Source organism: Streptomyces sp. NPDC006393, assembly GCF_040628575.1.
Taxonomy (GTDB): domain Bacteria; phylum Actinomycetota; class Actinomycetes; order Streptomycetales; family Streptomycetaceae; genus Streptomyces.
Genome location: NZ_JBEXZD010000004.1, coordinates 112,529 through 164,766 on the forward strand (window position 1 = coordinate 112,529; position 52,238 = coordinate 164,766).

Sequence of the window (52,238 nt, forward strand, 5' to 3'; positions counted from 1 at the left end):
CGGGCGCTCCGGGTGCCTCCTTCGGAACCACGGCACCATCACCTACGGCGCCACCCTCGACCAGGCCTACGACCGCACGGCCCAGCTGGAGTGGATGTGCCGGCTGTGGCTGACCGCGTCCTCGGTGCCGGGCATGGCGCCGTCCCTGCTGTCGGGCGAACAGCTGGCCGAAGTGACGGACCGGCTGCGGGGCTACGGACAGCCGGGCCGATGAGGGGTGAAGCCGGCTGTTTCTGGAACTCGCAGGAACATGTCACCCCGACCCTTCCTCCCACTGGCCGGTGACCGGGTACGCCACGACACTGGACCCGTGCGCACAGTAGTCAGAGCGACGGCAGCGGCCGTCACCGCGACCCTGGCGGCCGGCGCGGCGAGCGTCGCCGCCGGCCGGCTCGCCAGCGACGCCGCGCTCAAGGCGCCCCCGGGCCGGCCCCTGCCCACCGAACCCCGGCTCACCGTGCACAGCACGGCCGCGGGCCAGATCACCCTCACCCGGGACCTGGCCTCCCTGCGGCCCGGCACGTACGGCCTGGCCGGCAACGGCTCCCACGCGGTCGTCGGACCCGTCCTGCGGGACGCCCCGCACCTGCCCGACACCGTCGTACGCCGGCTGGAACGGGTCACGTACGGACCGCTGCACCCGCGCGACAAGGTCTGGCTCACCCCGAACCTGTACGTCGGCGACCCCCGTTCCGCCCTCGGCCTGCACCACGACGACGTGGAGGTCCCGGGCGAACTCGGCGCGCTGCCCGCATGGTTCGTGCCGGCGGTCCGCGAGACCTGGGTGATCACCGTGCACGGGCTGGGCACCACCCGCGAGCTCCCCCTGAACATCATGAGGTTCCTGCACCGCAGGCACTTCCCGGTGCTCGACGTCGCCTACCGCGGCGACCCGGGCGCGCCCCGCTCCCCGGACGGCCTGAACCACCTCGGCGAGACCGAGTGGCGCGACCTGGACGCGGCGATCGGCCACGCTGTGCGCAACGGCGCCGAACGGGTCGTCCTGCACGGCTGGTCCACCGGCGCCACCATGGCGCTGCGCGCCGCCCTCGACTCGGACCTGCGCGACCGCGTCTCCGGGCTGATCCTGGACTCGCCCGTGCTCGACTGGGAGGCGACACTGCGTGCCCTGGCCAGGGCACGGCACACACCGGGCCCCCTTTTGCCGCTCGCGGTGCGCGCCGCGCAGGGCCGCGTGGGCCTGCACGGCGACCGGCTCGCCCGGGCGAACGACCCGGCGCGGCTCACCGTGCCGACGCTGATCTTCCACGGTCCCGGCGACGAGGTGGCCCCCTGGCGCTACTCCCGCCGCCTCGCCGCCCGCCACCCCAACCTGGTGGCCCTGCACACGGTCCCGGACGCTCCCCACGGCGCCATGTGGAACGCCGACCCCGACGGCTACGAGGAGGCCCTGCGCCGCTTCCTCACCCCACTGATGTGACGGGCCCGCGCGGCCCCGGCCGACGGCCCGCCGGGGCGGACGCGCCGCCGAGGGGATCGCGCCGATCGCGCGCCCGGACGGATGCCCGGGCCGGGTGCCGAGCCCGTGCGGACAGGCCTGCCGGGCATGCGGAGGCGACGCGGCAGGTCTGACGGGCGTGTGGAGGCGATGCGGCAGGCCGGGCGGGCGTGTGGAGGCGATGCGGCAGACCGGGCGGGCGTGCGGAGGTGACGCGGCAGGCCGGGCGGTCGCGCGGACGAGGCCCGTCAGGCGGACCCCGCATGCCGGACCCGACGGGACTGGGCCCGGGGGAGTGGAGTGGTCCCCGGGACTCGGCCCGGGGGACCGGAGCGGTCCCGGGAAGCGGCCGGCCGCGTGGGCCGGTGAGTGGGGCGAGGTCGTCGGTGAGTGGGGCAAGGTGGTTCCGTTTCGGGACGGTGGTGCCGGCTTGTTCCGCTCTGTCGGGCACCCCGGGAACCCCTGCGTTGGCCATCTCCGTCGCCCGCCGTGACATTCCGTTTGGGTTTTCGGACCGTCAAACGGAAGACTGCACCCGTGACGTCCCGTATCCCGCGCGACTCCAGGCTTCGACTCGTCCGACCACGACCCCTGGCCGCCGCCCCCCGAGCCGTGAACCAGCGGCGCCCGCGCCGCGCCGCACCGCGCCCCCCGGAGGGCACCCCGGCACCCGCGGAACTGGCCAGAATGGCGCGCTCCGGCCTGGCCGGGGCGGTCCGCGTCGCCCGCTGGGCCGACGCCGCCCTCGGACCCGGCCGGAACGGGGCGACCGCCGACGGCAAGGCCACCCTCTCCGAGGCGACCGCGCGGCAGGCCGCCGCCGCGCTGCGCCTGGGCGTCGCCCAGGTCCGCGCCGACTGGGACACCGCCCGCCTCGCCGGCCTGGTCGAGGTGCACGGCGACAACGCCCGCCCCGGCTGGCGGCTGCGCGCCTGGGACCGCGACGACAGCGCCGTGCTGCGCGGCTGGGTCGCCCTCTTCGACGCCTGGTCGCTGGCCTGCCCCGAGCCCGGGGACCAGGAGGCCGCCGCCGTCGCCGAGGTCGTCTCGGCCATGCCGCAGGTGCTCTCCTTCCTCCAGCTGTCGGCCGGCCCCGTCCCGGTCGAGCAGCTCCTCGACCTCCTCCGCCAGCGCGTCACGGAGCTGCGCACCGCACGCTGCGAGGTGCCCTACGACGCCCAGCCCGCCGTACCCGCCGGCGAGCCGGCGAGCCTGGCGGGCCCCGCCGAGGCCACCGCACTGGCCCCCCTGCTCGACTGGGCGCTGCGGGCGCTCGCCTCCGTCGGCGCGCTCACCTACGGCGACGGGCAGGCCACGCTCACCCCGCTGGGCAGCTGGGCGGTCTGGGTCAAGCTGGAGCAGATCTGCGTCGCCGCCCAGAGCCCCGCGGGGAACATCGAACAGGCGGCGGAGGACATGCTCCGCGGCTGCGCCCAGCTGCGCCCGAACGCGGCCCGTGCCGAGTACCGCGCCTGGCTCGCCGCCCGCCCCGTCGGCAGCGCCGTCACCGAACTGCTCGGCGCCGCACGCGGCGAGGACGCCCTGCTGCGCGGCCTCGCCTTCGAGGCGCTGCGGGTCGTGGGCGCCCCCGCCGAGCCCGATGTGAGCGCCGTGCTCGACGAACCGGCGCTGCGGCCGTACGCCCTGCTGTGGCTGGCGGAGCACGACGGCGTCGACCCGGAGGACGCCCACGAGGTCCTCACCCGTGAGGAGGCCACGTGGCTGTGGGTGGACACCGCCGCCGCCGTCGCCGACCACGGAGAGGCCCCGATGCTCGTCCGTCACCTGGAGGCCGCGCTGCAGCCCACCGTCCCCGCGCTGCTGGACGAGGTACGGGCCGTAGGGCACCCCCGCACCGTGCAGGTGCTGGTCGCGCTCGCCGCCGCCCACCCCGATCCCGCCCTGGCGAAGGCCGTCCGCCGGGCCGCCTTCCAGGTACACACCGGCGGCAGCTAGCCGGCGGCAGCCAGGGGTGTCTCGTTCGGATCGGGCCGTCCTGCCCGCGGGCGGCGCTCAGCCCTCCGTGCGCGGGGCGTACGTGCCGAAGCTCCAGACGTTGCCCTCGGCGTCCCGGGCCATGTAGTCCCGGGACCCGTAGTCCTGGTCCGTCGGCGGCATGAGGATCTCCACGCCGTGGTCCACCGCGCGCTGGTAGTGGCCGTCCACGTCGTCCACCACGACGTACACCCCCACGGGACCCGCGCCGCGCATCGCCTCGTCGAAGCGGCCGCCGCGGCCCTTGGAGCCGAGCATCACCGCGCCGTTGCCCTGCACCAGCTCGGCGTGGAGGACGAGGCCGTCCTCGTCCTCGTAGACCGTCAGCTCGGTGAAACCGAGGGCCTCGGTGAGCTGCTTGATCGCCGCCTTCGCGTCCGCGTACAGCAGCGTGGGACAGATGCTCGGGCGTCCGCCGACCGTGTCCGCCATGCCGATCACTCCCTTGTGACTCGGTGCTCGTGAGTCGGTACTCGCCGGAAAGTCCGGTTCGTCGCCCAGTCTGGCACCGGCCACTGACAACGCCCCGGCACTCACGCCGCGCGCGGACGGGAAAACCGCTTGCACACCCCCGTTAGACTGTTCCGCATGGCCATTCTCCTCGCGCATTAGACGGCGGGTACGTCCACAGCCGCCCATCCCGCCCCCTTCCGCCCTGGAGTCTGTCCGTGATCTCCGCTTCCGGCATCGAGCTGCGCGCCGGTGCCCGCATCCTCATCGAGAACGCCACTTTCCGCGTCGCCAAGGGCGACCGCATCGGCCTGGTCGGCCGCAACGGCGCCGGCAAGACGACCCTGACCAAGGTCCTGGCCGGCGAGGGCATCCCCGCCGGCGGCACCGTCACCCGCTCCGGCGAGGTCGGCTACCTCCCGCAGGACCCCCGCACCGGCGACCTCGACGTGCTCGCCCGCGACCGCATCCTCTCCGCCCGCGGCCTGGACGTGCTGATCCGCAAGATGCGCGAGAACGAGCAGCGCATCGCCACCGGCAAGGGCAGCACCCGCGAGAAGGCGCTCAAGCAGTACGAGCGCCAGGAGACCGAGTTCCTCACCAAGGGCGGATACTCCGCCGAGGCCGAGGCCGCCACCATCGCCGCCGCGCTCAACCTGCCCGACCGGGTGCTCGGCCAGCCCCTGCACACGCTCTCCGGCGGTCAGCGCCGCCGTATCGAGCTGGCGCGGATCCTGTTCTCCGACGCGGACACGCTGCTCCTGGACGAGCCGACCAACCACCTCGACGCGGACTCGATCATCTGGCTGCGCGACTACCTGAAGACCTACCGCGGCGGCTTCATCGTCATCTCGCACGACGTCGACCTGGTCGACACGGTCGTCAACAAGGTGTTCTACCTGGACGCCAACCGTTCGGCGATCGACATCTACAACATGGGCTGGAAGCTCTACCAGCAGCAGCGCGAGGCCGACGAGAAGCGCCGCAAGCGGGAGCGGGCCAACGCCGAGAAGAAGGCCGCCGCGCTCAACGCCCAGGCCGACAAGATGCGCGCCAAGGCCACCAAGACCGTCGCCGCGCAGAACATGGCGCGCCGCGCCGACAAGCTGCTCTCCGGCCTGGAGGCCGTCCGCCAGTCCGACAAGGTCGCCAAGCTCCGCTTCCCCGAGCCCGCGCCCTGCGGCAAGACCCCGCTGATGGCCGAGGGCCTGTCGAAGTCGTACGGCTCCCTGGAGATCTTCACCGACGTCGACCTGGCCATCGACAAGGGCTCCCGGGTTGTCATCCTCGGCCTCAACGGCGCCGGCAAGACCACCCTGCTGCGCCTGCTCGGCGGGGTCGAGACGCCCGACACCGGCGAGGTCGTCCCCGGTCACGGCCTCAAGCTCGGCTACTACGCCCAGGAGCACGAGACCCTCGACCCGGACCGCACGGTCCTGGAGAACATGCGCTCGGCGGCCCCCGACATGGACCTCGTCGAGGTTCGCAAGGTGCTGGGCTCGTTCCTGTTCTCCGGTGACGACGTCGACAAGCCGGCCGGGGTCCTCTCCGGCGGCGAGAAGACCCGTCTCGCCCTGGCCACCCTGGTCGTCTCCTCCGCGAACGTGCTGCTGCTCGACGAGCCGACCAACAACCTGGACCCGGCCAGCCGCGAGGAGATCCTCGGGGCGCTGCGCACCTACAAGGGCGCGGTCGTCCTCGTCACGCACGACGAGGGGGCGGTCGAGGCGCTCCAGCCGGAGCGGATCATTCTGCTGCCCGACGGCGTCGAGGACCTGTGGGGCTCCGACTACGCGGACCTCGTCGCCCTGGCCTGACCCGGCTCGCCCGACCGGGGCTCCGGTCGGGCTCCGCGCCGCCTCCGGTCGCCCTCCGCCCGCCCTGGGCTCGGCCTCTGATCAACCTCTGATCAACGGCGTATGGATCATTCGGCCCATCGGTGATCCATCATCTGTGTGAGATCTCCTCGTATCGAGGTGTGTCGTACACGGATTTTCCGGCCGAGCCCTTACGTACCAAGGGCTCGGCCGTCGTACGTCTGTGACCTGGGAGTTCGTGGAACAACCCGATCAGCGGTATCGACGGCACGGTATGGAATATCAGGTTCCGCTTGTGGGGGCCGACTCCTGTCGTCACAACCATGTCTCACAGACCTTGCCGAATGGGTGGCCATCGGGCCCGGGAGGGGTGATCATGAGGAGACCAGAGCGCACTTCCCATGAGGAGGCACGGGTGGCCGAGACTCTGAAGAAGGGCAGCCGGGTGACCGGCGCCGCGCGCGACAAGCTCGCGGCAGACCTGAAGAAGAAGTACGACGCCGGTGCGAGCATTCGGGCGTTGGCCGAGGAAACCGGCCGCTCGTATGGCTTCGTGCACCGGATGCTCAGCGAGTCGGGCGTCACGCTCCGTGGGCGTGGCGGGGCGACGCGGGGCAAGAAGGCCCCGTCGGCCTGACCTCGGGAGAGCCCATCGGCTTCGATGGTGACCACCCGGTCGGGCAGCCGAACGGCCGGGTGGTTACTGTGCAGTCACTTAGGATGCCCGCGCTGGCATCCTGGACGACCGCACCCATCGGAGGCGCACCATGGCTTCGCCCGAGCACGACCTCGACCCGGTACGTGACCCAGTATCCGACGTACTCGACAAGGACGGCGTGCGGCTCACCGTGGACGACTCGATCGCCACGGTGACGCTGACCAATCCGGCCAAGCGCAACGCGCAGAGCCCCGCCCTGTGGCGGACGCTCGCCGAGGCCGGGCGGCTGCTGCCGGGCTCCGTCCGTGTCGTGCTGCTGCGCGCGGAGGGCAAGTCCTTCTCCGCCGGCCTCGACCGGCAGGCGTTCACGCCGGAGGGCTTCGACGGCGAGCCGTCGTTCATCGACCTCGCACGCGGCAGCGACGCCGAGCTGGACGCGACCATCGCGGAGTACCAGGAGGCGTTCACCTGGTGGCGGCGCAGCGACCTCGTGTCCGTCGCCGCGGTCCAGGGGCACGCCATCGGGGCGGGCTTCCAGCTGGCGCTCGCCTGTGATCTGCGCGTCGTCGCCGACGACGTGCAGTTCGCGATGCGCGAGACCAGCCTCGGGCTGGTACCGGACCTCACCGGCACGCATCCGCTGGTGGGGCTGGTCGGCTATGCCCGCGCCCTGGAGATCTGCGTGACGGGCCGGTTCGTGACCGCCGAGGAGGCGGTGAACACCGGGCTGGCCAACCTCGCCGTGCCCCGCGACCAGCTCGACGCGGCGGTCAACGACCTGGCCTCGGCGATCCTCGCCGCGCCCCGCGACGCGGTGATCGAGACCAAGGCCCTGCTCCAGAGCGCCCAGACCCACACCTACGAGGCTCAACGCACCGCCGAACGCCAGTCCCAGGCCCGCCGCCTGCGCGACCTGGCCGGCCTCGGCGAGTAACCCGCGCCCGAACTGCGCCCGCCGGCAGACCGGGGGCCTGCTCACATCCGGCCGCCGCCCGCCGGCCTCACCGGACTCGGGCCGTTCCACGCGCCGCCCGCGCGACTTGGCCGTCCTCGGCGAGTAGTCGCGGCCGAGCGGGGCGCGCCAGTGGACCAGACGGTCCCGTCACGTCCAGCCGCCGCCCGGTTGCGGCGGTGGTCGCGTCCCGTCGGGACCGGACTCGGGCCGTTGTACGCGCCGCCTGAGCGATGTGGCCGTCCTCGGCGGGTAGTTGCGGCCGAGCGAGGCGCGCCAGTGGACCAGACGGCCCTGTCACGTCCAGCCGTCGCCTGGTCGCCGCGGTGGTCGTATCCCGTCGGGACCGGACTCGGGCCGTTGCACGCGCCGCCTGAGCGATGTGGCCGGTCTAGGCGGGTAGGCGCGGCCGAGCGAGGCGCGCCAGTGGACCAGACGGCTCTGTCACGTCCAGTCGCCTGCTGGATGTGACCGGTCGGCGCGGGCGTCCCGGGCGTCCTCACCGCGTCGGCCATCTCCGGGTGCCGACGTCGCGCGCCGAGCCGGCGTGCCCGTCTCGGCCCGTGCTGGTTCCGACGGCGTACGGCTCCGCCCAGGCGGAGGCAGGCGCCGTCGGGCCCGGGCGCCGGACCTGCCTTGCGCTCGAGCCGGCGGGCCTCGACGGGGCTCGGCGGCGGGTGAGCCGCCCCGAGCAGACACGCGCGCCGACGCGTCGTCCGGCCGCTGTCGGACGTGGCCGGGGCGTAGCGGCCGGTTCGCGCCCGCCGCGCCCGCCGTCTTCATGGTGCCGCCCGTCCCCCTGCTGTGCACCCATCCGACGGGGCCGCGCTCAGGCAGCCCCGGGGCGCGGCCGGTCCCGGAAGGGACGGCGCCGTCGTGTGGGCCCGGCGGGCAGGTGACCGCCCGCGCGCGCCCACGGGCCCGGCGGGGCTCAGAAGCCGTGTCGGGCGCCGCCGTCGACCGGGAGCATGATGCCGGTCAGGTAGGACGCCGCCGGGGACAGGAGGAACGCCGCCGCGCGGCCGAACTCCTCCGGGGTGCCGTACCGGCGCAGGGGGATCCGGGACTCGTTCGCCACGCGGGTCGCCTCCGGGTCCGCCGAGAGCCCGTCCAGCTCGCGCACGCGGTCCGTGTCGATGCGGGCCGGAAGCAGACCGACGACCCGGATGCCGCGCGGTCCCAGCTCGTCCGCGAGGGACTTGGCGAACCCGGCGAGTCCGGGCCGCAGGCCGTTGGAGATGGTCAGTCCCGGGATCGGCTCGTGCACGGAACCGGACAGCACGAACCCGATGACACCGCCCGCCTCCAGCTCCGCCGCCGCGGCCCGGGCCAGCCGCACCGCCCCCAGGAACACCGACTCGAACGCCGACTGCCACTGTTCGTCGGTGTTGTCGGCGACGAAGCCGGGCGCCGGCCCGCCGACGCTGACGAGGATGCCGTCGAAGCCGCCGAAGTGCTCCCGCGCGGCCGCGATCAGCCGCGCCGGTGCCTCGGGGTCGGCGTTGTCCAAGCCCACCCCGACGGCGCTCGCGCCCAGCTCGGCCGCCGCGTCGGCGGCCCGCTCCCCGTCCCGCCCGGTGATGACCACCTTCGCCCCGTCGGCGACCAGCTCGCGCGCGGCGGCGTTGCCCAGCCCGCGGGTGGCCCCGGTGACGACGTACACCCTGTCCTTCAGTCCAAGATCCATGGCCCCTATCCTGCCCGCTCCTCCCCGAACAGGGCGAGGGCGGTGTTCACCAGGCCGATGTGGCTGAACGCCTGCGGGAAGTTGCCGAGCTGCCGGCCCGCGCCCGTCGCGTCGTCCACCCGGTACTCCTCCGCCAGCAGCCCCACGTCGTTGGCGAGGCCCACCAGCCTCTCGAACAGCTCCCGGGCCTCCCGGGTCCGGCCGGTCATGTGCAGCGCGTCCGCGAGCCAGAACGAGCACACCAGGAAGGTGCCCTCGCCCCCGGGCAGTCCGTCCACGGCCGCGGCGTCGGCACCGTCCGCGTCGGTGCTGTAGCGGTGCAGCAGGCCGTCCTTGCCGAGCTCCGCGCGCACCGCGTCGATGGTGCCGGTCACCCGCGGGTCGTCCGGCGGCAGGAAACCCACACGCGGAATCAGCAGCAGGGCGGCGTCGAGCTCGCGCGAGCCGTAGGACTGCGTGAACGTGTTCCGCTCGGGGTCGTAGCCCTTCTCGCACACCTCGCGGTGCACCTCCTCGCGCAGCGCCCGCCAGCCCTCCAGGTCGCCGCGCAGCGCCGGGTTCTCCTCGAGGGTGCGCACCATCCGGTCGGCGGCCACCCACACCATCACCTTGGAGTGCACGAAGTGGCGCCGGCCGCCGCGCACCTCCCACAGCCCCTCGTCGGGCTGCCGCCAGGCCCGGCGCAGGAAGTCCAGCAGGGAGCACTGCATCGACCACATGTGCGGCTGCGAGGACAGGCCCGAGCGACGGGCCAGCGACAGCGAGTCCAGGACCTCCCCGTAGACATCCAGCTGAAGCTGTTTCACCGCGTCGTTGCCGATCCGTACGGGCGCCGAGCCGGCGAAGCCGGACAGCCACGGCAGCTCGTACTCCGGCAGCCGGCGCTCACCCGCGAGCCCGTACATGATCTGGAGGTCCGCGGGGTTGCCCGCGACCGCGCGCAGCAGCCAGTCGCGCCACGCCTCGGCCTCCTCCTGGTAGCCCGCCGACAGCAGGGCGCCCAGGGTGAGCGTGGAGTCGCGCAGCCAGCAGTAGCGGTAGTCCCAGTTGCGCACCCCGCCCAGGTCCTCGGGCAGGGAGGTGGTCGGGGCGGCGACGATGCCCCCGGTGGGGGCGTAGGTGAGCGCCTTCAGCGTGATCAGGGAGCGGACGACGGCGTCCCGGTGCGGGCCGGTGTAGCGGCAGCGCGCCGCCCAGGCCCTCCAGTCGACGACGCTGTGGTCCAGCGCCCGGAACGGGTCGACCAGCGGCGGGCGCGGATCGTGCGAGGGGTGCCAGGTCAGCACGAACGCCACCCTCTCGCCCTCGCCGACGGTGAACTCCGCGTGGGTGCGGAAGTGCTCGCCCCACGTGCGCACCGGCGGCTCGCTGCGCAGCCACGCCGAGTCGGGCCCCGCGACGGCGACCCGGTGGCCGTCGGCCTTGCGCACCCAGGGGATGATCGAGCCGTAGTCGAAGCGCAGCCGGAGCGTGCTGCGCACGGTCACCCGGCCGCTGAGGCCCTCCACGATCCGTACCACGTCCGGGGCCCGGTCGCGCTGCGGCATCAGGTCGGTGACGCGGACCGAGCCCTCGGGGGTGTCCCACTCGGTGTCGAGGACCAGCGTGTCCGGGCGGTAGGCGCGGCGGGTGCAGGGGCCCTCGGCGCCTTTGGGGGCGAGGCGCCAGTGACCGTTCTCCTCGTCGCCGAGCAGCCGGGCGAAGCAGGCGCCGGAGTCGAAACGGGGCAGGCACAGCCAGTCGATCGAGCCGTCCCTGCCGACCAGGGCGGCCGTCTGCTCGTCACCGATGAGCGCGTAGTCCTCGATCCGCGGGTACACGGATGTCCGGATTCCCGTTGGAGGCGCCGGACAATCAGGCGTCTACACCGCGGCGGGTTCCGTCTCCTTCTCGGCCGATGCCTTCGCCGCCCCCGCGCGCTCCTTGAGTTCGCGCCGGACCAGGACCAGCCAGCCCACGGGGACGCCCACGGCGAACAGCCACCACTGGATCGCGTACGGCAGGTTGATGTCCCCTATGCCGATCCAGCTGCTGTCCTCCTTGGGCGACGGGAGCGGTTGGGGACTGCCGTCCTTGGGCGCGGGAGAGATCAGCTCGATGTAGCCGCCGAACACCGCCTTGGCGGAGGTGTCGCCCGAGTCGCGCAGCAGCGCGCCGACCTGTTCGCTGTTGATCAGCATGATCTGGCGGTCGGGCAGCCCCTTGACGTTCTTGATGCCGCTCGCGGCCGTCGTCTCGTCCTGCATCAGCCGCCCGGTCACGGTGATCTCGCCCGACGCCGGTGCCGGAATCCTGGGGAAGGCGGTCTGCGAGGCGGAGGAGGCGATCCAGCCGCGGTTGACGAGGAGGGTCCTGCCGTCGTCCAGCACGAACGGGGTCAGGACGTGATAGCCGACCTGGTCGTCCGCGTTCGTACGCCGGCGCACCACCAGTTCGTGCGCCGTGTCGAAGTGGCCCTTGGCGGTCACCCGGCGGTAGATGGCGTCGTGCGCGACGGATCCGCCGACCGAGGTGAGCGACTCGACGGGCACGGGCCGCGCCGCCAGCGAGGCGTTGATCACCTGGTTCAGCTTCTGCCGGTGGTCGTGGCGGTGCAGCTGCCAGAAACCCAGCCAGATCATCGTCGGGATGAGCAGGAGAGCCACGAGGGTGATGATCACCCACTGGCGGGTCAACAGGAAGCGGTACACCCCACGACGGTACCTCCCCGGCCGTGGGGTTCTTCCCGCAGGGGGTGCCGGGTGTCCTCAGACATGGTCGACGATTCCGACCTTCCCCTCCGCCCGTGCGCAGTGCCCGCCGCAGTACCAGTGGCCCTCGACCTCGACGCCCTGACCGATGATCTGCACCCGGCAGTGCTCGCAGATCGGCGCCATGCGGTGGATCGCGCAGGCGAAGCAGTCGAAGACGTGCACCGCGCCCTGGGCGTGCACCTCGAAGGTCATACCGTAGTCATTGCCGCATACTTCACATCTGGCCATGCGCCACAGGGTGAGCCGTGGCCGCCTCGCGGGCGAGCGGCCGCCGGGCGAGTCGCCCGGCAATCACCCGTACGCCCGCCGGTCACCCGTACGCGCGCCCGTCCGCTGCTCGGGAGTCCCTCGGTCGCCGTCCGCTGCTCGGGAGTCCCTCGGTCGCCGTCCGCCGCTCCGGCGTCCCTCAGTCGCCGTCCGCCGGTTGCACGTCCCCGAGCAGCTGTCCGAACGCGGCCTCGTCCACCACCGGTGTGCCGTACAGCCGCGCCTTGACCACCTTCGACGTGCCCGAGTCCGGGTCATTGGTGACGAGCAGGCTGGTCAGTCGCGAGATGCTGGTGGCGACATGCAGTCCGGCCTCCGTCGCGCGGTCCTCCAGCAACTCGCGGTCGACGGAGGTGTCACCGGAAAAGGCGATCCGCATGCCCTGCTTGAGGCGTTTGCCCTCTTCGTAACGGCCCGGGTTGGGATAGGGGCATGCGGGTCTTTTGCGGGACGGGCGCCAACTGCCCGCCCGGTAGCCGCCGTAGCCACCGGACGGCTGCCGGGGCACGGGCCGGTCCGACCACTCCGTCAGCGGCCGGCACTCCAGCAGCGGCAGCCGTACGCCGCCGGCCGCCGCTGCCGTCAGGCTCGGCCGGAACGCCTCCGCCAGCACCCGCGCGTCGTCCAGCGCGTGGTGCGCCCGCCGCTGTACGACGCCGAAGTGCGCCGCCAGCGACTCCAGTTTGTGGTTGGGCAGCGGCAGCCCCAGCTCCTTGGAGAGCGCGATGGTGCACAACCGCTGCCGCACCGGTGCCTCGCGCTTCGCGCGCGCGTACTCCCGGGCGATCATCTGCCAGTCGAACACCGCGTTGTGCGCGACGAGCACCCGGCCGGCCAGCCGGGCGGAGAACTCGTCCGCGATGTCCTCGAAGAGCGGCGCCCCTTCGAGCACCTCGCTCGTCAGACCGTGGATCCACACCGGTCCCGGATCCCGCTCCGGATTGACCAGCGTGTACCAGTGGTCCTCCACCTCGCCGCGCGCGTCCAGCCGGTAGACCGCCGCGGAGATGATGCGGTCGTCCCGGGCCAGGCCGGTGGTCTCCACGTCAACGACCGCGTATCCCTGCGGATACGCGGCCGGCCACGGTGTGGGGGACGGCCCTGCGAGCGTGCGGTCTTCGAGCATGGTCACTGAGGATACGGGCCGCGACTGACAGCGCTGTCCCTCAGGTGGCCACCCCGCCACCCGCGCACACCGGCACGCCCGTACGCCACTTCGCGCGCCGCTCACGCGCGCGTCACGCGCGCGGGACGCAAACCGGGCGTATCCCGGCAGAGTTCGCCTCACCGAGCGCTACCCCGCCGTGCGCCGCCGCCGGCCCTCCGTGCGTCCTCGCCTCCGCTTCACCCGCACGGGCGCACGGGCGCACGGGCGCACAGACGCACGGACGGGCGGACGCACGGACGGGCGGACGGGCGGACGGGTGCGAGGGCGCGGCCCGGGGCGTCGCCCGCGGCACCCCTGCGCGCGACGGCGCCACGGGCGACGCGCATCCCCGGGCCGCCGTCCGGCGCGGGCTGCTCAGCTCCAGTGGATCGGCAGCGGCAGCGCCGTCAGCAGCCCCGACACCATGACCACCACCGCCAGGCCGGCGAGCTCCGCGCGCGCGGGAGTGCACGCCGTCAGCGGGTCGGGCGCCCGGCGCAGCCGGAGCCGCGCCCAGAGCGCCAGCAGGGCGACACCGGCCACGAGGATCACCTTGGCGAGCAGGGCGCGGCCATAGGCCGTCGCCGTCAGCTGGTGCAGCACCGTCTCCGGCGGCATCCGGCGCAGGGCGCTGCACACGCCCGTCGCGGTGACCGCGGCGAGCAGCACGGCCGCCACCCGCGCGTAGCGGCCCAGCAGTGCGGCGGCCGCCCCGGTGCCGCGCCGGCGCCGCACCGTGCGCAGGGTGTGCAGCAGACCGCCCGCCCACAGCGCGCCGCACACCAGGTGCGCGAGCGTCAGGACGGAGCCGGGCAACGGGCCGCTCTCGGTGGGGGGATGGGCGCGCAGCGCCTCGGCCACGGCCACCGCGGCGAGCGGCAGGACCTGGAGTCGCGGCCGGCGTGAGAGCGCGCACGGACCGGCCAGCAGGAAGGCGTTGACCTCCAGCAGGGCCAGTGAGCCGTCCCGGGTGCGGTAGAGGCCGCCCACGTCGATCTGGGCCGGGCTGTGCGGCACCAGGTTGCCGGCGGCCACCATGGAGGCGAGTCCGAGGGCGGCGAGGAAACTGGCGGCGGCCGCGTACGGGGACCAGCTGCGGGGCGGCTCCGCCGTGGGGCCGGGGAGGCCGTCGGCCAGCCGGTTCACGAGCAGTTCGCCGGCGGGGACGCACAACGCCGCGAACAGCACCGCCCGCAGCAGGGCTGTGCCGCCGGTTCCGGGGGCGGCGGCCTCTCCGGTGCCGTGCAGGGCGGCGGACGGCCCGAACAGCGGGATCAGCGCGGCGAGCGCCACCAGGGCGAGGACGGCGGCCGCCCGTGACGTCGCGGCCCGCCGCCCCCTCCCACCGGCGTCTGCCGCCTCGGAGGCCGGTCGTATGAGCGTCACCCCAGGATCTTCGCCAGCCGCCGCAAACGGGGCAAGTGGGCACAAGCAACTGAAGGAACGGCATTCCGCCCGCCGATGTCCGCTCGCTGTCACGCCCGTGTGTTCACGCCCAGCGGGCCGCGTCCGTCCCCCAGCGGCCGGGTGGCCGGGCCCAGGCGGCGGGGCCGCCGGTGATGGTCACGGGCGGCAGGGCGTACCGCAGCCGGCCGATCCCGCTGTCCGTCTCGCCGAGCCAGGGCTCCGGCCCGTCGTACGGGGCGCCCGCCATGGAACCCGGCACCGTGCCCGTCCCGGCGGGACCCGGCGCGCCGCCCGGCCCGCTGGCGCGCGAAGTGTTCGGCGGCGTCGGCCACGCCGCCGTCAGCCACGCCGCCGTCCGCGCCAGCGACAGCCGTACGACCCGGCCGCCGCCCTCGCGGGACTGCTCGGTCAGGGCCCGCAGCACCGCCCCCGCCAGGAGATAGCCCGTGCCGTGGTCCAGCGCCTGCGCGGGCAGTGCGCCCGGCCGCCGCGCCGACCCCTCGACCGCCGCGATGCCGGTGGCGACCTGGACGAGGCTGTCGAAGCCGCGCCGCCCGGCCCACGGTCCGTGCCCGCCCCAGGCCGACAACTGCGCCACGACCAGTCCGGGCCGCCGCTCGGCCAGCGCCTCGGGGGAGAGGCCGAAGCGGTCCAGGGCTCCCGGGCGGTAGCCGGTGACGACGACGTCCGCCTCGGCCAGCAGCTCCTCGAAGGCCGTCCGGTCGGCCGCCAGGTCCAGGAGCGCCGACCGCTTCCCGAAGCCCGTGTCGGCGTGCTGGTCGGGCAGTTCGGGCAGCCGCGGCGCGTCCAGGCGCAGCACGTCCGCGCCCAGCAGGGCGAGGGTGCGGGTGGCGACGGGCCCGGCGATGACCCGGGTCAGGTCCAGGACGCGCAGCCCGGCGGCGGGCAGTGCCGGCGCACCCGCGACGGGCGGGAGCACGCGCGCCCGTGCCTCGTCCAGTCGCTCGCGCTCGACCAGCGGCCGGGCGGCCACGGCGGCGCCCTGCTCGTGCGCGGCCCACTCCTCGGGCGTGCGCAGCGCGACGGCGAGGCCGCCGGCCGCGTACACGGCCTCCTCGACGTCGAGTGCGGACCGCTCGGCGAGCGCGGCCTCCACGGCCGCCGGGTCCGCGTCCCGCGGCAGCCCCAGCGCCATGAGCAACCGCTGCCGGTGGTGCGGGTAGTTGGCGTGTGTGCGCACCCAGCCGTCGGCCGTGCTCCAGAACCGTGACAGCGGCGCGAAGGAAACCGGTGGCCGCCCGTCGACCAGCAGATGCCGCTCACTGGTGAACGCGGTGGCCACGGCACCGTCGTCCACGCGCACCGCGGGCGCCTCGGCGAGCCCGGCCCGCCGTGCGGCCAGCTCCGCGGCGGCCAGCGCGCAGGCGCCCACGCACGCGCGTGCCAGCTCCCGTACGGGAAGGCGCGCCCCGAGCGCGCCTTCCCGCTCCACGGTGGTGACCCGCGCCACGAGGGCGGGATCGCCGCCCAGCGCGGACCATGCGAACCTGATGTCAGTCATGACTGCACTATGCAGTATTGACTGAATCAATATATGGTCCGCGTACCCCCGCTGGACGGCTACGTGCCGGCTACTTGGTCACCGCGGCCAGCGCGTCCGCCGTGCCCCAGCCGTAGAAGCTGTTGCGGTTCTTCGTGCCCTCGCACACCGCGTCGACCTTGCCGTCCCCGTCGATGTCGTACGGGTCCGTGCACGGCGTGGCGCTGGCCTCCGCGTACAGCAGCGCCTTCACCAGGGCCGCGGGGGCGTGCGGATGCGTCGACTTGATCAATGCCGCAACACCGGCGACATGCGGGCTCGCCATCGACGTACCGGCCATGTAGCCCCACTTGCCACCCGGCAGCGGACCCAGGATCAGGCCGCTGGTCGCCGGCGGCTCGGGCTTCTGGTACACCGTGGAGTCGCCGCCCGGCGCGGCGATGTCGATGACACCGAGACCGTAGTTGGAGAAGGACGACTTGACGCCCTTCGCACCGGTCGCCGCCACCGTGACGACACCCGGCAGCTGGGTCGGGATGTCGAAGCACTTGTGCGGGTCGATCACCCGGTCCCCGGGCGTGGAGTCGTTCGGGGAGGCCGGGTCGGTGATCGAGTGGGAGGCCAGGTCGTAGTTCTCGTTGCCCGCCGCGGCGACGTTGACCGTGCCCTTGCGCTCCGCGTACTGCGAGGCCCGTCGGACGGCCTCCACCAGCGCCTTCTGGTCCGGGTCGTCTGCGCAGTTGAAGTACCACGGGTCGGTGTAATAGCTGTTGTTCGTCACGTCGACACCGTGCTCGGCCGCCCACACGAAGCCGCACACCACGGCCTCCGTGTAGAAGAACCCGTCCGGGTTGGCGACCTTGATGCCGGCCACCTTCACCCCCGGCGCCACACCCGTGATGCCGACGCCGTTCTTCGCGCCCGCGATCTCCCCGGCCACATGCGTGCCGTGCGGGCTCTCGGCGGCGCTCGGCCGCCAGGCGCCGTCGGTGGTGTCCGGCTTGCCCGACACACAGTTGACGGAGGCGGCGCGGTCGAAGTTCGGCGCGATGTCCGGGTGGGTGTCGTCCACACCCGTGTCGATGACGGCGACGGTGACCTTCGGGCTGCCGAGGGTCTTCTCGTGCGCCTTGTCGGCCTTGATGGCGGGCAGGTCCCACTGCAACGGCTCCAACGGGTCCTGCCCGTCGGCGGCTTCGGACCCCGCCTCGGCCACCTGCGCGGCGGTCAGCGCCTTCGGCGTGCCCAGGTCGGTCGTCGACTGCGCGGGCAGCGGCGCCGTACGCGTGGCGCCCGCGGAGGCCACTCCGGGCGTCCTGCGTATGGCCTTCGCGAAGCCCGGGTCGGCGGAGTGGACGACGATGACGCCTATCTCGTCGTACGACGTCACGATGGTGCCGCCGGCCTTCGCGATCGCCTTCTTCACCTGGGCCGAGACGCCGTGCCCGGGACGGACGTTGACGACGTAGCTCAGCGAGGCCGCGTCGGTCTCGGTGGCGGTGGACTGCGCTCGGGGCGACGCCGATGCCACGGCCGGCAGGAAGCCGAGTGAGGCGGTCAGCGACAGCGCGACCGGTACGGCCAGGGCGAGTCGGCGTCTGGAACGCAGATGAGCCATGGGGTCTCCACATCATCCGGATACAGAACCGCCCGAGACACAGGTGTGCTGCTCGGGCGGCTACATGACGGTGGTGCAGGGCGAAGCTATCCCGCTCACTCACCGGCCAGCAATGACTTGGCAATGACTTCCCCAGGCCACTTGCGAAAGAACGCGCGGAACTTGAACCGGTCCTCGCGCGGCGCCGTGGACCTTGGACGGGAGCCCAGCACCCTCGGGCCCCCTGTCACATCCGCATCCCCATCCGGGCCCGGCCGCGGCCGGACCCGCTGTCGCAACGCGAGGAGACTGACGTGGCCACCGAGACACCGCCACCCTCGAACACCCAGGTCCCCCTCCCCTCCACCGAGGAGTTCGCCGCGGTGCAGGAGAGCACCGAGTTCGGTGAACTGCGCCGCTCCTACCGCTCCTTCGCCTTCCCGCTGACCATCGCCTTCACCGCCTGGTACCTGCTGTACGTCCTGCTGTCCAACTACGCGGGCGACTTCATGGGCACCGAGCTCTTCGGCAACATCAACGTCGCCCTGGTCCTCGGACTCGCCCAGTTCCTCACCACGTTCCTCATCGCCTGGTGGTACGCGCGGCACGCCGCCGCCCAGCTCGACCCCAAGGCGGAGGCCATCAAGACCCGGATGGAGGGCGGAGCATGACCACCGCACACCCCGCAGCGCACACCCTGCTGGCCGCAGGCGAGGCGAGCGAGCACCGCACGCTGATCATCACCCTGTTCGCGGTCTTCGTCGCCGCGACCCTCGTCATCACCGTCTGGGCCGGCCGCCAGACCAGGGACGCCGCCGACTTCTACGCCGGCGGACGGCAGTTCACCGGATTCCAGAACGGCCTCGCCGTCTCCGGCGACTACATGTCCGCCGCGTCCTTCCTCGGCATCGCCGGCGCCATCGCCCTGTTCGGCTACGACGGCTTCCTGTACTCCATCGGCTTCCTGGTCGCCTGGCTGGTCGCCCTGCTCCTGGTCGCGGAACCCCTGCGCAACTCCGGCCGCTACACGATGGGCGACGTCCTCGCGTACCGGATGCGCCAGCGCCCCGTGCGCACCGCCGCCGGCGCCTCCACCATCGTCGTGTCGATCTTCTACCTGCTGGCGCAGATGGCGGGCGCGGGCGTCCTGGTCTCGCTGCTGCTCGGCATCACCAGCGACGGCGGCAAGATCGGCATCGTCGCCCTGGTCGGCGTACTGATGATCGTGTACGTCACCATCGGCGGCATGAAGGGCACCACCTGGGTGCAGATGGTCAAGGCCGTGCTGCTGATCCTCGGCGCGATCCTGCTGACCTTCCTGGTGCTGCTGAAGTTCGACTTCAACCTCTCCGACCTGCTCGGCAGCGCCGCCGACAACAGCGGCAAGGGCGCCGCCTTCCTGGAGCCCGGCCTGAAGTACGGCGCCACCGGCACCACCAAGCTGGACTTCCTCTCGCTCGGCATCGCCCTGGTGCTCGGCACCGCCGGTCTGCCGCACATCCTGATCCGCTTCTACACCGTCCCGACCGCCAAGGCCGCCCGCAAGTCCGTGATCTGGGCGATCGGCCTGATCGGCGCCTTCTACCTGATGACCCTCGCCCTCGGCTTCGGCGCCGCCGCCCTCATCAAGCCGGACGAGATCATCGCCTCCAACAAGGCCGGCAACACCGCGGCCCCCCTGCTGGCCCTGCACCTGGGCGGTGTGGACTCCAACTGGGGCGCCATCCTGCTCGCCAGCATCTCGGCCGTCGCCTTCGCCACGATCCTCGCCGTCGTCGCGGGACTCACCCTCGCCTCGTCCTCCTCCTTCGCCCACGACATCTACGCCAACGTCATCAAGAAGGGCACCGCCACCGAGAAGCAGGAGCTGGGCGCGGCCCGGTGGGCGACCGTCGGCATCGGCGCCGTCTCCATCGTCCTCGGCGCCCTCGCCCGCGACCTGAACGTGGCCGGTCTGGTGGCCCTCGCCTTCGCGGTCGCCGCCTCCGCCAACCTGCCCACCATCCTCTACAGCCTGTTCTGGAAGCGGTTCACCACCGCCGGCGCGCTGTGGTCGATCTACGGTGGCCTGGTCACCGCGGTCGGCCTGGTGCTGTTCTCGCCGGTGGTCTCGGGCAAGCCCACGTCGATGTTCCCGGACGTCGACTTCCACTGGTTCCCGCTGGAGAACCCGGGCCTGATCTCCATCCCGGTCGGCTTCCTGCTGGGCGTCCTCGGCACCCTGCTGTCCAAGGAGACCCCCGACAGCGGCAAGTACGCGGAACTGGAGGTGCGCTCGCTGACGGGCACCGGGGCCCACTGAGACGTGTGGGACGGAGCCGTGTCGTAGGGACCTACGACACGGCTCCGTCCCACCTCGTCGGGATCGACCCTCGGCCGATGTCGGTGGTGTCACGTAGGCTCACAGGTGACGGAAGAAGAGTGTTCCGGACGAGGGAGGGGGCCACGTGCTCATCGACACCTACGGCCGAGTGGCCACCGACCTGCGGGTCTCGCTCACCGACCGGTGCAATCTGCGCTGCACCTACTGCATGCCCGAGGAGGGCCTGCAGTGGCTGGCCAAGCCGGACCTGCTCACGGACGACGAGATCGTCCGCCTGATCGACATCGCGGTCACCTCCCTGGGCATCGAGGAGGTCCGCTTCACCGGCGGTGAGCCCCTGCTGCGCCCCGGTCTGACCGGCATCGTCGAGCGCGTCGCGGCCCTGGACCCGCGCCCCCAGATGTCGCTCACCACCAACGGCATCGGCCTGAAGCGCACGGCGACGGCCCTCAAGGCGGCCGGTCTGGACCGGGTCAACGTCTCCCTCGACACGCTTCGCCCGGACGTCTTCAAGACCCTCACCCGCCGCGACCGCCACAAGGACGTCCTCGAGGGACTGCACGCCGCCCGCGAGGCCGGCCTGACCCCTGTGAAGGTCAACACCGTCCTGATGCCGGGCCTGAACGCCGACGAGGCCCCGGACCTCCTGGCCTGGGCCGTGGAGCACGACTACGAGCTGCGCTTCATCGAGCAGATGCCGCTGGACGCCCAGCACGGCTGGAAGCGCGACGGCATGGTCACGGCCGGCGACATCCTCGCCTCCCTGCGCACCCGCTTCGAGCTGACCCCCGAGGGGACCGCGGCGCGCGGCTCCGCCCCGGCCGAGCGCTGGCTCGTCGACGGCGGCCCGCACCGCGTCGGTGTCATCGCCTCCGTCACGCGCCCGTTCTGCGCGGCCTGCGACCGCACCCGCCTCACGGCCGACGGGCAGGTCCGCACCTGTCTGTTCGCCACCGAGGAGACCGACCTGCGCGGCGCCCTGCGCTCCGGCGCCCCCGACGAGGAGATCGCCCGCATCTGGCGGCTGGCGATGTGGGGCAAGAAGGCGGGCGCGGGCCTGGACGATCCGTCCTTCGTCCAGCCGGACCGGCCGATGTCCGCCATCGGCGGCTGAGGCCCGTCCCCCGGCTCAGGCGCCTTCGGAGGCACAGGGGCCGTCAGGGGTTCAGGAGCCTTCGGATGCTCAGGAGCCGTCGGGGGTTTCGGGGTGCTCGGAGGCTTCCCACTCCTTGAGGAGGACCACGTCCTTCAGGAACCCCCGCACCCCCAGGAACTGCGACAGGTGCTCCCGGTGTTCCTCGCACGCCAGCCACTTCTTGCGGCGCTCCGGCGTGTGGATCTTCGGGTTGTTCCAGGCCAGCACCCACACGGCGGCGGCACGGCAGCCCTTGGCGGAGCAGATCGGGGTCTCGTCAGTCACAGCTTCGTCTCACAGCCACGGCACACAAGGCGACGCCGAGCAGCCACGGGGGGAGCTGCCCGGCGTCGGTCTGTCGCTCCGACGGGGGATGCGGAGCGCGTACGAAGTATGTCACGGGTGACCCGCAGCCCGGCACCGGAACAACATGATTGATCTGAGCATTTCTTGAGCTTCCCGCCGAAGGCTCGCACGGGCCGGCCATCGGCGCCGGTCACACCCCGTCGTGCGGCTCGCCCGCGGCGCCGGTGGCGCTGCCCGGGGTGCCGTGGGGGGTGCCCGGGGTGCCCTGCGGGGTGCCGTTCGCCGCGCCCGCCGCCGGGTCTGCGGTGGTGTCCCGCGCGCCGGACTCCGCGAAGCCGTCCTCCTCCGTCCGCGGCGCGGTGATCATGGGCTTCGTCGGCATGGTGACGAACGTCGACGGCAGATTCGGCGCGTTCTCCCGCCCCGCGTTGGCGATCACCACGGCGATGTAGGGCAGCACCAGCCCGAGCACCAGCGCCACGATCGCCACATACCGCTCGACGTTCCAGAGCGCCACCGCGAGGAGCACCGACACCGTACGGATCGACATCGAGATGACATACCGGCGCTGACGGCCGCGCACGTCCTCCTGGAGGCCGGTCCGGGCTCCCGTGATCCGGAACACCTGGACGTGGCCACCGCCATGCTGCTTCCGCATCACAATCCACCATTCGCCCGCATCGGACAGTTCCTCGGTTCCCTGCCCGGCCGCACACCGGAAGGGAACACCGGTCCGCACCTGCTCCACGGTACGCCGCGCCGACCGCGCCCACGAGGCCGGGGCACCCTCTGCCTGCGCGAACGACCACCACGCGGCCGGGCGGGGCGCGCGGTGACTGCGCCCGTCCACGCCCCCGGCGCCGGACGCGTACAGCCGCGCCCGGCATGCGGCGCGGGGCCGTACGGCCGACACTGACCGTGACGGTCACATCGAGCCGGAGGAGGCGGCCATGGGCTGGTTGTGGGCGATCATCGTGGGCTTCGTGCTCGGCCTGATCGCCAAGGCGGTGATCCCCGGCAAGCAGCACAGCCCACTGTGGCTGACCACCATCTTCGGCATCATCGGCGCGGCCGTCGGCAACGCGGTCGCCCGCGCCGCCGGCGTCGCCGAGACCCGAGGCATCGACTGGAGCCGGCACGTCTTCCAGATCGTGGCCGCGATCATCATCGTCGCCATCGGCGACATGGCGTACATGGCGCTGTGGGGCAACAAGAAGCGGCAGCGGGAGCGGGCATAGCGCGCCGCACGCGCATGAGGAAGGGGTGGCCTCCCGGGAGACCACCCCTTCTCTCATACGGCGTCCGGCGAGGAGCCGGTGACTCAGGCGCCGGTGACCTCGACCGCCGCCAGGTTCTTCTTGCCCCGGCGCAGCACCAGCCAGCGGCCGTGCAGCAGGTCCTCCAGGGCGGGGACCGCGTCCTCGGCGGTCACCTTGACGTTGTTCACGTAGGCACCGCCCTCCTTGACCGTGCGGCGCGCGGCCGACTTGCTGGGCACCAGGCCGGCCTCGGCGAACAGGTCGACCACCGGGCCCAGCTCGGCCACCTCGACGTGCGGCACCTCGGACAGCGCCGCGGCCAGCGTCCGCTCGTCCAGGCCGGCCAGCTCGCCCTGGCCGAACAGCGCCTTGGACGCGTCGATCACCGCGGCCGTCTGGTCGGCGCCGTGCACCAGCGTCGTCAGCTCCTCCGCCAGCGCGCGCTGCGCGGCCCGGGCCTGCGGACGCTCCTCGGTCTGCCGCTCCAGCTCCTCCAGCTCCTCGCGGGACCTGAAGGACAGGATGCGCATGTACTTGGAGATGTCCCGGTCGTCCACGTTCAGCCAGAACTGGTAGAACGCGTACGGCGTCGTCATCTCCGGGTCGAGCCAGACGGCGCCGCCCTCGGTCTTGCCGAACTTGGTGCCGTCCGCCTTCGTCATCAGCGGCGTCGCCAGCGCGTGCACGCTCGCGTCCGGCTCCAGCCGGTGGATCAGGTCCAGGCCGGCCGTGAGGTTGCCCCACTGGTCGCTGCCGCCCTGCTGGAGCGTGCAGCCGTGGCGCCGGTAGAGCTGGAGGAAGTCCATGCCCTGGAGGATCTGGTAGCTGAACTCGGTGTAGCTGATGCCCTGGTCGGACTCCAGGCGGCGGGCCACGGAGTCCTTCGTCAGCATCTTGTTGACGCGGAAGTGCTTGCCGATGTCCCGGAGGAACTCGATCGCCGACAGGTTCTGCGTCCAGTCCAGGTTGTTCACCATGACCGCGGCGTTCTCGCCCTCGAAGGACAGGAACGGCTCGATCTGGCGGCGCAGCTTGTCCACCCAGCCGGCCACCGTCTCCGGGTCGTTCAGCGTGCGCTCCGCGGTCGGGCGCGGGTCGCCGATCAGGCCCGTGGCACCGCCGACCAGCGCCAGCGGCCGGTGCCCGGCCTGCTGGAGCCGGCGCACGGTGAGCACCTGCACCAGGTGCCCCACGTGCAGCGACGGCGCGGTCGGGTCGAAGCCGCAATAGAACGTGACGGGACCGTCCGCGAGCGCCTTGCGCAAAGCGTCCTCGTCAGTGGACAGGGCGAACAGCCCCCGCCACTTCAGCTCGTCGACGATGTCCGTCACGGTTCTCGTGTCTCCTCGATGATCTCGTGGGTGGTCCCGCCGGTGATCGCGGGTGATCGGGCCGGCGGTTCCGGGCCAGTCGGGTGACAGCCGACTACGAGGTTATACGCCCTGACTGACAGAGCTCATGTTGAAATCGGGGACGCGCAGCGCCGGCATCGCGGCCCGGGTGAAGTAGTCGCTCCACTCCCGCGGCAGGGTCTTCTCGGTCCGCCCGGCCTCCGTGGCCCGGCCCAGCAGGTCCACCGGCGACTCGTTGAACCGGAAGTTGTTGACCTCGCCGGTCACCTCGCCGTTCTCGACCAGGTACACCCCGTCCCGGGTCAGCCCCGTCAGCAGCAGCGTCGCCGGATCCACCTCGCGGATGTACCACAGGCAGGTCAGCAGCAGGCCGCGCTCGGTGGCGGCGACCATCTCCTCGAGGGAGCGCTCGCTGCCGCCGTCCAGGATCAGGTTCCCGGCCGACGGGGCCACGGGCAGCCCGGTCAGGCCCGCGCTGTGCCGGGTGGTCAGCAGGTTCCTGAGCTCGCCGTCGCCGATCCACTCGGTCGCCCGTACCGGCAGCCCGTTGTCGAACACCGACTGGTCGCCGCCGGAGGAGTGCGCGACCACGAACGGGGCGCACTCCAGACCGGGGTGGTCCGGATCGCTGCGCAGGCTCAGCGGCAGCCCGCTGAGCTTCTCGCCGACGCGGGTGCCGCCGCCCGGCCTGGAGAACACCGTCCGCCCCTCGGCCGCGTCCCGGCCCGACGAGGACCACGTCTGGTAGATGAGCAGATCCGCGACGGCGGTCGGCGGCAGCAGCGTCTCGTAGCGCCCCGCGGGCAGCTCGATCCGCCGCTCGGCCCAGCCGAGCCGTACGGCCAGCTCCGCGTCCAGCGCCGCCGGGTCGACGTCCTTGAAGTCCCGCGTGGATTGCCCCGCCCACGCCGAGCGCGCACGGTCCGGGGACTTCGCGTTGAGCTCCAACGTGCCGTTGGGCTGATCGTGGCGCAGACGCAGACCCGTCGACGTCCCCAGGTAGGTGGACACCAGTTCGTGGTTGGCGAAGCCGTACAGCTCGCGGCCACCGGCACGCGCTCGGGCGAAGGACTCGCCGAGGGCCGGGGCGAAGTCCGCGAACACCGCCGAGGAGGTCTCGGCGGGCGCGTCGGTGAAGTCGGGGGACTCCGGCACGCCCGTGACCAGCGGCTGCGCGTCCTCGGCGGGCCCGGCCCCGCGCGCGGCGGTCTCCGCGGCCCGCACCAGCGGCTCCAGCTCCTCCTCGGTCACGGCCGACCTGGACACGACACCCGACGCGGTGCCCTCCTTCCCGTCGACGGTCGCGACGACGGTGAGGGTGCGCCCGCGCGTGACACCGTTCGTGGTGAGCGCGTTGCCCGCCCAGCGCAGGTTGGCGGTGGAGTGCTCGTCCGCGATGACGACGCACCCGTCCGCCCGGGACAGTGCGAGGGCGCGCTCGACGATCTCGTGCGGCTTGCTGGTACGCGGGCTCATCGACCGGCCTCCTGGGTCGTGTTGAGGATGTTGACGCCCTTGAAGAGGGCCGAGGGGCAGCCGTGGGACACGGACGCGATCTGACCCGGCTGGGCCTTGCCGCAGTTGAACGCGCCGCCGAGGACGTACGTCTGCGGGCCGCCGACGGCCGCCATGGAGCCCCAGAAGTCGGTCGTGGTCGCCTGGTAGGCGACGTCCCGCAGCTGCCCGGCCAGCCGCCCGTTGACGATCTTGAAGAACCGCTGCCCGGTGAACTGGAAGTTGTACCGCTGCATGTCGATCGACCAGGACCGGTCGCCGACGACGTAGATGCCCCGGTCGACGCTGCCGATGAGATCCTCGGTCGACATCCCCGCCGGATCCGGCCGCAGCGACACGTTCGCCATGCGCTGCACCGGCACCCGGCCGGGGGAGTCCGCGTAGGCGCACCCGTTGGACCGCTCGAACCCGGTCAGCTTCGCGATCCTGCGGTCCAGCTGGTAGCCGACCAGCGTGCCGTCCTTCACCAGGTCCCAGGACTGGGCCTCGACGCCCTCGTCGTCGTAGCCGACGGTCGCCAGGCCGTGCTCGGCGGTGCGGTCGCCGGTGACGTTCATCAGCTCCGAGCCGTACCTCAGCTTGCCGAGCTGGTCGACGGTGGCGAAGGAGGTGCCGGCGTAGGCGGCCTCGTAGCCGAGGGCCCGGTCCAGCTCGGTGGCGTGCCCGATGGACTCGTGGATGGTCAGCCACAGGTTGGAGGGGTCCACGACCAGGTCGTAGACGCCTGCCTCGACGCTCGGCGCGCGCATCTTCTCGGCCAGCAGCTCGGGGATCTGTTCGAGTTCGGCGTCCCAGTCCCAGCCGGTCCCGGTGAGGTACTCCCAGCCGCGCCCCACGGGCGGGGCCAGCGTCCGCATCGAGTCGAACTCCCCGCTGGAGTCGTCCACGGACACGGCCGTCAGCTGCGGATGCAGCCGCACCCGCTGCTGGGTGGTCACGGTGCCCGCGGTGTCGGCGTAGAACTTGTTCTCGTGCACCGTGAGCAGCGAGGCGTCGACGTGGTCCACGCCGTCGGCCGCCAGCAGCCGCCTGCTCCAGTCGCCGAGCAGCGCGGACTTCTCCTCGTCCGGCACGGTGAAGGGGTCGATCTCGTACGACGACACCCAGGTCCGCTCGGCGTGTACCGGCTCGTCGGCCAGCTCCACCCTCTCGTCCGACCCGGCCGCCTTGATCACCTGCGCGGACAGCTGCGCCATCGCGACGGCCTGCGAGGCCACCTTGGCGGCGGCGGCCAGGGTCAGGTCCACGCCGGACGCGAACCCCCAGGTACCGCCGTGCACGACCCGCACCGCGTACCCCAGGTCGGTGGTGTCCGACGACCCGGCCGGCCGGGCGTCCCGCAGCCGCCAGGACGCACTGCGCACCCGCTCGAACCGGAAGTCGGCGTGCTCTGCGCCCAGCGCACGCGCGCGTGCGAGCGCGGCGTCGGCGAGGGCGCGCAGTGGAAGGGCCGTGAAGGCCTCGTCGATCGTATGTGGCACCGGGATCTCCCTGCTCTCGTCGCCTGTCGGACCGATCATGTCGCGCGGGCGGCGGCGCGGACCACACGTTTGCGGGCCCGGTCAGCTGTTTTCTGTAGGGACTCGACAGCGGGGCTCGTACGTCACTGTCGGTGCCCGATTGTCCGCTCTCGCGTCGGGACCGATAGGTTTTCGGGTGAAGCCGCCTGCTCATCGAGGTGTCCGGGCGTGCTGTGAACGCTTCAGACCGCTACGAAGGGGTGATCCGTTGAGCCGCTCGGTTCTCGTCACCGGAGGCAACCGGGGCATCGGCCTCGCCATCGCCCGCGCGTTCGCCGACGCCGGCGACAAGGTCGCGATCACGTACCGGTCGGGTGAGCCGCCGGCCGACCTGACGGACCTGGGCTGCCTCGCCGTCAGGTGCGACATCACCGACCCCGAGCAGGTGGAGCAGGCCTACAAGGAGATCGAGGCCCAGCACGGCACGGTCGAGGTCCTCGTCGCCAACGCCGGCGTCACCAAGGACCAGCTCCTGATGCGCATGTCCGAGGAGGACTTCGCCTCCGTCATCGACACCAACCTCACCGGCACCTTCCGCGTCGTCAAGCGTGCCAACCGCGGCATGCTGCGCGCCAAGAAGGGCCGGGTCGTCCTGATCTCCTCGGTCGTCGGCCTGCTCGGCTCGGCGGGGCAGGCGAACTACGCCGCCTCCAAGGCCGGCCTGGTCGGCTTCGCGCGCTCCCTCGCCCGTGAGCTGGGCTCGCGCAACATCACCTTCAATGTCGTCGCCCCCGGCTTCGTCGACACCGACATGACCCGGGCGCTGAGCGACGAGCAGCGCGAGGCGATCATGGCGCAGGTGCCGCTGGGCCGGTACGCGCAGCCGGAGGAGATCGCCGCCGCGGTGCGGTTCCTCGCCTCGGACGACGCCTCGTACATCACTGGAGCCGTCATCCCCGTTGACGGCGGACTGGGAATGGGTCACTGATCACCATGAGCGGAATTCTCGAGGGCAAGCGCGTCCTGATCACCGGTGTGCTCACGGAGGCCTCCATCGCCTTCCACGCCGCGAAGCTGGCCCAGGAGCAGGGCGCCGAGGTCATCCTCACCGCGTTCCCGCGGCCCACGCTGACCGAGCGCATCGCCAAGAAGCTCCCCAAGCCCACCAAGGTCGTCGAGCTGGACGTCACCAACGACGAGCACCTGGCGCGCCTGGCCGACGTCGTCGGCGAGGAGCTGGGCGGGCTCGACGGTGTCGTGCACTCCATCGGCTTCGCGCCGCAGGACGCGCTCGGCGGCAACTTCCTCAACACGCCGTTCGAGTCGGTCGCCACCGCCATGCACGTCTCGGCCTTCTCCCTGAAGTCGCTGACCATGGCCTGCCTGCCGCTGATGCAGAACGGCGGCTCGGTCGTCGGCCTCACCTTCGACGCGCAGTTCGCCTGGCCGCAGTACGACTGGATGGGCCCGGCCAAGGCCGCCCTGGAGGCGACCAACCGCTACATGGCCCGCGACCTGGGCAAGCAGAACATCCGCTGCAACCTCGTCTCGGCGGGCCCGCTCGGCTCCATGGCCGCCAAGTCCATCCCGGGCTTCAGCGAGCTGGCCTCCGTCTGGGACACCCGCTCCCCGCTGGAGTGGGACCTGAAGGACCCCGAGCCGGCCGGCCGCGGCATCGTCGCCCTGCTGAGCGACTGGTTCCCGAAGACCACCGGCGAGATCGTCCACGTGGACGGCGGCCTGCACGCCATCGGCGCCTGACACGCACCTGCTCAAGGGCCCGCTTCCCTCAAGGGAGCGGGCCCTTCGCGTCACCCGACCGGCTCATCCGGCCGGGCGGGGCGGACCGGTCGTCGCGCACCCTGGGACTGCGCTCACCTCGCGTTCTCCCTCCCCAGCACGGCCGAGGAGGTCCCCTGTGCGTCCGTTCCGCAGCGTGGCCTCGGCGACCCTGGCCGCGGGGCTGGGACTCGTCCTGCTCCTGCCGTACGACGCGTCGGCCTACGGCGTGTCGCTGTACGGCGCCTGGCACCACGCGCGCGTGCGGGCCGGTGAACCCATGGCGCCCGCATCACCGGCGGCCGGACCGGCGGCGGCCGAACCGTTCGGCGCGACCTGCCGCAGCACCGTCTCCGGGTCCGAGGTGACCGCCTACTGCCACAACCCGTACCCCGAGACCGACCGCGTCGCCCTGCACATCGAGTGCGCCCGGTGGTGGGACGTGGACGGCGACGGCGCCGCGGTGGACGCGGGACCCGCGCAGACCGTCCGGATGACCGGCCGCTGCTGGAAGGAGATCCGCTCGGTGTGGATCACTCACCGGCGGGCGGACTGAACCCGAGCCGGGTCGCGCGGCACAGGAACGGGTAGCTGGCCGCCTCGGCGGCGGCCGCCTCCGCGTCGCCCGCGCGGATGGCGTCGACCAGCCGTGTGTGGTCCATGTACGTGTCCGGGGTCAGCCCCGCGCCGACGTCCGCGCGCAGCCAGTCCCGCAGCACCTCGCCCAGGTCCGCGTACATCGCGGTCATCACGTCGTTGTGGGAGGCGGCCACCACGGCCAGGTGGAAGGTCGCGTCCGCGGTCACGAACGCCTCCGCGTCGCCGGAGGCCCAGGCCTCCTCCCGCCGCACGAGCAGCGCGTCCAGCTGCTTGAGGTCCTTCTCGCCGCGCCGCTCGGCCGCCAGCTTCGCCGCCGCAGACTCCAGCGTGGAGCGCAGCTCGGCGATGTGCCGCGGGTCGGCGCCGGCGAACCGGCGGTGCATCACGCCGGCCAGCTCGCTGGTCGCCACGACGTACGTGCCGGAGCCCTGGCGGATGTCCAGCAGGCCGTTGTGCGCCAGGGCGCGGACCGCCTCGCGCACGGTGTTGCGGGCGACACCGAGCTGGTCCACCAGCTCCGGCTCCGTCGGGATGCGGGAGCCGACCGGCCACTCGCCCGAGGTGATCTGGTGCCGCAGCGCCGCGATGACCTGCTCGGACAGCGCCGACCGGCGGGGATGGCTCAGGGGCATGGCACACCTTCGCACGCGGGACCCGGAAGCCGACTCCCGGGCCGTGGACAGTCAATCATCCCATCATTCTATGATGGGCCTCATGGCACGCGAGGAAACCACCCGGACGACGACGCCCACGACCGAGCCCCGGACCCCGGCCGCGACCGCCGCTTCCCGGGTACCCGGGACACCGCCGGAGCCCCGGAAGGCGTCCACGCGCGCGTGGACCACGCGCCTGGTCATGGTCGGCATCGTGCTGGCCGCCGTGAACCTGCGTCCCGCCATCACCAGCCTCGGCGCGCTCCTGGAGGAGGTCCGCGACGGGCTCGGGATGAGCGGCAGCGTGGCCGGTCTCCTCACCTCCGTGCCCCCGCTCTGCTTCGCCGTCTTCGGCGTCATGGCCCCCCGGCTGGCCCGTCGCTTCGGCCCCGCCGCGGTGGTGTGCGCCGGCATGGCCGCCATCACGGCCGGGCTGCTCATACGCCCCTACGCCGGGAACACGGCGGGCTTCCTCGTCGCCAGCGCGCTCGCGCTCATGGGCATCGCCGTGAGCAATGTCCTGATGCCGGTCATCGTCAAGCGCTGGTTCCCCGACCGGGTCGGATCCATGACCGGCCTGTACTCCATGGCCCTCGCCCTGGGCACCTCGACCGCCGCCGCGGTGACCGTGCCGCTGACCGGCGCCCTCGGCGGCGGCTGGCAGCCGGGCCTCGCCGTGTGGGCGGCGCTCGCGGCCGTGGCCGTGGTGCCGTGGCTGCCGCTGGTTCGCGACCGGGGCAGCGCGCCGGCCGACCGGGCACCGGCCGAACAGCGGTCCGCACGGCGCGAGACCGCGCGCGCGGAACAGGCCCCGCAGGCCCCCGCGCCGCGGATCACCCGCAGCCGCACCGCGTGGGCGCTGGCCGCCTTCTTCGGCCTCCAGGCCACCGCCGCCTACATCACCATGGGCTGGATGGCCCAGATCTTCCGGGACGCGGGTGTGTCCGCCGGCACCGCCGGACTGCTGCTCGCGGTCACCATGGTGATGGGTGTGCCGCTGGCCTTCGTCATCCCCCGCCTGGCCACCCGGCTGCCCCACCAGGGCCCCATCGTGGTCGTGCTCGGCGTCTGCGGACTGGCCGGATACGCCGGCCTCTACCTCGCGCCGGCCTCCGGCGCCTGGGCCTGGGCGCTGCTGCTCGGCGTGTCCAACTGCGCCTTCCCGCTCGCGCTCACCATGGTCGGCATGCGCGCCCGGACCGGTCCGGGCGTCGCCCAGCTGTCGGCGTTCGCCCAGAGCACCGGCTACCTGATCTCCATCCCGGGACCGCTGCTGGTCGGCGTGCTGTACCAGAGCAGCGGCGGCTGGGGGCTGCCCATCGCGCTGATGACCGGCCTGATGATCCCGCAGATGGTGGCGGGCTGGCTGGCGGGGCGCGACCGCACGGTGGAGGACGAGGCGACGCGCTGAACCGCCCCCGGCGCACCCGCGGCGGGGTCCGGGTGCGAGACTGGGGCCATGCAGCCTGTGCTCGACCCGAATCCGCAGAACAGCCAGAAGAAGATGCTGCTCGTCTTCGGCGCGTTCTTCGCCATCTTCGTGATCATCGGCATCATCGCCACGATCGCGTCCCCCTGACCCCCGCGAGGATCGCGTCCCCCTGACCCCGGGGTGGGGGTAACCCCCGATCCCCTAGGGGGTGAGGGTCAGGGTCAAGTGGGTGGATCACCGGATGGGCCGGGGCCCGCCGGTTCCGTAATTTCGAGGTGTGACCGCGAGCGGCGGTCCCAGGAGCACTCGAAGACCCACGGAGGCGATCATGGCGGCCCGAACGCACTCCCGGCCCCACCCGGCGACCACGGGCGGCGTCGACATGCGGTTGCCGTGGTGGGCCCTGGCCCTGCCCGCCCTCGCCTTCGTCACCCTGCTCGCCCTGATACTCAACCCGTCGGGCGGCCACGCGACCGCGGGCGACCCCGCCATCACGCAGCTGCTCCAGCACGCCCGGGAGCTGCTCTCCCACTGAGGCCGTCCGCCCGGCCCCGGCACCCCCGGCGCGAGCCGCGCCACCCGCGAAGCCGCATGTCAACTCCCTGCGCCCCATGGCCTGTTTCGTGCGAAGCTGGGAGCCATGAGCGTCGCAGAACCCCGCAGGATTGTCCTCTTCCGGCATGCGAAAGCCGACTGGCCCCAGGTGTCCGACCACGAACGACCGCTGGCTGAGCGGGGCCGCCAGGACGCGGCTGTGGCCGGCCGCAAGCTGGCCGACTCCGGTGTTCCCTTCGACCTTGCCCTGTGCTCGACCGCGACCCGGACCCGTGAGACCTGGAAGCTCGCCGTCCACGAGCTGCCGCACCGGCCGAAAACCGTCTACGAGGAGCGGATCTACGAGGCCTCGCCCGGCGAGCTGATCACCGTGCTCAACGAAACGCCGGACGACATCCACAACGTCATCCTGATCGGCCACAACCCGGGTGTGCAGGGGCTCACGGAGGTGGTGAGCGGCGCGTCCGAGGAGGAGGCCCGCGAGCGGATGAGCCGCCGCGGCTTCCCGGCCGCCGCCTTCGCCGTCGTCACCTTCGACGGCTCCTGGAAGAGCCTGGAGCCGGGGGTGGCCACGCTGGTCGACTACTGGGCGCCCTCGGAGTAGCCCCGCGCCGTGCAGGCGGGGCCCGGCACCTGTACAGGCGCCGGGCCCCCACGGGCGTCCGGTTCAGCCCTCCTCGTGGGCGTCCGCCGCCTCGACCTCTTCGCGGGTGACACCCAGCAGATACAGCACGGTGTCCAGGAACGGCACGTTCACCGCCGTGTGCGCCGCCTCCCGCACCACCGGCTTGGCGTTGAAGGCCACGCCGAGACCGGCCGCGTTCAGCATGTCCAGGTCGTTCGCGCCGTCACCGATCGCCACCGTCTGCGACAGCGGGACGCCCGCCTCGGCGGCGAAGCGGCGCAGCAGCCGCGCCTTGCCCGCCCGGTCCACGATCTCGCCGGTGACCCGGCCCGTCAGCTTCCCGTCGACTATCTCCAGCGTGTTGGCCTGCGCGAAGTCCAGCCCCAGCCGGTCCTTCAGATCGTCCGTGACCTGGGTGAAGCCGCCGGAGACGACACCGACCTGGTAACCGAGCCGCTTCAGCGTACGGATCAGGGTCCGCGCGCCCGGCGTCAGCCGCACCTCGCTGCGCACCTTGTCCACCACCGAGGCGTCCAGCCCCGCCAGCAGCGCCACCCGGGCGTGCAGCGACTGCTCGAAGTCCAGCTCGCCGCGCATCGCGGCCGCCGTCACCTCGGCGACCTTGTCCTCACAGCCGGCGTGCCCCGCGAACAGCTCGATCACCTCGTCCTGGATGAGGGTCGAGTCCACGTCCATCACGACCAGACGCTGCGCCCGCCGGTGCAGGCCCGCCGAGACGACCGCGACATCGACACCGAGTGCCGCCGCGTCCGTGACCAGGGCGGTGCGCAGCGGCTCCGTCTCCACGCCGGACACCGCGAACTCCACCGCCGTGACCGGGTACTTGGCCAGCCGGAAGATACGGTCGATGTTGCCGCCGGCCTTGGTGATCCGCGCGGCGATCTGCGCGGTCGCCTCCGCGGTGAGGGGGTGGCCGAGCACGGTGACCAGGGAGCGCCCGAGGCCGCGCGGCCGGTTGTCGCCGCGGCCGGAGATGATCTCCGCCTGCATCTTCATCGACTCGGCCCAGCTGTGCACGGTGGCCCGCAGATCGCCCTCCAGCCCGGCGGGCGGCTGGGTGACGAGCGCGCACAGCACCATCCGGCCACGGGTGACGACCTGCTCGATGTCGACCACATCGACGGAGTAGGCGGCGAGGGTGTCGAAGAGGCCGGCCGTGATGCCCGGCCTGTCCTTCCCGAAGATCTTGACGAGAAGGGTGAGGTCATCGGAACTCTGCGAAGCGCTCATGGTGATTCCACCGTATCCGGCACCCAGTGCCTGCCGCCCCTCAGGTCCGCCTGGCGGACAGGGGACACGCCCGCACGGCGGGGTCACTCGGGGGGCGGTTTCCTCGGGGTCCTCGGTGGCCTCGGTGGGGCGGGCGGAGGTGGCGCGTCCGGCGGGTCGTCATCGGGTTGGGGCGCCACCGGCGGCGGAGGCGGTGGGGGAGGCGGCCACGTCCCGGAGCGCGGCCGGGGGCGCCGCCCCCTCGGACGCGGCGGCGGTGCGACGGGACCCACCATCGTGGGCGCCCCGGCCACGTCCTCGGGCGTGGGCGTCGCCCGCCTTGCCGCGGAACCGTCCTTCCGACCGCGCGCCTCCTCCGCCGGCCGGGAGCTCTCCGTCCGGGAGCCGTCCGTCGTCCGGGAGCCGTCCGTCGGTCGGGAGCTCTGCGTCCGGGAGCCGTCCGCCGGTCGGGAGCCCTCCGTCGGTCGGGAGCCCTCCGCCGTCCGGGAGATCTGCGACGGCTGGGTGTCCTCCGGCCGAGGGTTGTTCTCTGGCGGCCCGGCGTTCTGCCTCGGCCTGGTGTCGTCCGGCGGTCGGGTGTCCTGCCTCGGTCGGGTCTGCGTCGGTCGGGTGTCCTGCGTCGGCCGGGTGTCGTCCCGTGTTCGGGTTTCCTCGGACGGTCGAGCGTCTTCCGGTGGTCGGGCGTCCTCCGGTGGTCGGGCGTCCTCCGGTGGTCGGGCGGCCGTCGGTGGCCGGGTGGGGACGGGTGGCCGGGCGCCTTCCGGTGGACCGGCACCGACCTCTGGTGACCGGGGTCCGGTCTCGGGCGGGCGCTGCTTCTCCCTTCCCCGTAGCCCACCGGGCAGCCGGAGGTACGGGTTGGTGGCCGGGTTCGGCGGCCGGAACGGCGTACCGGGGGAGTAGGGGCCGGCCTGCCCCGCCGGCCGCCGCAGGTCGTCATCGGCGCCGGAGGACGGGGCATCGGCCCGTACGCCGGACCGGCCCCCGGGCCGGGCGGGCCCTCCTACGTCGCCCCCGGTACCGGCCGCCGGACGAGGGCCGCGACCCGGAGTCGGTCCCTCACTCCCTGGTCCCGTATCCCCTGGCCCCGCACCACCTGGCCCCGCACCACCTGGCCCCGCATCACCTGTGTGAACCCCTACGCCCCCGTCGCCCCCGCCCCCTTCCATGACACCCAGTGCCAGCGGCGCCGCACGCCGTCCCGCCGCCCCGGTCGCGGTGGCCAGCAGGGCCCCGACTGCCCCCGCCCCGGCGCCCCACACCGCGCCCAGCAGCAGGGCCGTGCCCAGGTGCCCGTGCAGTTCGATCCCCGCACCGAACGCGTCGACGCCGAGCACGGACAGCGAGGCGTCCACGGACACGTCCGTCAGCCAGGCGAGCAACGGCAGCGCCACAGCGGTGACGAGCGCCAGCCGCAGCGCACACCGCGCCACGAAACCGGGGGCCCCCGGTCCCCGTACCGCCCCGGCGACGCCACCGGCGGGCGCCACCGGTGTGCGCACCGCGGTCAGCACCCCGGCCAGCAGCATCATCAGCGCCGCCGCCACTCCCAGCAGCCACACCCGCCCGTCCAGGTCGGCCAGGCGCGCCAGCGTGACCGGCCGGTCGGAGTCCGCGTCCAGCAACCGGTCCAGCGGGTCCGGCAGCAGTGCGGCGAGCACGCCCGTGGCCCTGCCGTCCCACGGGACGAGGAGCCCGACCGGAACACCGAGCCAGACCCCGTTGGGCGCGCCGAGCAGCGCGGCCCCCGCGATGCGCCGGGGGTGGGGGTCGCCCACCGCCGCGTATCCGGCGGCGGCCAGGCCCGCCACCACCGCCGTCAGCAGCACGGTGACGAGCGCGGACACGGCCGGCCGCACCACCCGGTGCGCGGCGGCCCAGCCGCGCGGCAGAGGAGTGCGGCGCGAGGCGAGCAGCGCGATCAGCAGGATCCCGGCCGACCAGCCGAGCCCGCCGAGCAGCGTGGGCGCCGTGTCGACACGGAAGCCGACGGCCGCCTTGGCGTCGATGAGCCTGCCGATGTTGTCGGGCAGGAGCCCGCCGATGTCGCCCAGGTCGCCGAGCCCCGGAATGCTCGGACCGCCCGATCCTCCGCCGCCGCTCCCGCCGCCGCTCCCCCCGCCCGGCAGCCGGTCCAGACCCAGCGAGGCGCCGTCGATCGTGACCACGTCGTGCCCGGCCCACGCCAGCCCGCCCAGCATCGCCACGAACAGTGCCACCACCGCCCCCGCGCGGGCGAGCAGTTCGGCCGGGGCGATGACAACTCCGGCCGTGCGCAAGGACCGTAGGAAGAACCACGACAGCAGCAGCGCCCCGGCCAGACTCACGCCCAGTGGCGTGATCTGGATGGCGGTGTGTGCCGCGGCCCCCTTCAGACCGAACACGGACACGTCCCCGGACGGTGTGACCGCACCACCGGCCCCAAGTGCCACCACCGCGGCGGTCATCGGGCCGAGCGAACCGGCCGAGTCCGCCCCGAGCAGGTGCAGTCCGAGCGCGGCGGTGGCCGCCATGCCCGTCAACGCCCAGCTCACACAGGCGATCGCGGACAGCAGCACATCGAGCCACGGCAGAGGCGCGGCCGGCCCGGCGGCCCCGGCTTTCGCGGCAGCCCTCGTGGCAGCACTCATGGCAGACCCCCCGATCCACGGCACGGCGTGGCCGCCGTACATGTCCCCCTCGCGTGGAATACCACTCTCCGGCCGGGTTTCAACCCCGTCAACGCCGTCGGCCGAAGCGTGCGTTACCCACTCATGACAAGGCCCGGGTTTCGGTCACGGGCCGGAGCCTGAAATAGTTCCCCACGATGTTCGACATCCCTAGACTCCCTGTGACGGGGGTAACTCGGGGGACAACTCAGTGGGGCATGGAGTGCCGGAACTCGTACTGGAAACCAATGGACGGACCTGGACGCTCGACCCGTCCAGGCCTTACACCCTGGGACGCGATCCGCAGGGTGACATCGCCTTCGACGACGCCAGGGTCTCCTGGCGGCACGCGACGGTCAGCTTCAACGGCCGCAGTTGGGTCATCGAGGACCACGGCAGCACCAACGGCACGTTCGTGCAGGGGCAGCGGATCCACCAGGTGGAGATCGGCCCCGGCTCGGCCGTCCACCTCGGCAACGCCACCGACGGACCGCGGCTGAACCTCTCGGCCGCCGCTTCCGCCGTCGCCACGCCGCAGGCCCAGCCCCAGCAGCAGCCGTACGCCGCGCAGGGCGCGAACCCCGGCTGGGGCCAGCCGGGCCAGCAGCCGCCCGCCGCCCAGCAGGCCGCGCAGCAGCAGGCACCGCAGGCCGGCTGGCAGCAGCCGCAGCAGGCGCCGTCGATCCCGCAGCAGCAGGGCCCCGGTGGTGGCGCGGGGGCGCCGCCGGTCTACGGCGACCGCAGCCCCACCACGTTCCACCAGTTCTCCCTCGGCCGGGTGATGCGCATCGGCCGTGCCCTGGAGAACGACCTGGTCGTCTCCGACCTCCAGGTCTCCCGCCACCACGCGGAGTTCCACGCCACGCCCGACGGCCGCTTCGAGATCCGCGACCTCGGCTCGCACAACGGCACGTACGTCAACGGCCAGCCGATCGCCAAGGGCGGCTCGGCGCTGCTCGGGCCGAACGACATCGTCGGCGTCGGCCACTCCACGTTCCGCCTGGTCGGCGACCGGCTCGAGGAGTTCGTCGACACCGGTGAGGTCTCCTTCTCCGCCCGCCATCTGACCGTCACGGTCGACGGCGGCAAGCAGATCCTCAAGGACGTCTCCTTCGGCGTCCCCGAGAAGTCTCTGATCGCGGTCATCGGCCCGTCCGGCTCCGGCAAGTCCACCCTGCTCAAGGCGCTCACCGGCTACCGCCCCGCCGACCAGGGCGAGGTCCTCTACGACAACCGGAACCTCTACAAGCAGTTCGCCGAGCTGCGCCAGCGCATCGGCCTGGTCCCGCAGGACGACATCCTGCACAAGGAGCTGACGGTCAAGAAGGCCCTGAAGTACGCGGCCAAGCTGCGCTTCCCGGCCGACACCACGGCCGCCGAGCGCGACGCCCGCATCGACGAGGTGCTGCGCGAGCTGAAGCTCGACATCCACAAGGACAAGAAGGTCACCTCCCTCTCCGGTGGCCAGCGCAAGCGCGTCTCGGTGGCCCTGGAACTGCTCACCAAGCCGTCCCTGATCTTCCTGGACGAGCCGACCTCCGGCCTCGACCCGGGCATGGACCGCGACGTCATGCAGCTGCTGCGCGGCCTGGCCGACGACGGCCGTACGGTCCTCGTCGTCACCCACTCCGTGGCGGAGCTGGCGCTGTGCGACAAGCTGCTCGTGATGGCACCGGGCGGCTCCGTCGCCTACTTCGGCCCGCCCGAGGAGGCGCTGAACTTCTTCGGCTACGACACCTGGGCCGACGTCTTCTCCGCCTTCGAGAACTACCGCGACTACGACTGGGCGGGCCGCTGGAAGGGCTCGCAGCACTACCAGATGTACGCCGCGGACATCGACGCCGTCGCCCCGCAGTCCGTACCCATGCCTCCGCCGCAGGCCATGAAGCCGCCCAAGCCGCAGGGCTGGGGCTCGCAGCTGCTGACCCTGATCCGCCGGTACGTCGCGGTGATCGCCTCGGACAAGGGCTTCCTGGCGCTGACGGTGATCCTGCCGGCGGTGCTCGGCGCGGTCAGCCTGCTCATCGACCACAACAAGGGTCTGCTGGTGAACCCGGTGAACCCGAGGACCCACGTGCCCATCCCGAACGGCACGGCCACCACGGTGCTGCTGATCCTCGCGGTCGGCGCGTGCTTCGCGGGCGCCGCGAACTCCGTGCGCGAGCTGATCAAGGAACGGGTCATCTACGAGCGGGAGCGCGCCACCGGCCTGTCCCGCTCGGCGTATCTGATGTCCAAGGTCGTCGTGCTGGGCGCGGTCACCGTGCTCCAGGGCCTGATGGTCGGCCTGATCGGTTTCTCCAGCCGCGAGATCCCCGATCAGGGGGTCGTGCTGGGCGGCTCGACGCTGTTGGAGCTGTGCGTGCCGATCATGGCGCTCGGCTTCACCTCGATGATGTTCGGCCTGGTCATCTCCTCGCTGGTGAAGACCGCCGAGAAGACGATGCCGCTGCTGGTGATGTTCGCGATCATCCAGGTGGTGTTCACCGGCTGTCTGTTCACGCTGCACGGCACCGTCGGCGTCAACGAGTTCTCGTACCTGATGCCCTCGCGCTGGGCGGTGGCCGCGGCCGGCGCCACGCTCGACTTCAACAACATCGCCCCGAACACCGACGACCCGACCAGCACCGACCCGCTGTGGAACCACGAGGCCTCGGCCTGGGGCATCGACATGGTCGCGCTGATCGTCCTGGGCGTCGTCTGCGGCTTCCTGGTGGCGCGCTTCCTGCGCCGTCACGAGCCGGAGGTCATGCGCAAGTAGGACCGTCCACGGCGGCGAAGTCCGTCCACGACGGCGCATGCCCGTCCACGACGGCGAAGGGCGGCACCCCACACCGGGGTGCCGCCCTTCCGCGTCGTCGTCAGAGGCCCGCGCCGACCTCCGAGGTCAGTACGCGCTGTTGACGTTGTCCATCGAACCGTAGCGGTGCGCCGCGTAGTTGCAGGCGGCGGTGATGTTCGCGACCGGGTCGTAGATGTTCCACGACGTGCCCGGGACGTGGTACGCGCGGAAGGTCGGGTCGATCACCTGGAGCAGGCCCTTGGAGGGGATGCCGTTGCGGGCGTTGATGTCCCAGAGGTTGATGGCCTTCGGGTTGCCCGAGGACTCCCGCATGATGTTGCGGTGCAGGCCGCTGTAGGAGCCGGGGATGTCGTGCCGCTCCATGATCGCCAGCGACTGCCGGATCCAGCCGTCCAGGTTGTTGCCGTAGGTGGTGGCGGCGGCGACCGTCTGCATCTGCGGGCGCTGCGCGGACCGGCTCGCGGCCTTGGCCTGGCGGGCGGCCTCGGCCTTGCGCTTGGCGGCGGCCTCGGCCTTCTGCTTCGCGGCCTGCTGCTTGGCGGCGGCCTGCTTCTTGGCCTCGATGGCCTGGATCTTCACGCTGTCGCCGGCGAGCTGGTCGGTGACAGCCGCCTTGACGTCCTTGACGGGCTGCGAGCCCACCTGGACCGGAGCGGCGACGGTGTCGGCCGAGACGGTCGTGACACCCTCGCCGGCGGAGACGGCGACGGGCACGGCGATGGCGGCGGCGGTGAGGGTGGCGGCACCGGCGACGGCGGCCTTCTGGACCTTCGTCAGCGTACGACCGCGGCGGACGAGCTCGTCGGCCTTGGTCCGGGTCAGCGTACGACCCTGATGGAGAAACTCGTTGGCCTTCGTCAGAGCGCGACTATGGCGGAGAGAGCGGAAGTTTGCGGACATGGCGAATGGACCTCTTCGAGTAGCGCGGAGGTCGCTCTCCGGACTGCGGGAGGGGGTCCTTCCCGCGCAAACGCCGCGAGCGGAACCCGCGGCGCTGAGCGACGAGAGCCATTCTTAGCGATCGCAAAATCGCAGGGCAAAGGTGTGACGTACGAAGCCGGGTAGTGGATCGGGAACAGACAAAACGGGACAGACAGGGGCGTCTGTCCCGTTCGTCGGGGGTTGTTCTGTCTCCTATGCCCGCTCGTACGTGATGTGGGTCCTATGCGCGGCCTCACATCGCGGAGGCGGATTACTTACCAGGAGTTGCCGTCGCAACTCTCTGGGTGAGCGTTCTCGGCCGGGAGTCGGCCGGGAGGAGGAGATGTACGTCGCCGAACTCGTGCCACAGGTAGCGCCCCCGCAGGGCCTCCTCGTAGCTCCGGTCGATCGCCGCCCGCCCGGCGACCGCCTCCAGCATCAGCAGATGCGAGGCCTCCGGCTCGTGCAGCCCGGTCAGCAGCCCGTCCACCACCCGCACCCCGCGCTCGGGCGTCACCACCAGATCCGTCCATCCCCCCGCCGCCCGGACCACCCCGTCCGGCCCGGCCGCGCTCTCCACGGCCCGCACCGCCGTCGTCCCCACCGCGATCACCCGGCCCCCTCCCTCCCGTGCCGCGCCGATCAGCCGCGCCGACGCCTCCGGCACCGAGAACCGCTCCGGATACGGCGGCTCGTGCGCCTCCGCCGAGGCCACCCCCGTGTGCAGCGTGACCGGAGCGAACTGCACCCCACGGCTCACCAGCTCCGCCACCAGCCGCGCGGTGAAGGGCCGCGCCGCGCTCGGCATCTCCGCGCTGCCCGCCCCGTCGGCGGACGGCACGGCGAACACCGTCTGGTACACGGACAGCGGCTGGTCCCGCTCCGTGTAGGAGTAACGAATCGGCCGACCGTGCGCCCGCAGCATCCCGAGGACCTCCGCCCCCGACGCCCGCGCCCACCACAGCCGGTCCGCGTGCGCGCTCAGCGGCTCCTCCAGCACCAGCCGCACGCCCGCCGACAGCACCACCTCCGTACCCACAGAAGAACCCGCACGCGCGCGCGTGGTGCCCCTCCCGTCGGGATCCCGCAGCTCGACCGCCCACCGCCCGTCGTCCCCGCGGGTGGAGAAGTGCACCACCACGCGCGCGTGCCCGACCCGCCCGTCCACCGCCGCGGCCAGCGTGGGCGAGGTGTTCACCACGAGCAGGTCACCGGCCCGCAGCAGCCCCGGCAGCTCCCGGAAGGAGTGGTGCGACACCTCCGTCCCCCGCGACACCAGCAGCCGTACGTCGTCCCGGTCCAGTCCGGGACCGCGCTGCTCCGCAGGCAGCCGCGCCGACAGCTCCTCCGGTATCCGTACGGCGAGGGTCACCGCGCCTCCAGAAGAGAGGGCGCCGCATAGCGACCGCTGGCCGGGCGCTCGTCCAGCAGCCGCAGGAAGGCGGGCACCACGCTCTCCGGCGCCGGGCGCGGACCGTCGTCGTCCGGTACGGCCGCCGCATACAGGTCGGTGGCCATGTCCCCCGGGTCCACCGCCCACACCCGCAGCCCCGGCTCCTCCTCGCCGAGCACCGCCGTGAGGTGGTCGAGAGCCGCCTTCGACGCCCCGTAGCCGCCCCATGTCTCATAGGCCTCGGCCGCCGCGTCCGAGCTCACCGCGACCACCGCGCCCGCCCCGGACGCCCGCAGCAGCGGCAGCGCCTCCTGGACCAGGCCCAGCGCGGCCACCACGTTCACCTCCAGCGCCCGCCGCAGCCCCTCCGCGGGGAGCGCCTCCAGCCGTACCAGCGGCTCCGCGCCCAGCGCGCTCGCGTTGTTCACCAGCAGATCCAGGCCGCCCAGCCGCCGCGCGGCAGCCACCAGCTCCGCCCGGTGACCCAAGTCCGTGACGTCACCGGACAGCGCCGTCACACGCGTGCCGTACGTCGTGAGCCGATCCGCCGTCTCCTTCAGGACCGCCGCCGTTCTGGCGTCGAGCACCAGATCCCAGCCGCGCGCGGCCAGCGCCTCGGCCAGCGCCCGCCCCAGCCCCTTCGAGGCTCCCGTGATGATCGCTACCGGCATGACCCGTCCCCTCGTCTCACCCGCCTCTTGATCGGCGGTGACCTCAACGTAGGAACCCGGCCGCCCGCCCCGCCTCGGACGCGGGCCCCAATCAGCCGGGGCCCTTCGCCCTACACCGCGCGCCCCGGACCAGGGACCTGGGCCCACCGGGCGACCGACCTAGTCCACCGGCCCTAGGCCCACCGGCGCAGACCGCGCCGCCACAGGTCCGATCCGCACTGTCGTACCCCGCCGGTACCGTGAGGGCATGAGTCAAGGTCCCCGGTCCGGCCTCGCCGCGGTCAGCTCCGCGCTGCTGGCCATGAGCAGGCACCTGGAGGTGCGCGACGTCCTGAAGACGATCGTCGCCTCGGCGCGCGAGCTGCTCGGCGCGCAGTACGCGGCCCTCGGCGTCCCGGACGACCACGGCGGCTTCGCCCAGTTCGTGGTGGACGGGGTCAGCGACGAGCAGTGGCGCGCCATCGGCCCGCTCCCGCGCCAGCACGGCATCCTCGCGGCCATGCTCCACGAGGCCAGGGCGGAGCGCCTGGCCGACGTGCGCAAGGACCCGCGCTTCGAGGGCTGGCCGGCCGCCCACCCCGAGCTGTCCGACTTCCTGGGCCTGCCCATCCGCGACGGCGACGAGGTCATCGGGGCCCTGTTCCTCGCCAACAAGCGCTGCCCCAAACCGGAGGGCGGCTGCGGCTTCACCGAGGAGGACGAGGAGCTGCTCTCGATCCTCGCCCAGCACGCCGCGATCGCCCTCACCAACGCCCGTCTCTACGAGCGCAGCCGCGAGCTGACCATTGCCGAGGAGCGCTCCCGCCTCGCCCACGAGCTGCACGACGCCGTCAGCCAGAAGCTGTTCTCCCTGCGCCTGACCGCACAGGCCGCCGCCGCCCTCGTCGACCGGGACCCGGCGCGCGCCAAGGGCGAACTCCAGCAGGTCGCCGTGCTCGCCGCCGAGGCCGCCGACGAACTGCGCGCCGCCGTCGTGGAGCTGCGCCCCGCGGCCCTCGACGAGGACGGCCTGGTCGCCACCCTGCGCACCCAGGTCCAGGTCCTCGACCGCGCCCACAGCGCGCACGTCACCTTCACCGCCCGCTGCTTCCGCGCCCTGCCGGCCGCCCAGGAGGAGGCCATGCTCCGCGTCGCCCAGGAGGCCCTGCACAACGCGCTGCGGCACTCAGGCGCCGAGCACGTCGACGTCACCCTGGAGCGCCGGGGACGCGGGGCCGTCCTGCGGGTCACCGACGACGGCAAGGGCTTCGACCCCCGCACGGTCCGGCGCGCGGGCCGCCACCTGGGCCTGGTCTCCATGCGGGACCGGTCGAACGGGGCCGGTGCCACGCTGACGGTGGATTCGGCGCCCGGCAAGGGCACCACGATCGAGATGGAGGCCCCCGGTGGCTGACGCAATCAAGGTGCTGGTCGTCGACGACCACCAGGTGGTCCGCCGGGGCCTGCGCACCTTCCTCGAGGTACAGGAGGACATCGAGGTCGTCGGAGAGGCCGCGGACGGCGCGGAGGGCGTAGCCCGCGCCGAGGAGCTGCGGCCCGACGTCGTCCTCATGGACGTCAAGATGCCCGTCCTGGACGGCGTCGAGGCACTGCGCCGGCTCCGGGAACTCGGCAACCAGGCGCGCGTGCTGATCGTCACCAGCTTCACCGAGCAGCGCACCGTCGTCCCGGCGCTGCGCGCGGGCGCCGCCGGATACGTCTACAAGGACGTGGATCCCGACGCGCTCGCCGGTGCCATCCGCTCCGTGCACGCGGGACACATCCTCCTCCAGCCGGAGGTCGCGGGCGCCCTGTTGTCCGAGGAGGAGAACAACGCGGGGCAGGGCAGGGGGAGTTCGCTCACCGAGCGGGAGCGGGAGGTCCTCGGCCTGATAGCGGACGGCCGTTCCAACCGCGAGATAGCACGCGCCCTGGTCCTGTCCGAGAAGACGGTGAAGACCCACGTGTCGAACATCCTGATGAAGCTCGACCTGGCCGACCGCACCCAGGCCGCGCTGTGGGCCGTACGCCATGGCGTGACCGGCTGATCCGCCGCCCCCGGTTGCCTCCCGTGGCAATTCGGAGGGTTCCGCTCCGGACTGAGATTCATACCGTCGTGGGAATGTCCCCCGGACGGCGCAACCTCCGCCCGCTCCGGCCGTTCTCCAGTGCGTGCTGCGGCGACTGCCGTGGCGAACACCAGAAGGGCTGAGAAGTGAAGAACCTGAAGAAGGCAGCGGCTGTGACGATGGTGGCCGGCGGGATCGTGGCCGCCGGTGCCGGAATGGCCTCCGCCCACGACGGCGCCTCGGCCGCCGGCGTCGCCAAGGGCTCCCCGGGCGTCGTCTCGGGCAACGTCATCCAGGCCCCGATCCACATCCCGGTCAACGCCGTCGGCAACAGCGTCAACGTCATCGGCGTCCTCAACCCGGCCTTCGGCAACCTCGGCCTGAACCACTGACCAAGGCCCGCCCCCACTGCCCACGGCCTCCCGGACACCCGGGAGGCCGATCGGCTTTCGAGGGTCGGGAAGCCGTTGAGCCGCGGGGGCCTGCACCGCCGGCCGGCAAGAACCAGCCCGTCCGGCGATCGAGGACGAGGCCGTCAAGGCCGACAAGGGGGGTCTGGGGGCACAGCCCCCAGGGCGCGCACACCGACGCACGGTACGCATCGCCCCACGCTCACCGCACCCTCTTCTCCCGCTCCTCCACAACGGAGTTGTACGCGGCCACCTGCGCCCGCCGAGCCGTCCGCTCCACCGGCCGCAGGGCAGCACCCCGCGCCGCCATCTCGGACGCGCTCACCGCACCCCCGTGCCCGTTGTCGTACGCCAGCGAGATCAGCAGCCCCACCCGCCGGGCCAGCTCCAGCACCCGCACCGCCCGCGGCGGATACCCCGGCGCCAAGACCTCCTGCCCCCGCTCCGCCCGCGCCCGGTACGCGTCGATCGCCGCCTCGGCAACCGGCCCCGACGCGGCGACGTCCAGCCGCGACAGCACCTCGGTCGCCTCCCGCAGCGCCTCCGCCAGCTCCCGCTCCGCCTCGCCCAGCGACGGCACGTCGGCCGGCGGCGCCTCCCGCACCGGCAGCACATGCCACACCACCTCGACGTGCACATCCCCCTCGGGCCCCGCCTCGCAGACCTCGGGCACCAGCCCGAACGCGGCCCCATGGCAGACCACCGCCTCCTCGGCGTCCATCGCCCGCGCGTTGAACTCCGGCGGCCCGCTCAGCCCCAGCGGATGCCCCGGCGCGGGCAGCGCCACCCGCAGCGCGCCCACCCCGAGCGTCCGCAGGCGGCCCAGCGCCAGCGTCAGCCCCACGGGCCCGGACTCGCCGGGCAGCCCCTCCACCCGGTGGACGGCGTCCTCACCCACGATGGCGAGCACGGCGTCGTCCGGAGAGACAAGTCCGGCAAGAAGGGCATTTCCCCAAGCGGCAAGGCGTCCAGAGCGCGGTTCCGAAAGCATGCCTCCACCCTAAGGACCGGACCGATGGAACGGCCCGCCCATCTCGTGGCGTAGATTCGTTGGGGGCTGCGCCCACCGGCGCGGCGGACCGAGCCACAGGCGTACGCGACAGCCGAGACCGGCGGCACACTGCAAGGGGAGACAACGCGCTCATGAGCGATGTTCTGGAGCTTCAGAACGTATCCGTGGTCCGCGAGGGCCGGGCTCTGGTGGACCAGGTCTCCTGGTCGGTCAAGGAGGGCGAGCGCTGGGTCATCCTCGGCCCCAACGGCGCCGGCAAGACCACCCTCCTCAACGTCGCCTCCAGCTACCTCTACCCCAGCAAGGGCACCGCCACCATCCTCGGCGAGACCCTCGGCAGGCCCGGCACCGACGTCTTCGAGCTGCGCCCCCGCATCGGAGTGGCCGGCATCGCCCTGGCCGAGAAGCTCCCCAAGCGCCAGACCGTCCTGCAGACCGTGCTCACCGCCGCCTACGGCATGACCGCCGGCTGGCACGAGGACTACGAGGACATCGACGAGCAGCGCGCCCGCGCCTTCCTCGACCGCCTCGGCATGACCGACTACCTCGACCGCCGCTTCGGCACCCTCTCCGAGGGCGAGCGCAAGCGCACCCTGATCGCCCGCGCCCTGATGACCGACCCCGAGCTGCTGCTCCTGGACGAGCCCGCCGCCGGCCTCGACCTCGGCGGCCGCGAGGACCTGGTCCGCCGCCTCGGCCGGCTCGCCCGCGACCCCATCGCACCCTCGATGATCATGGTCACCCACCATGTCGAGGAGATCGCCCCCGGCTTCACCCACGTCCTGATGATCCGCCAGGGCAAGGTCCTCGCCGCCGGTCCCCTGGAGCTCGAACTCACCTCCCGCAACCTCTCCCGCTGCTTCGGCCTCCCGCTCGTCGTGGAGCAGGTCGGCGACCGCTGGACCGCCCAGGGCCTCCCGCTGTCCTGAGCCATTCGCCGCCCCGGGCCGCCCCCTTCGCGCCCTGTCCGCCGTAGGACCCGCGGCCCTACCATGACCATGTGAACGACATCGACGCATGGGTGTGGTGGCTCGTCGGCGCCGCGGCGCTCGGAATCCCGCTCGTGGTGACCGCGATGCCGGAGTTCGGCATGCTCGCGGTCGGCGCCGTCGCCGCCGCGGTCGTCTCCGGGTTCGGCTTCGACGTCGTCGTCCAGGTGATCGCCTTCCTCGTCGTCTCGGTCGCCCTCATCGCCGTCGTCCGGCCCGTCGCGGCCCGGCACAGCAGACAGCGCCCCCAACTCGCCACGGGCATCGACGCGCTGAAGGGCAAGCAGGCCGTCGTGCTCGAACGCGTCGACGGCTCCGGCGGCCGGATCAAACTCGCCGGAGAGATCTGGTCGGCGCGCGCGCTCGACACCGGCCGCACCTACGACGTGGGCGCGGAGGTCGACGTCGTCGACATCGAGGGGGCCACCGCCATCGTCATCTGACCCGCACCGGAGGAGCTGGAGCGAAGGGCCGGGACCGGGACACCGGACCGGTCGCACCGGCACCGACCGACCTGGACCGAACGCCCCCCACGGCATGCGACGGTCTGTCAGACTCGACCAGCAAGATCTTCAACAGCCCACAGGATCTTCCGAGAGCGCCGAGGCGGAGAAGGGTACGGGAAGCAACGATGGCACCGGTCATCATCGTCCTGATCGTTCTGGTGGTGTTGGTCTTCATCGCCCTGATCAAGACGATCCAAGTCATCCCGCAGGCCAGCGCCGCCATCGTGGAGCGCTTCGGCCGTTACACGCGGACGCTCAACGCGGGCCTCAACATCGTCGTCCCGTTCATCGACACCATCCGCAACCGCATCGACCTGCGCGAACAGGTCGTCCCGTTCCCGCCGCAGCCGGTGATCACCCAGGACAACCTGGTCGTCAACATCGACACCGTCATCTACTACCAGGTGACCGACGCCCGGGCCGCCACCTACGAGGTCGCCAGCTACATCCAGGCCATCGAGCAGCTCACCGTCACCACCCTGCGCAACATCATCGGCGGCATGGACCTGGAACGCACCCTCACCTCCCGCGAGGAGATCAACGCGGCCCTGCGCGGCGTCCTCGACGAGGCCACCGGCAAGTGGGGCATCCGCGTCAACCGCGTCGAACTCAAGGCGATCGAGCCTCCCACCTCCATCCAGGACTCGATGGAGAAGCAGATGCGCGCCGACCGTGACAAGCGCGCCGCCATCCTCCAGGCAGAAGGTGTCCGGCAGTCCGAGATCCTGCGCGCCGAGGGCGAGAAGCAGTCCCAGATCCTGCGCGCCGAGGGCGAGGCCAAGGCGGCGGCCCTGCGCGCCGAGGGTGAGGCACAGGCCGTCCGCACGGTGTTCGAAGCCATCCACGCCGGCGACCCGGACCAGAAGCTCCTGTCCTACCAGTACCTCCAGATGCTCCCGAAGATCGCCGAGGGCGACGCCAACAAGCTCTGGATCGTCCCCAGTGAGATCGGAGACGCCCTCAAGGGCCTGTCCGGCGCCATGGGCAACCTGGGTGCCATGGGCGGCGGTTCGGGCTCCGGAGGCACCTCCAACGGCGGCGGTACGGGCGCGGAACGCCGGGAGAAGCCGCAGATCGACTGAGCGGCCGAGCCATCACGGCAGCGGGGCCCGCCTTCACACGGAAGACGGGCCCCGCTGCCGTACCGACTACGCCGCCGACTGCGCGAGCCACTCCGGCAGCGCCGCGAGATCGTCAGCCCCGAGCGCCAGGAGCATCGCGTCCGCCGGTGTCGGCTCGAACGGCTCCCGCAGCAACGGCATCCCCGCCTGCTCCGGAGTCCGGTCCGCCTTGCGGTGGTTGTCCTCCGCGCACGAGGCCACCGTGTTCAGCCAGGTGTCCTGCCCGCCCTGCGACCGCGGCACCACGTGGTCCACGGTCGTCGCCCGCCGCCCGCAGTACGCGCACCGGTGCCGGTCGCGCACCAGCACACCCCGCCTCGACCACGGCGCTTGTCTTCGGAACGGCACCCGCACGTATCTGCACAACCGGATCACCCGGGGCGCGGGTATGTCCACCGCGGCTCCCCGCATACGCAGTTCGGGATGGGCCTGCTCGACGACGGCCTTGTCCTGGAGCACCAGAACGACGGCTCGGTTCAGCGTCACCGTCGACAGCGGCTCGAAGCTCGCGTTCAGCACCAGCGTGTCTCGCATCCGGCCCACCTCCCGTGCGCACCTGCCCACCCCCCGGCGGGCTCGGATCAACTCTGGACGGGCGCGCCGCGATGGACAACGCAATAAAAATGCCCGCCTCCGATCACTTCCAAGACCGGAGGCGGGCAAACGTTCGGTGAACGCCGTTTTGCGCGGCGGACACGTCGGGGCGGTACGTCAGCCCTCGGCGGGGTTCTCGTACTCACCGATCAGCTGGGCGCGCGCCAGGGTGTGGAACCGCAGGTTGAAGCCCACCACCGCGGGGGAGGCGTCGGCGTCCGGACCGAGCTTCTCCTGGTCGACGGCGTACACCGTGAAGACGTACCGGTGCGGCCCGTCCCCGGGCGGCGGCGCGGCACCCCCGAAGTCCTTCGTCCCGTAGTCGTTGCGCGCGTGCACGGCGCCCGCGGGCAGCCCCTCGAACTTGCCGCCGCCCGCACCCGCCGGCAGCTCCGTCACCGAGGCCGGGATGTCGAACAGCACCCAGTGCCAGAACCCGCTGCCCGTCGGCGCGTCCGGGTCGTAGCAGGTCACGGCGAAGCTCTTGGTCTCCGCCGGGAACCCCTCCCAGCGCAGCTGCGGCGAGGTGTTCCCGGCCGCGTGGACCTGAGCGTCCTTGAGCGTCGCGCCCTCCTGGACGTCGTCGCTCGTGACCGTGAAGGACGGCACGGGCGGATGGAAGTCGTGGGGGAGCGGCCGCCTCTTGAGCTCGGTCACCTCGGCACCTCCTGATCGATTACGGGCTGATCCGTTACGCGTGATCCCTGATCGACGGAATCACCGGTCCCGAGCCTAGAACCAGCTGCGCTTGCTGCCGACCTCGGCGATCCACTGGTGCAGATACGCCGCCCAGTCGGTCCCCTGGTAGTCGTGCTGGCCCACCTGGAACGACCGGTAGGTGTCGCTGCCCTCGCTGAACAGGCCCGGCTTCTTGTCCATCTCCAGCACCACGTCCATCGCGTGCTCGTCCGCGACGAAGCTCAGCTCGACCTGGTTCAGCCCCCGGTACTGCGACGGCGGGTAGAACTCGATCTCCTGGTAGAACGGCAGCCGCTGCCGCGTCCCGCGGATGTGCCCGCGCTCCATGTCCGCGTCCTTGAAGCGGAAGCCCAGCTGGATGAACGCGTCCAGGATCGCCTTCTGCGCCGGCAGTGGGTGCACGTTGATCGGGTCCAGGTCACCGGAGTCCACGGCACGCGCGATCGACAGCTCCGTGGTCACCCCGATGTGCATGCCCCGCAGCGACTGCCCGTCGATCATCGTGACCGGCGTCTCCCAGGGGACCTCCAGGCCGAACGGCACCGCGTGCACCGCGCCCGCCTGGAGCTCGAAGGCACCACCGAGCCGGACCTTGGTGAACTCGATGTCCTGCTTGTACTCCTGGTCGCCGCTCTCGACCTCGACCTTCGCCTGGAGCCCGACCGACAGCCCCTCGATCTCCTGGTTCACGGACCCGCCCTGGATCCGCACCTCACCCTGGACGACCCCGCCCGGCACGACGTTGACCTCGTGCAGGACCGTCTCCACCGACGCTCCACCGGCACCGAGGCTCGCGAGCAGCTTCTTGAACGCCATTGACTCTCCCTTTACGTGTGGATCCCTGATCCCTACATACGCGATCCGGCCGTCACCGGTTCCCCGCCCACGGCCTTGCAACAGACCTCACAGATCGACGACCCCTGGGACACCACCCGGCTGGACTACCCTCGTAGGCCATGATCGCGCCCTCGGACCGTACGCCCCTGCCCAGAGAGTTCTTCGACCGCCCCGTAGTGGAAGTCGCCCCCGACCTCCTGGGACGCCTCCTGGTGCGTACGACCCCGGACGGCCCGATCGCCCTGCGCCTGACGGAGGTCGAGGCCTACGACGGCCCGAACGACCCCGGCTCCCACGCCTACCGCGGCCGCACCCCCCGCAACGAGGTGATGTTCGGTCCCCCCGGCCATGTGTACGTCTACTTCACCTACGGCATGTGGCACTGCATGAACCTGGTCTGCGGACCTGAGGGCCGGGCGAGCGGGGTGCTGCTGCGCGCCGGCGAGATCGTCGAGGGCGCCGAGCTGGCCCGCACCCGCCGAATCTCGGCCCGCAACGACAAGGAACTGGCCAAAGGTCCGGCCCGTCTGGCCACCGCCCTGGACGTCGACCGGTCCCTCGACGGCACCGACGCCTGCGCCGCCGGCGACACCCCGATACGGATCCTGACCGGCGCCCCGGTCCCCTCCGACCAGGTACGCAACGGTCCGCGCACGGGCGTCGCGGGCGAGGGCGGAAACGGTGACGTCCACCCCTGGCGCTTCTGGATCGCCGACGACCCGACCGTGAGCCCCTATCGGGCCCACGCGCCGAGGCGCCGCAGAAGTTGACTCGCACCCGGAAGGTGCGTAACGTAGCCCGAGCCGCTGAACCGGGTACGGCATTCGCCTGCAGCCGGAGCGGCCAACCCACTACCTACCGAGCACCCCTCAGCGGGGTCGTTTCTGGTGTGTTCGCATGCCCGAATTCGAACCGGCTGAACCCGATTATGAATCGGCGCGGGAATCGGCTAACGTAGTGAATGTCGAAAGGCGGACGGGCGAAAGCCGGAAAGCCGGAGACAGAAACTCCCGCCGACCGGGAATCGGATCGAAAAGATCTGATAGAGTCGGAAACACCGAAGGGAAGCGCCCGGAGGAAAGCCCGAGAGGGTGAGTACAAAGGAAGCGTCCGTTCCTTGAGAACTCAACAGCGTGCCAAAAGTCAACGCCAGATATGTTGATACCCCGTCCATCGGACAAGTTCTGATGGTCGAGGTTCCTTTGAAATAACACAGCGAGGACGCTGTGAACCGAGGGGATTATTCCTCTCCTTGGTTCCGCTCTCGTGGTGTTCGCCCCGATCACGGGGAAAGCATTCACGGAGAGTTTGATCCTGGCTCAGGACGAACGCTGGCGGCGTGCTTAACACATGCAAGTCGAACGATGAACCACTTCGGTGGGGATTAGTGGCGAACGGGTGAGTAACACGTGGGCAATCTGCCCTGCACTCTGGGACAAGCCCTGGAAACGGGGTCTAATACCGGATACAACCACTGACCGCATGGTCGGGTGGTGGAAAGCTCCGGCGGTGCAGGATGAGCCCGCGGCCTATCAGCTTGTTGGTGAGGTAACGGCTCACCAAGGCGACGACGGGTAGCCGGCCTGAGAGGGCGACCGGCCACACTGGGACTGAGACACGGCCCAGACTCCTACGGGAGGCAGCAGTGGGG

Annotated in this window: 48 protein-coding genes, 1 rRNA gene and 1 pseudogene (1 of these 50 cut by a window edge); 26 read left to right on the forward strand and 24 right to left on the reverse strand. The window is 72.2% G+C overall.

Features of this window, described 5'->3' with window-relative positions; genetic code table 11:
* From ABZ484_RS03535 to ABZ484_RS03545, 3 genes are all read left to right on the forward strand, one after another.
* Positions 1 to 214: the final stretch of a class II aldolase/adducin family protein gene (locus ABZ484_RS03535; protein ID WP_358864230.1), read on the forward strand. The gene continues 494 nt to the left of window position 1, outside the view; 214 of the gene's 708 nt are visible here — the last part of the coding sequence; its start codon lies beyond the left edge, outside the window; it ends in the stop codon at positions 212 to 214.
* Between the two features lie 96 nt (positions 215 to 310).
* Positions 311 to 1,441, forward strand: coding sequence for an alpha/beta fold hydrolase (locus ABZ484_RS03540; protein ID WP_358864231.1), 1,131 nt, complete (start codon positions 311 to 313; stop codon positions 1,439 to 1,441).
* A 555-nt stretch (positions 1,442 to 1,996) separates the two neighbouring features.
* Positions 1,997 to 3,415: a hypothetical protein gene (locus ABZ484_RS03545; RefSeq protein ID WP_358864232.1), complete on the forward strand. Its 1,419-nt coding sequence runs from the start codon at positions 1,997 to 1,999 to the stop codon at positions 3,413 to 3,415.
* Positions 3,416 to 3,472: 57 nt separating this feature from the next.
* Here ABZ484_RS03545 and ABZ484_RS03550 read toward each other — a convergent pair whose 3' ends face one another.
* Positions 3,473 to 3,886, reverse strand: coding sequence for a VOC family protein (locus tag ABZ484_RS03550; RefSeq protein ID WP_358864233.1), 414 nt, complete (start codon positions 3,884 to 3,886; stop codon positions 3,473 to 3,475).
* A 236-nt stretch (positions 3,887 to 4,122) separates the two neighbouring features.
* Between ABZ484_RS03550 and ABZ484_RS03555 the strand changes: the two genes are divergently transcribed.
* The 3 genes from ABZ484_RS03555 (at position 4,123) to ABZ484_RS03565 (ending at position 7,313) form a co-directional block, all read left to right on the forward strand.
* Positions 4,123 to 5,721: an ABC-F family ATP-binding cassette domain-containing protein gene (locus ABZ484_RS03555; RefSeq protein ID WP_358864234.1), complete on the forward strand. Its 1,599-nt coding sequence runs from the start codon at positions 4,123 to 4,125 to the stop codon at positions 5,719 to 5,721.
* Positions 5,722 to 6,136: 415 nt separating this feature from the next.
* Positions 6,137 to 6,358: a helix-turn-helix domain-containing protein gene (locus ABZ484_RS03560; protein ID WP_029385158.1), complete on the forward strand. Its 222-nt coding sequence runs from the start codon at positions 6,137 to 6,139 to the stop codon at positions 6,356 to 6,358.
* 130 nt (positions 6,359 to 6,488) lie between these two features.
* Complete coding sequence (locus ABZ484_RS03565) at positions 6,489 to 7,313, forward strand: enoyl-CoA hydratase/isomerase family protein (RefSeq protein WP_358864235.1); 825 nt, start codon at positions 6,489 to 6,491, stop codon at positions 7,311 to 7,313.
* 949 nt (positions 7,314 to 8,262) lie between these two features.
* On the opposite strand, the gene ABZ484_RS03570 is transcribed toward ABZ484_RS03565, so the two are convergent.
* From ABZ484_RS03570 to ABZ484_RS03605, 8 genes are all read right to left on the reverse strand, one after another.
* Positions 8,263 to 9,018, reverse strand: a complete 756-nt coding sequence (locus tag ABZ484_RS03570) for an SDR family oxidoreductase (protein ID WP_358864236.1) — start codon at positions 9,016 to 9,018, stop codon at positions 8,263 to 8,265.
* 5 nt (positions 9,019 to 9,023) lie between these two features.
* Positions 9,024 to 10,838, reverse strand: coding sequence for a glycoside hydrolase family 15 protein (locus tag ABZ484_RS03575; protein WP_358864237.1), 1,815 nt, complete (start codon positions 10,836 to 10,838; stop codon positions 9,024 to 9,026).
* A gap of 42 nt (positions 10,839 to 10,880) precedes the next feature.
* Positions 10,881 to 11,708: an SURF1 family protein gene (locus ABZ484_RS03580; protein WP_358864238.1), complete on the reverse strand. Its 828-nt coding sequence runs from the start codon at positions 11,706 to 11,708 to the stop codon at positions 10,881 to 10,883.
* A gap of 57 nt (positions 11,709 to 11,765) precedes the next feature.
* The gene (locus ABZ484_RS03585) at positions 11,766 to 11,999 is read right to left on the reverse strand and encodes a hypothetical protein (protein WP_037869664.1); all 234 of its coding nucleotides are present in this window, start codon (positions 11,997 to 11,999) and stop codon (positions 11,766 to 11,768) included.
* Positions 12,000 to 12,177: 178 nt separating this feature from the next.
* Entirely contained in the window at positions 12,178 to 13,164 is a 987-nt protein-coding gene (locus ABZ484_RS03590) for a DEDDh family exonuclease (protein ID WP_358864239.1), read from the reverse strand.
* A gap of 396 nt (positions 13,165 to 13,560) precedes the next feature.
* Positions 13,561 to 14,571 carry a CopD family protein gene (locus ABZ484_RS03595; RefSeq protein ID WP_358864240.1) on the reverse strand — a complete coding sequence of 337 codons (1,011 nt, stop codon included), beginning with the start codon at positions 14,569 to 14,571 and terminating at the stop codon, positions 13,561 to 13,563.
* 103 nt (positions 14,572 to 14,674) lie between these two features.
* Positions 14,675 to 16,114, reverse strand: a complete 1,440-nt coding sequence (locus ABZ484_RS03600; protein ID WP_358864241.1) for a CoA transferase — start codon at positions 16,112 to 16,114, stop codon at positions 14,675 to 14,677.
* Positions 16,115 to 16,184: 70 nt separating this feature from the next.
* Positions 16,185 to 17,711 carry a S8 family serine peptidase gene (locus ABZ484_RS03605; RefSeq protein ID WP_358864242.1) on the reverse strand — a complete coding sequence of 509 codons (1,527 nt, stop codon included), beginning with the start codon at positions 17,709 to 17,711 and terminating at the stop codon, positions 16,185 to 16,187.
* A 293-nt stretch (positions 17,712 to 18,004) separates the two neighbouring features.
* Between ABZ484_RS03605 and ABZ484_RS03610 the strand changes: the two genes are divergently transcribed.
* From ABZ484_RS03610 to moaA, 3 genes are all read left to right on the forward strand, one after another.
* On the forward strand, positions 18,005 to 18,361 hold the full coding sequence (locus ABZ484_RS03610; protein WP_358864243.1) for a DUF485 domain-containing protein: 357 nt from the start codon (positions 18,005 to 18,007) through the stop codon (positions 18,359 to 18,361).
* Complete coding sequence (locus ABZ484_RS03615; protein WP_358864244.1) at positions 18,358 to 19,992, forward strand: cation acetate symporter; 1,635 nt, start codon at positions 18,358 to 18,360, stop codon at positions 19,990 to 19,992. The genes ABZ484_RS03610 and ABZ484_RS03615 overlap by 4 nt, the downstream gene beginning before the upstream one ends.
* A gap of 145 nt (positions 19,993 to 20,137) precedes the next feature.
* Positions 20,138 to 21,127 carry a GTP 3',8-cyclase MoaA gene (moaA, locus tag ABZ484_RS03620; RefSeq protein WP_358864245.1) on the forward strand — a complete coding sequence of 330 codons (990 nt, stop codon included), beginning with the start codon at positions 20,138 to 20,140 and terminating at the stop codon, positions 21,125 to 21,127.
* Between the two features lie 69 nt (positions 21,128 to 21,196).
* Here moaA and ABZ484_RS03625 read toward each other — a convergent pair whose 3' ends face one another.
* Together ABZ484_RS03625 and ABZ484_RS03630 are read right to left on the reverse strand one after the other, a co-directional pair.
* Positions 21,197 to 21,433, reverse strand: coding sequence for a hypothetical protein (locus ABZ484_RS03625; protein WP_358864246.1), 237 nt, complete (start codon positions 21,431 to 21,433; stop codon positions 21,197 to 21,199).
* Positions 21,434 to 21,644: 211 nt separating this feature from the next.
* On the reverse strand, positions 21,645 to 22,112 hold the full coding sequence (locus tag ABZ484_RS03630) for a DUF3099 domain-containing protein (RefSeq protein WP_358864247.1): 468 nt from the start codon (positions 22,110 to 22,112) through the stop codon (positions 21,645 to 21,647).
* 292 nt (positions 22,113 to 22,404) lie between these two features.
* Here ABZ484_RS03630 and ABZ484_RS03635 point away from each other — a divergent pair, with 292 nt between their 5' ends.
* Positions 22,405 to 22,692, forward strand: a complete 288-nt coding sequence (locus ABZ484_RS03635) for a GlsB/YeaQ/YmgE family stress response membrane protein (RefSeq protein WP_358864248.1) — start codon at positions 22,405 to 22,407, stop codon at positions 22,690 to 22,692.
* 83 nt (positions 22,693 to 22,775) lie between these two features.
* Here ABZ484_RS03635 and tyrS read toward each other — a convergent pair whose 3' ends face one another.
* The 3 genes from tyrS to ABZ484_RS03650 form a co-directional block, all read right to left on the reverse strand.
* Complete coding sequence (tyrS, locus tag ABZ484_RS03640; protein ID WP_358864249.1) at positions 22,776 to 24,044, reverse strand: tyrosine--tRNA ligase; 1,269 nt, start codon at positions 24,042 to 24,044, stop codon at positions 22,776 to 22,778.
* Positions 24,045 to 24,146: 102 nt separating this feature from the next.
* Positions 24,147 to 25,541, reverse strand: a complete 1,395-nt coding sequence (locus ABZ484_RS03645) for a TldD/PmbA family protein (protein WP_358864250.1) — start codon at positions 25,539 to 25,541, stop codon at positions 24,147 to 24,149.
* Positions 25,538 to 27,061, reverse strand: a complete 1,524-nt coding sequence (locus ABZ484_RS03650) for a TldD/PmbA family protein (protein ID WP_358864251.1) — start codon at positions 27,059 to 27,061, stop codon at positions 25,538 to 25,540. The genes ABZ484_RS03645 and ABZ484_RS03650 overlap by 4 nt, the downstream gene beginning before the upstream one ends.
* Positions 27,062 to 27,308: 247 nt before the next feature.
* Between ABZ484_RS03650 and fabG the strand changes: the two genes are divergently transcribed.
* The 3 genes from fabG to ABZ484_RS03665 all read left to right on the forward strand — a co-directional run bounded on the left by fabG (position 27,309) and on the right by ABZ484_RS03665 (position 29,375).
* The gene (fabG, locus tag ABZ484_RS03655; RefSeq protein ID WP_358864252.1) at positions 27,309 to 28,028 is read left to right on the forward strand and encodes a 3-oxoacyl-[acyl-carrier-protein] reductase; all 720 of its coding nucleotides are present in this window, start codon (positions 27,309 to 27,311) and stop codon (positions 28,026 to 28,028) included.
* A gap of 5 nt (positions 28,029 to 28,033) precedes the next feature.
* Positions 28,034 to 28,801: an enoyl-ACP reductase FabI gene (gene fabI, locus ABZ484_RS03660; protein ID WP_358864253.1), complete on the forward strand. Its 768-nt coding sequence runs from the start codon at positions 28,034 to 28,036 to the stop codon at positions 28,799 to 28,801.
* A 157-nt stretch (positions 28,802 to 28,958) separates the two neighbouring features.
* Positions 28,959 to 29,375, forward strand: a complete 417-nt coding sequence (locus ABZ484_RS03665) for a hypothetical protein (protein WP_358864254.1) — start codon at positions 28,959 to 28,961, stop codon at positions 29,373 to 29,375.
* Here the strand turns inward: ABZ484_RS03665 and ABZ484_RS03670 are convergent.
* Positions 29,353 to 30,051 (reverse strand): FadR/GntR family transcriptional regulator, encoded by a 699-nt coding sequence (locus ABZ484_RS03670; RefSeq protein ID WP_358864255.1) that lies wholly within the window; start codon positions 30,049 to 30,051, stop codon positions 29,353 to 29,355. The genes ABZ484_RS03665 and ABZ484_RS03670 overlap by 23 nt on opposite strands.
* A 70-nt stretch (positions 30,052 to 30,121) precedes the next feature.
* Between ABZ484_RS03670 and ABZ484_RS03675 the strand changes: the two genes are divergently transcribed.
* The 4 genes from ABZ484_RS03675 (at position 30,122) to ABZ484_RS03690 (ending at position 32,663) form a co-directional block, all read left to right on the forward strand.
* Positions 30,122 to 31,483 (forward strand): CynX/NimT family MFS transporter, encoded by a 1,362-nt coding sequence (locus ABZ484_RS03675; RefSeq protein ID WP_358864256.1) that lies wholly within the window; start codon positions 30,122 to 30,124, stop codon positions 31,481 to 31,483.
* 48 nt (positions 31,484 to 31,531) lie between these two features.
* Positions 31,532 to 31,651, forward strand: coding sequence for an SGM_5486 family transporter-associated protein (locus ABZ484_RS03680; protein WP_107473521.1), 120 nt, complete (start codon positions 31,532 to 31,534; stop codon positions 31,649 to 31,651).
* A 181-nt stretch (positions 31,652 to 31,832) separates the two neighbouring features.
* The gene (locus ABZ484_RS03685) at positions 31,833 to 32,039 is read left to right on the forward strand and encodes a hypothetical protein (RefSeq protein ID WP_358864257.1); all 207 of its coding nucleotides are present in this window, start codon (positions 31,833 to 31,835) and stop codon (positions 32,037 to 32,039) included.
* A gap of 105 nt (positions 32,040 to 32,144) precedes the next feature.
* Entirely contained in the window at positions 32,145 to 32,663 is a 519-nt protein-coding gene (locus tag ABZ484_RS03690) for a histidine phosphatase family protein (protein ID WP_358864258.1), read from the forward strand.
* A 63-nt stretch (positions 32,664 to 32,726) separates the two neighbouring features.
* Here the strand turns inward: ABZ484_RS03690 and serB are convergent, their stop codons facing one another.
* Positions 32,727 to 33,935, reverse strand: coding sequence for a phosphoserine phosphatase SerB (gene serB, locus ABZ484_RS03695; RefSeq protein WP_358864259.1), 1,209 nt, complete (start codon positions 33,933 to 33,935; stop codon positions 32,727 to 32,729).
* 827 nt (positions 33,936 to 34,762) lie between these two features.
* Positions 34,763 to 36,565, reverse strand: a pseudogene (locus ABZ484_RS03700) (streptophobe family protein); the annotation flags it as partial.
* Positions 36,566 to 36,806: 241 nt separating this feature from the next.
* On the opposite strand from ABZ484_RS03700, the gene ABZ484_RS03705 reads away from it, so the two are divergent.
* Positions 36,807 to 39,344 (forward strand): FHA domain-containing protein, encoded by a 2,538-nt coding sequence (locus tag ABZ484_RS03705; RefSeq protein WP_358864260.1) that lies wholly within the window; start codon positions 36,807 to 36,809, stop codon positions 39,342 to 39,344.
* Between the two features lie 126 nt (positions 39,345 to 39,470).
* Here ABZ484_RS03705 and ABZ484_RS03710 read toward each other — a convergent pair whose 3' ends face one another.
* From ABZ484_RS03710 to ABZ484_RS03720, 3 genes are all read right to left on the reverse strand, one after another.
* Positions 39,471 to 40,286, reverse strand: coding sequence for a transglycosylase SLT domain-containing protein (locus ABZ484_RS03710; RefSeq protein ID WP_358864261.1), 816 nt, complete (start codon positions 40,284 to 40,286; stop codon positions 39,471 to 39,473).
* Positions 40,287 to 40,578: 292 nt separating this feature from the next.
* On the reverse strand, positions 40,579 to 41,679 hold the full coding sequence (locus ABZ484_RS03715) for an S-adenosylmethionine:tRNA ribosyltransferase-isomerase (RefSeq protein ID WP_358864262.1): 1,101 nt from the start codon (positions 41,677 to 41,679) through the stop codon (positions 40,579 to 40,581).
* Positions 41,676 to 42,371 carry an SDR family NAD(P)-dependent oxidoreductase gene (locus tag ABZ484_RS03720; protein ID WP_358864263.1) on the reverse strand — a complete coding sequence of 232 codons (696 nt, stop codon included), beginning with the start codon at positions 42,369 to 42,371 and terminating at the stop codon, positions 41,676 to 41,678. Before ABZ484_RS03720 ends, ABZ484_RS03715 begins: the two co-directional genes overlap by 4 nt.
* A gap of 247 nt (positions 42,372 to 42,618) precedes the next feature.
* Here ABZ484_RS03720 and ABZ484_RS03725 point away from each other — a divergent pair, with 247 nt between their 5' ends.
* The 3 genes from ABZ484_RS03725 (at position 42,619) to chpE (ending at position 44,811) form a co-directional block, all read left to right on the forward strand.
* Positions 42,619 to 43,764 (forward strand): GAF domain-containing sensor histidine kinase, encoded by a 1,146-nt coding sequence (locus ABZ484_RS03725; protein WP_358864264.1) that lies wholly within the window; start codon positions 42,619 to 42,621, stop codon positions 43,762 to 43,764.
* The gene (locus ABZ484_RS03730) at positions 43,757 to 44,398 is read left to right on the forward strand and encodes a response regulator transcription factor (protein ID WP_358864265.1); all 642 of its coding nucleotides are present in this window, start codon (positions 43,757 to 43,759) and stop codon (positions 44,396 to 44,398) included. The genes ABZ484_RS03725 and ABZ484_RS03730 overlap by 8 nt, the downstream gene beginning before the upstream one ends.
* A gap of 167 nt (positions 44,399 to 44,565) precedes the next feature.
* Complete coding sequence (chpE, locus tag ABZ484_RS03735) at positions 44,566 to 44,811, forward strand: chaplin ChpE (RefSeq protein WP_030182727.1); 246 nt, start codon at positions 44,566 to 44,568, stop codon at positions 44,809 to 44,811.
* A gap of 220 nt (positions 44,812 to 45,031) precedes the next feature.
* Here chpE and ABZ484_RS03740 read toward each other — a convergent pair whose 3' ends face one another.
* Positions 45,032 to 45,820, reverse strand: coding sequence for a hypothetical protein (locus tag ABZ484_RS03740; RefSeq protein ID WP_358864266.1), 789 nt, complete (start codon positions 45,818 to 45,820; stop codon positions 45,032 to 45,034).
* Positions 45,821 to 45,972: 152 nt separating this feature from the next.
* Between ABZ484_RS03740 and ABZ484_RS03745 the strand changes: the two genes are divergently transcribed.
* The 3 genes from ABZ484_RS03745 (at position 45,973) to ABZ484_RS03755 (ending at position 48,418) form a co-directional block, all read left to right on the forward strand.
* Entirely contained in the window at positions 45,973 to 46,770 is a 798-nt protein-coding gene (locus tag ABZ484_RS03745) for an ABC transporter ATP-binding protein (RefSeq protein WP_358864267.1), read from the forward strand.
* 71 nt (positions 46,771 to 46,841) lie between these two features.
* Complete coding sequence (locus ABZ484_RS03750; protein ID WP_358864268.1) at positions 46,842 to 47,273, forward strand: NfeD family protein; 432 nt, start codon at positions 46,842 to 46,844, stop codon at positions 47,271 to 47,273.
* Positions 47,274 to 47,461: 188 nt separating this feature from the next.
* Positions 47,462 to 48,418: an SPFH domain-containing protein gene (locus ABZ484_RS03755; RefSeq protein WP_358864269.1), complete on the forward strand. Its 957-nt coding sequence runs from the start codon at positions 47,462 to 47,464 to the stop codon at positions 48,416 to 48,418.
* 66 nt (positions 48,419 to 48,484) lie between these two features.
* On the opposite strand, the gene ABZ484_RS03760 is transcribed toward ABZ484_RS03755, so the two are convergent.
* The 3 genes from ABZ484_RS03760 to ABZ484_RS03770 form a co-directional block, all read right to left on the reverse strand.
* The gene (locus ABZ484_RS03760; protein ID WP_030182749.1) at positions 48,485 to 48,991 is read right to left on the reverse strand and encodes an HNH endonuclease; all 507 of its coding nucleotides are present in this window, start codon (positions 48,989 to 48,991) and stop codon (positions 48,485 to 48,487) included.
* 177 nt (positions 48,992 to 49,168) lie between these two features.
* On the reverse strand, positions 49,169 to 49,708 hold the full coding sequence (locus tag ABZ484_RS03765) for a YbhB/YbcL family Raf kinase inhibitor-like protein (protein ID WP_358864270.1): 540 nt from the start codon (positions 49,706 to 49,708) through the stop codon (positions 49,169 to 49,171).
* Positions 49,709 to 49,783: 75 nt separating this feature from the next.
* Positions 49,784 to 50,566 carry a sporulation protein gene (locus tag ABZ484_RS03770; RefSeq protein WP_358864271.1) on the reverse strand — a complete coding sequence of 261 codons (783 nt, stop codon included), beginning with the start codon at positions 50,564 to 50,566 and terminating at the stop codon, positions 49,784 to 49,786.
* 140 nt (positions 50,567 to 50,706) lie between these two features.
* Between ABZ484_RS03770 and ABZ484_RS03775 the strand changes: the two genes are divergently transcribed.
* Positions 50,707 to 51,357: a DNA-3-methyladenine glycosylase gene (locus tag ABZ484_RS03775; protein WP_358864272.1), complete on the forward strand. Its 651-nt coding sequence runs from the start codon at positions 50,707 to 50,709 to the stop codon at positions 51,355 to 51,357.
* 526 nt (positions 51,358 to 51,883) lie between these two features.
* Positions 51,884 to 52,238 (forward strand): 16S ribosomal RNA (locus ABZ484_RS03780); the annotation flags it as partial.

What these genes read in the sequence shown, in the direction of transcription:
- ABZ484_RS03550 (WP_358864233.1), bottom strand. Translation starts at nt 3,886, where the DNA reads ATGGCGGACACGGTCGGCGGACGCCCGAGCATCTGTCCCACGCTGCTG.
- ABZ484_RS03565 (WP_358864235.1), top strand. Translation starts at nt 6,489, where the DNA reads ATGGCTTCGCCCGAGCACGACCTCGACCCGGTACGTGACCCAGTATCC.
- ABZ484_RS03570 (WP_358864236.1), bottom strand. Translation starts at nt 9,018, where the DNA reads ATGGATCTTGGACTGAAGGACAGGGTGTACGTCGTCACCGGGGCCACC.
- ABZ484_RS03585 (WP_037869664.1), bottom strand. Translation starts at nt 11,999, where the DNA reads ATGGCCAGATGTGAAGTATGCGGCAATGACTACGGTATGACCTTCGAG.
- ABZ484_RS03590 (WP_358864239.1), bottom strand. Translation starts at nt 13,164, where the DNA reads ATGCTCGAAGACCGCACGCTCGCAGGGCCGTCCCCCACACCGTGGCCG.
- ABZ484_RS03600 (WP_358864241.1), bottom strand. Translation starts at nt 16,114, where the DNA reads ATGACTGACATCAGGTTCGCATGGTCCGCGCTGGGCGGCGATCCCGCC.
- ABZ484_RS03605 (WP_358864242.1), bottom strand. Translation starts at nt 17,711, where the DNA reads ATGGCTCATCTGCGTTCCAGACGCCGACTCGCCCTGGCCGTACCGGTC.
- ABZ484_RS03615 (WP_358864244.1), top strand. Translation starts at nt 18,358, where the DNA reads ATGACCACCGCACACCCCGCAGCGCACACCCTGCTGGCCGCAGGCGAG.
- ABZ484_RS03630 (WP_358864247.1), bottom strand. Translation starts at nt 22,112, where the DNA reads ATGCGGAAGCAGCATGGCGGTGGCCACGTCCAGGTGTTCCGGATCACG.
- ABZ484_RS03635 (WP_358864248.1), top strand. Translation starts at nt 22,405, where the DNA reads ATGGGCTGGTTGTGGGCGATCATCGTGGGCTTCGTGCTCGGCCTGATC.
- ABZ484_RS03645 (WP_358864250.1), bottom strand. Translation starts at nt 25,541, where the DNA reads ATGAGCCCGCGTACCAGCAAGCCGCACGAGATCGTCGAGCGCGCCCTC.
- fabI (WP_358864253.1), top strand. Translation starts at nt 28,034, where the DNA reads ATGAGCGGAATTCTCGAGGGCAAGCGCGTCCTGATCACCGGTGTGCTC.
- ABZ484_RS03670 (WP_358864255.1), bottom strand. Translation starts at nt 30,051, where the DNA reads ATGCCCCTGAGCCATCCCCGCCGGTCGGCGCTGTCCGAGCAGGTCATC.
- ABZ484_RS03675 (WP_358864256.1), top strand. Translation starts at nt 30,122, where the DNA reads ATGATGGGCCTCATGGCACGCGAGGAAACCACCCGGACGACGACGCCC.
- ABZ484_RS03680 (WP_107473521.1), top strand. Translation starts at nt 31,532, where the DNA reads ATGCAGCCTGTGCTCGACCCGAATCCGCAGAACAGCCAGAAGAAGATG.
- ABZ484_RS03685 (WP_358864257.1), top strand. Translation starts at nt 31,833, where the DNA reads ATGGCGGCCCGAACGCACTCCCGGCCCCACCCGGCGACCACGGGCGGC.
- ABZ484_RS03690 (WP_358864258.1), top strand. Translation starts at nt 32,145, where the DNA reads ATGAGCGTCGCAGAACCCCGCAGGATTGTCCTCTTCCGGCATGCGAAA.
- serB (WP_358864259.1), bottom strand. Translation starts at nt 33,935, where the DNA reads ATGAGCGCTTCGCAGAGTTCCGATGACCTCACCCTTCTCGTCAAGATC.
- ABZ484_RS03710 (WP_358864261.1), bottom strand. Translation starts at nt 40,286, where the DNA reads ATGTCCGCAAACTTCCGCTCTCTCCGCCATAGTCGCGCTCTGACGAAG.
- ABZ484_RS03720 (WP_358864263.1), bottom strand. Translation starts at nt 42,371, where the DNA reads ATGCCGGTAGCGATCATCACGGGAGCCTCGAAGGGGCTGGGGCGGGCG.
- ABZ484_RS03725 (WP_358864264.1), top strand. Translation starts at nt 42,619, where the DNA reads ATGAGTCAAGGTCCCCGGTCCGGCCTCGCCGCGGTCAGCTCCGCGCTG.
- ABZ484_RS03740 (WP_358864266.1), bottom strand. Translation starts at nt 45,820, where the DNA reads ATGCTTTCGGAACCGCGCTCTGGACGCCTTGCCGCTTGGGGAAATGCC.
- ABZ484_RS03745 (WP_358864267.1), top strand. Translation starts at nt 45,973, where the DNA reads ATGAGCGATGTTCTGGAGCTTCAGAACGTATCCGTGGTCCGCGAGGGC.
- ABZ484_RS03755 (WP_358864269.1), top strand. Translation starts at nt 47,462, where the DNA reads ATGGCACCGGTCATCATCGTCCTGATCGTTCTGGTGGTGTTGGTCTTC.
- ABZ484_RS03760 (WP_030182749.1), bottom strand. Translation starts at nt 48,991, where the DNA reads ATGCGAGACACGCTGGTGCTGAACGCGAGCTTCGAGCCGCTGTCGACG.
- ABZ484_RS03770 (WP_358864271.1), bottom strand. Translation starts at nt 50,566, where the DNA reads ATGGCGTTCAAGAAGCTGCTCGCGAGCCTCGGTGCCGGTGGAGCGTCG.
- ABZ484_RS03775 (WP_358864272.1), top strand. Translation starts at nt 50,707, where the DNA reads ATGATCGCGCCCTCGGACCGTACGCCCCTGCCCAGAGAGTTCTTCGAC.